Source organism: Streptomyces purpurogeneiscleroticus (assembly GCF_020024005.1).
Taxonomy (GTDB): domain Bacteria; phylum Actinomycetota; class Actinomycetes; order Streptomycetales; family Streptomycetaceae; genus Streptomyces; species Streptomyces purpurogeneiscleroticus.
Genome location: NZ_NHSG01000357.1, coordinates 1 through 57,308, shown reverse-complemented (window position 1 = coordinate 57,308; position 57,308 = coordinate 1). Strand labels below are relative to the sequence as shown.

At 72.2% G+C, this 57,308-nt stretch carries 50 protein-coding genes (1 of these 50 running past the window's edge); 29 read left to right on the top strand and 21 right to left on the bottom strand.

The window, feature by feature from the left end:
• From CCS38_RS24675 to CCS38_RS24645, 7 genes are all read left to right on the top strand, one after another.
• Positions 1-416: the 3' portion of a PaaI family thioesterase gene (locus CCS38_RS24675; RefSeq protein ID WP_223735497.1), read on the top strand. 187 nt of this gene lie to the left of the window's left edge; only the last 416 of its 603 coding nucleotides appear in the window; its start codon lies off the left edge, out of view; it ends in the stop codon at positions 414-416.
• Positions 413-961: a dUTP diphosphatase gene (dut, locus tag CCS38_RS24670; protein ID WP_223735496.1), complete on the top strand. Its 549-nt coding sequence runs from the start codon at positions 413-415 to the stop codon at positions 959-961. The genes CCS38_RS24675 and dut overlap by 4 nt, the downstream gene beginning before the upstream one ends.
• A 1-nt stretch (position 962) precedes the next feature.
• Positions 963-1,727 carry a DUF3710 domain-containing protein gene (locus CCS38_RS24665; RefSeq protein ID WP_223735495.1) on the top strand — a complete coding sequence of 255 codons (765 nt, stop codon included), beginning with the start codon at positions 963-965 and terminating at the stop codon, positions 1,725-1,727.
• A gap of 432 nt (positions 1,728-2,159) precedes the next feature.
• On the top strand, positions 2,160-4,706 hold the full coding sequence (locus CCS38_RS24660) for an ATP-binding protein (protein WP_223735494.1): 2,547 nt from the start codon (positions 2,160-2,162) through the stop codon (positions 4,704-4,706).
• Between the two features lie 65 nt (positions 4,707-4,771).
• A complete protein-coding gene (locus CCS38_RS24655; protein WP_223735493.1) occupies positions 4,772-5,455 on the top strand; it encodes a response regulator in 684 nt (227 codons plus the stop codon).
• A 103-nt stretch (positions 5,456-5,558) separates the two neighbouring features.
• Positions 5,559-5,957: an OB-fold nucleic acid binding domain-containing protein gene (locus tag CCS38_RS24650; RefSeq protein WP_030260891.1), complete on the top strand. Its 399-nt coding sequence runs from the start codon at positions 5,559-5,561 to the stop codon at positions 5,955-5,957.
• Between the two features lie 3 nt (positions 5,958-5,960).
• A complete protein-coding gene (locus CCS38_RS24645) occupies positions 5,961-6,707 on the top strand; it encodes a DUF3159 domain-containing protein (protein ID WP_223735492.1) in 747 nt (248 codons plus the stop codon).
• 77 nt (positions 6,708-6,784) lie between these two features.
• Here CCS38_RS24645 and CCS38_RS24640 read toward each other — a convergent pair whose 3' ends face one another.
• From CCS38_RS24640 to CCS38_RS24620, 5 genes are all read right to left on the bottom strand, one after another.
• Positions 6,785-7,456 (bottom strand): potassium channel family protein, encoded by a 672-nt coding sequence (locus CCS38_RS24640; protein WP_030260896.1) that lies wholly within the window; start codon positions 7,454-7,456, stop codon positions 6,785-6,787.
• A complete protein-coding gene (locus CCS38_RS24635) occupies positions 7,453-8,121 on the bottom strand; it encodes a potassium channel family protein (RefSeq protein ID WP_223735491.1) in 669 nt (222 codons plus the stop codon). The genes CCS38_RS24640 and CCS38_RS24635 overlap by 4 nt, the downstream gene beginning before the upstream one ends.
• 339 nt (positions 8,122-8,460) lie before the next feature.
• Positions 8,461-9,030, bottom strand: coding sequence for an acetoacetate decarboxylase family protein (locus CCS38_RS24630; RefSeq protein ID WP_223735490.1), 570 nt, complete (start codon positions 9,028-9,030; stop codon positions 8,461-8,463).
• Between the two features lie 61 nt (positions 9,031-9,091).
• Positions 9,092-10,708: a prenyltransferase/squalene oxidase repeat-containing protein gene (locus CCS38_RS24625; RefSeq protein WP_223735489.1), complete on the bottom strand. Its 1,617-nt coding sequence runs from the start codon at positions 10,706-10,708 to the stop codon at positions 9,092-9,094.
• Position 10,709: 1 nt separating this feature from the next.
• Entirely contained in the window at positions 10,710-11,267 is a 558-nt protein-coding gene (locus CCS38_RS24620; RefSeq protein WP_223735488.1) for an EF-hand domain-containing protein, read from the bottom strand.
• A gap of 321 nt (positions 11,268-11,588) precedes the next feature.
• Between CCS38_RS24620 and CCS38_RS24615 the strand changes: the two genes are divergently transcribed.
• From CCS38_RS24615 to CCS38_RS24595, 5 genes are all read left to right on the top strand, one after another.
• Positions 11,589-13,706 carry an NAD-binding protein gene (locus tag CCS38_RS24615; protein WP_223735487.1) on the top strand — a complete coding sequence of 706 codons (2,118 nt, stop codon included), beginning with the start codon at positions 11,589-11,591 and terminating at the stop codon, positions 13,704-13,706.
• 100 nt (positions 13,707-13,806) lie between these two features.
• On the top strand, positions 13,807-14,913 hold the full coding sequence (locus tag CCS38_RS24610; RefSeq protein WP_223735486.1) for a PucR family transcriptional regulator: 1,107 nt from the start codon (positions 13,807-13,809) through the stop codon (positions 14,911-14,913).
• Between the two features lie 461 nt (positions 14,914-15,374).
• Positions 15,375-17,426 (top strand): APC family permease, encoded by a 2,052-nt coding sequence (locus CCS38_RS24605; protein WP_223735485.1) that lies wholly within the window; start codon positions 15,375-15,377, stop codon positions 17,424-17,426.
• Between the two features lie 98 nt (positions 17,427-17,524).
• The gene (locus CCS38_RS24600) at positions 17,525-18,853 is read left to right on the top strand and encodes a class I SAM-dependent RNA methyltransferase (RefSeq protein ID WP_223735484.1); all 1,329 of its coding nucleotides are present in this window, start codon (positions 17,525-17,527) and stop codon (positions 18,851-18,853) included.
• A gap of 138 nt (positions 18,854-18,991) precedes the next feature.
• Positions 18,992-19,735: a DUF4232 domain-containing protein gene (locus CCS38_RS24595; RefSeq protein WP_223735483.1), complete on the top strand. Its 744-nt coding sequence runs from the start codon at positions 18,992-18,994 to the stop codon at positions 19,733-19,735.
• Here the strand turns inward: CCS38_RS24595 and CCS38_RS24590 are convergent.
• A complete protein-coding gene (locus tag CCS38_RS24590; protein WP_223735482.1) occupies positions 19,698-20,573 on the bottom strand; it encodes an AraC family transcriptional regulator in 876 nt (291 codons plus the stop codon). The genes CCS38_RS24595 and CCS38_RS24590 overlap by 38 nt on opposite strands.
• 50 nt (positions 20,574-20,623) lie before the next feature.
• Between CCS38_RS24590 and CCS38_RS24585 the strand changes: the two genes are divergently transcribed.
• A complete protein-coding gene (locus tag CCS38_RS24585) occupies positions 20,624-21,088 on the top strand; it encodes a DUF2000 domain-containing protein (RefSeq protein WP_223735481.1) in 465 nt (154 codons plus the stop codon).
• Between the two features lie 60 nt (positions 21,089-21,148).
• Here CCS38_RS24585 and CCS38_RS24580 read toward each other — a convergent pair whose 3' ends face one another.
• Positions 21,149-21,919 carry an IclR family transcriptional regulator gene (locus CCS38_RS24580; RefSeq protein ID WP_223735480.1) on the bottom strand — a complete coding sequence of 257 codons (771 nt, stop codon included), beginning with the start codon at positions 21,917-21,919 and terminating at the stop codon, positions 21,149-21,151.
• Positions 21,920-22,191: 272 nt separating this feature from the next.
• Here CCS38_RS24580 and hutH point away from each other — a divergent pair, with 272 nt between their 5' ends.
• Together hutH and hutU are read left to right on the top strand one after the other, a co-directional pair.
• Positions 22,192-23,730, top strand: a complete 1,539-nt coding sequence (gene hutH / locus CCS38_RS24575) for a histidine ammonia-lyase (RefSeq protein WP_223735479.1) — start codon at positions 22,192-22,194, stop codon at positions 23,728-23,730.
• A 35-nt stretch (positions 23,731-23,765) separates the two neighbouring features.
• Positions 23,766-25,430, top strand: coding sequence for a urocanate hydratase (gene hutU, locus CCS38_RS24570; RefSeq protein ID WP_223735478.1), 1,665 nt, complete (start codon positions 23,766-23,768; stop codon positions 25,428-25,430).
• Between the two features lie 113 nt (positions 25,431-25,543).
• Here hutU and CCS38_RS24565 read toward each other — a convergent pair whose 3' ends face one another.
• The gene (locus CCS38_RS24565) at positions 25,544-26,968 is read right to left on the bottom strand and encodes an amino acid permease (protein WP_223735477.1); all 1,425 of its coding nucleotides are present in this window, start codon (positions 26,966-26,968) and stop codon (positions 25,544-25,546) included.
• Between the two features lie 185 nt (positions 26,969-27,153).
• Here CCS38_RS24565 and CCS38_RS24560 point away from each other — a divergent pair, with 185 nt between their 5' ends.
• Positions 27,154-27,993: an IclR family transcriptional regulator gene (locus CCS38_RS24560; protein WP_223735476.1), complete on the top strand. Its 840-nt coding sequence runs from the start codon at positions 27,154-27,156 to the stop codon at positions 27,991-27,993.
• 25 nt (positions 27,994-28,018) lie between these two features.
• Here CCS38_RS24560 and hutC read toward each other — a convergent pair whose 3' ends face one another.
• Positions 28,019-28,774 carry a histidine utilization transcriptional repressor HutC gene (gene hutC / locus CCS38_RS24555; protein ID WP_223735475.1) on the bottom strand — a complete coding sequence of 252 codons (756 nt, stop codon included), beginning with the start codon at positions 28,772-28,774 and terminating at the stop codon, positions 28,019-28,021.
• Between the two features lie 162 nt (positions 28,775-28,936).
• Between hutC and hutG the strand changes: the two genes are divergently transcribed.
• Positions 28,937-30,052: a formimidoylglutamase gene (gene hutG, locus CCS38_RS24550; RefSeq protein ID WP_223735474.1), complete on the top strand. Its 1,116-nt coding sequence runs from the start codon at positions 28,937-28,939 to the stop codon at positions 30,050-30,052.
• Positions 30,053-30,093: 41 nt separating this feature from the next.
• On the opposite strand, the gene CCS38_RS24545 is transcribed toward hutG, so the two are convergent.
• Genes CCS38_RS24545 through CCS38_RS24535 form a run of 3 tightly spaced genes read right to left on the bottom strand, consistent with a single transcriptional unit; the run spans position 30,094 to position 32,985 of the window.
• A complete protein-coding gene (locus CCS38_RS24545; RefSeq protein WP_223735473.1) occupies positions 30,094-31,149 on the bottom strand; it encodes a sensor histidine kinase in 1,056 nt (351 codons plus the stop codon).
• Positions 31,142-32,686 (bottom strand): circadian clock protein KaiC, encoded by a 1,545-nt coding sequence (gene kaiC / locus CCS38_RS24540; protein ID WP_223735472.1) that lies wholly within the window; start codon positions 32,684-32,686, stop codon positions 31,142-31,144. Before kaiC ends, CCS38_RS24545 begins: the two co-directional genes overlap by 8 nt.
• Positions 32,683-32,985, bottom strand: coding sequence for a circadian clock KaiB family protein (locus CCS38_RS24535; protein WP_223735471.1), 303 nt, complete (start codon positions 32,983-32,985; stop codon positions 32,683-32,685). Before CCS38_RS24535 ends, kaiC begins: the two co-directional genes overlap by 4 nt.
• A 207-nt stretch (positions 32,986-33,192) precedes the next feature.
• Here CCS38_RS24535 and CCS38_RS24530 point away from each other — a divergent pair, with 207 nt between their 5' ends.
• On the top strand, positions 33,193-33,837 hold the full coding sequence (locus CCS38_RS24530) for a response regulator transcription factor (RefSeq protein ID WP_223735470.1): 645 nt from the start codon (positions 33,193-33,195) through the stop codon (positions 33,835-33,837).
• Positions 33,838-33,951: 114 nt separating this feature from the next.
• The gene (locus CCS38_RS24525; RefSeq protein ID WP_223735469.1) at positions 33,952-34,653 is read left to right on the top strand and encodes a GAF and ANTAR domain-containing protein; all 702 of its coding nucleotides are present in this window, start codon (positions 33,952-33,954) and stop codon (positions 34,651-34,653) included.
• Positions 34,654-34,710: 57 nt separating this feature from the next.
• On the opposite strand, the gene hemC is transcribed toward CCS38_RS24525, so the two are convergent.
• A complete protein-coding gene (hemC, locus tag CCS38_RS24520; protein ID WP_223735468.1) occupies positions 34,711-35,646 on the bottom strand; it encodes a hydroxymethylbilane synthase in 936 nt (311 codons plus the stop codon).
• Between the two features lie 185 nt (positions 35,647-35,831).
• On the opposite strand from hemC, the gene CCS38_RS24515 reads away from it, so the two are divergent.
• Complete coding sequence (locus tag CCS38_RS24515; protein WP_223735467.1) at positions 35,832-36,560, top strand: transglycosylase SLT domain-containing protein; 729 nt, start codon at positions 35,832-35,834, stop codon at positions 36,558-36,560.
• Here CCS38_RS24515 and CCS38_RS24510 read toward each other — a convergent pair.
• The 4 genes from CCS38_RS24510 to CCS38_RS24495 all read right to left on the bottom strand — a co-directional run bounded on the left by CCS38_RS24510 (position 36,557) and on the right by CCS38_RS24495 (position 40,650).
• Complete coding sequence (locus tag CCS38_RS24510; protein ID WP_223735466.1) at positions 36,557-37,036, bottom strand: MarR family winged helix-turn-helix transcriptional regulator; 480 nt, start codon at positions 37,034-37,036, stop codon at positions 36,557-36,559. The two genes, CCS38_RS24515 and CCS38_RS24510, sit on opposite strands and share 4 nt — an antisense overlap.
• Before the next feature lie 18 nt (positions 37,037-37,054).
• The gene (gene asnB, locus CCS38_RS24505; RefSeq protein ID WP_223735465.1) at positions 37,055-38,896 is read right to left on the bottom strand and encodes an asparagine synthase (glutamine-hydrolyzing); all 1,842 of its coding nucleotides are present in this window, start codon (positions 38,894-38,896) and stop codon (positions 37,055-37,057) included.
• Positions 38,897-39,166: 270 nt separating this feature from the next.
• Positions 39,167-40,333: an NAD(P)/FAD-dependent oxidoreductase gene (locus tag CCS38_RS24500; RefSeq protein ID WP_223735464.1), complete on the bottom strand. Its 1,167-nt coding sequence runs from the start codon at positions 40,331-40,333 to the stop codon at positions 39,167-39,169.
• A complete protein-coding gene (locus CCS38_RS24495; protein ID WP_030260990.1) occupies positions 40,330-40,650 on the bottom strand; it encodes a bifunctional 3-phenylpropionate/cinnamic acid dioxygenase ferredoxin subunit in 321 nt (106 codons plus the stop codon). Before CCS38_RS24495 ends, CCS38_RS24500 begins: the two co-directional genes overlap by 4 nt.
• 223 nt (positions 40,651-40,873) lie before the next feature.
• Between CCS38_RS24495 and CCS38_RS24490 the strand changes: the two genes are divergently transcribed.
• The 7 genes from CCS38_RS24490 (at position 40,874) to CCS38_RS24460 (ending at position 51,203) form a co-directional block, all read left to right on the top strand.
• On the top strand, positions 40,874-41,617 hold the full coding sequence (locus tag CCS38_RS24490) for an IclR family transcriptional regulator (protein WP_308050860.1): 744 nt from the start codon (positions 40,874-40,876) through the stop codon (positions 41,615-41,617).
• Between the two features lie 201 nt (positions 41,618-41,818).
• A complete protein-coding gene (locus CCS38_RS24485; RefSeq protein ID WP_223735462.1) occupies positions 41,819-42,904 on the top strand; it encodes an S-(hydroxymethyl)mycothiol dehydrogenase in 1,086 nt (361 codons plus the stop codon).
• A gap of 44 nt (positions 42,905-42,948) precedes the next feature.
• The gene (locus tag CCS38_RS24480) at positions 42,949-45,405 is read left to right on the top strand and encodes a GcvT family protein (protein ID WP_223735461.1); all 2,457 of its coding nucleotides are present in this window, start codon (positions 42,949-42,951) and stop codon (positions 45,403-45,405) included.
• A 35-nt stretch (positions 45,406-45,440) separates the two neighbouring features.
• The gene (locus tag CCS38_RS24475) at positions 45,441-46,586 is read left to right on the top strand and encodes an aromatic ring-hydroxylating oxygenase subunit alpha (protein WP_223735460.1); all 1,146 of its coding nucleotides are present in this window, start codon (positions 45,441-45,443) and stop codon (positions 46,584-46,586) included.
• Entirely contained in the window at positions 46,579-48,051 is a 1,473-nt protein-coding gene (locus tag CCS38_RS24470; protein ID WP_223735459.1) for an aldehyde dehydrogenase family protein, read from the top strand. The genes CCS38_RS24475 and CCS38_RS24470 overlap by 8 nt, the downstream gene beginning before the upstream one ends.
• 28 nt (positions 48,052-48,079) lie before the next feature.
• A complete protein-coding gene (locus tag CCS38_RS24465) occupies positions 48,080-49,660 on the top strand; it encodes an APC family permease (RefSeq protein WP_223735458.1) in 1,581 nt (526 codons plus the stop codon).
• The gene (locus CCS38_RS24460) at positions 49,650-51,203 is read left to right on the top strand and encodes a GMC family oxidoreductase (RefSeq protein ID WP_223735457.1); all 1,554 of its coding nucleotides are present in this window, start codon (positions 49,650-49,652) and stop codon (positions 51,201-51,203) included. Before CCS38_RS24465 ends, CCS38_RS24460 begins: the two co-directional genes overlap by 11 nt.
• 23 nt (positions 51,204-51,226) lie before the next feature.
• Here CCS38_RS24460 and CCS38_RS24455 read toward each other — a convergent pair whose 3' ends face one another.
• Complete coding sequence (locus CCS38_RS24455) at positions 51,227-52,066, bottom strand: ANTAR domain-containing response regulator (protein ID WP_223735456.1); 840 nt, start codon at positions 52,064-52,066, stop codon at positions 51,227-51,229.
• 126 nt (positions 52,067-52,192) lie between these two features.
• Here CCS38_RS24455 and CCS38_RS24450 point away from each other — a divergent pair, with 126 nt between their 5' ends.
• Positions 52,193-53,194, top strand: coding sequence for an AraC family transcriptional regulator (locus tag CCS38_RS24450; RefSeq protein ID WP_223735455.1), 1,002 nt, complete (start codon positions 52,193-52,195; stop codon positions 53,192-53,194).
• Between the two features lie 18 nt (positions 53,195-53,212).
• On the opposite strand, the gene CCS38_RS24445 is transcribed toward CCS38_RS24450, so the two are convergent.
• From CCS38_RS24445 to CCS38_RS24435, 3 genes are all read right to left on the bottom strand, one after another.
• Entirely contained in the window at positions 53,213-53,764 is a 552-nt protein-coding gene (locus tag CCS38_RS24445) for a hypothetical protein (protein ID WP_223735454.1), read from the bottom strand.
• Positions 53,765-53,855: 91 nt separating this feature from the next.
• Positions 53,856-55,484, bottom strand: a complete 1,629-nt coding sequence (locus CCS38_RS24440) for a M4 family metallopeptidase (protein WP_223735453.1) — start codon at positions 55,482-55,484, stop codon at positions 53,856-53,858.
• Positions 55,485-55,646: 162 nt separating this feature from the next.
• Entirely contained in the window at positions 55,647-56,477 is an 831-nt protein-coding gene (locus CCS38_RS24435; protein WP_223735452.1) for an IclR family transcriptional regulator, read from the bottom strand.
• 183 nt (positions 56,478-56,660) lie between these two features.
• Between CCS38_RS24435 and CCS38_RS24430 the strand changes: the two genes are divergently transcribed.
• On the top strand, positions 56,661-57,308 hold a 648-nt coding region (locus CCS38_RS24430), incomplete at its 3' end, for an iron-containing alcohol dehydrogenase (RefSeq protein WP_223735451.1).

Sequence of the window (57,308 nt, the reverse complement as noted above, 5' to 3'; positions counted from 1 at the left end):
GCGTGCGCGTCAGCGCGGAGTTCACCGTCAAGGAGGCCCACCAGGGCGCCCCGGGCCTCGCGCACGGCGGCGTGCTGACCACGGCCCTGGACGAGACACTCGGGTCGCTCAACTGGCTGCTGCACGCCATCGCCGTGACCGGGCGGCTGGAGACCGACTTCCTGCGCCCCGTGCCGGTCGGCACGGTCCTGCACCTCGACGCCGAGGTCACCGCGGTGCACGGCCGGAAGATCTACTCCCGCGCCGAGGGCCGGATCGGCGGCCCGGACGGCCCGGTGGCGGTCCGCGCCCAGGCGGTCTTCATCGAGGTGAAGGTCGAGCACTTCATCGACAACGGCCGGCCCGAGGAGATCCAGGCCGCGATGGCCGATCCCGACCAGCTGCGCCGCGCCCGCGCTTTCGAGGTGAACCCGTGACCCATCAGGCAGCCGTGACCCATCAGGCACAGCAGGTACGGACCCCGGTGGACGTACAGATCCGGCGGGTGGATCCGGAGGTTCCGCTGCCCGCATACGGGCACCCGGGCGACGCCGGGGCCGACCTCGTCACCACCGAGGCGGCCGAACTGGCCCCGGGGGAGCGCACGGTGCTGCCCACGGGGGTGGCCATCGCGCTGCCCGAGGGGTACGCCGCGTTCGTGCACCCCCGATCGGGCCTCGCGGCCCGCTGCGGTGTGGCGCTCGTGAATGCCCCGGGGACGGTGGATGCCGGGTACCGTGGGGAGATCAAGGTGATCGTGGTCAATCTGGATCCGCGCGAGTCCGTGCGCTTCGAGAGGTTCGACCGGATCGCCCAACTGGTCGTCCAGCAGGTCGAGAAGGTGCGCTTCCACGAGGTGGCGGAGCTTCCCGGCTCGGCGCGGGCCGAGGGGGGATTCGGGTCCACCGGCGGTCACGCGGCGGTGGACGGCGCGGGCGGGAATGGATACGCATCGGTCGGTGCCGACCGGGAAGGACAGTGACGTGTTCGGACGTCGCAAGAAGAACGAGGCTCCTGACGACGCGGTCGAGGCGGTCGATCCTGCCGAGGAGGCGACGTCGTCGGACCGGTCCGCGGACGACGAGGCTTACGGCGTGAGCCTCCCGCCGGCCCCGCGCCCCGACGGCCCCTGGGACGTCTCCGAGGTCGGCAATCCCGGCGAGGGCCGGGTGGACCTGGGCGGCCTCTTCGTGCCGGGCGTCGAGGGCATGGAGCTGCGCGTGGAGGTCGCCGGTGACGCGATCGTCGCCGCGACCATCGTGCTGCAGGACAGCGCCGTGCAGCTGCAGGCGTTCGCCGCCCCCAAGAACGAGGGCATCTGGGGCGAGGTCCGCGAGGAGATCGCCTCCGGCATCACCCAGCAGGGCGGCGTGATCGACACGGTCGACGGCCCGCTGGGCTGGGAGCTCCGCGCCCAGGTGCCGGTGCAGCTGCCGGACGGGACGAACGGCGTACAGGTCGTACGGTTCGTCGGCGTGGACGGCCCGCGGTGGTTCCTGCGCGGCGTGATCTCCGGCCAGGGCGCGGTGCAGCCGCAGGCCGCCGGGCTGCTGGAGCAGATCTTCCGGGACACGGTCGTGGTGCGCGGCGAGGGCCCGATGGCGCCCCGCGACCCGATCGTCCTCAAGCTCCCCGACGACGCGCAGATGGTGCCCGAGGGCGTCCAGCAGGACGACGCCTCGCAGTCCCGCTTCGGCGGCGGCGTGGAGCGTCTGGAGCGCGGCCCGGAGATCACCGAGATCCGCTGACCGCGCTTGCACGCACCCTTGCGGCCCGCGCCGCCCCGTACGGTCGGGGCGGCGCGGGCCGCATAACGCCGTACCGTTTCGCCCCTTCATTTCCCCATGGGGGGTGCACGAGGTCCCCTTCTCAACACAGTACTGGGCGGTACTGACAACGCAGTCGCCGTCGGCCTGTCCCGGCACGGACAACGCGGTCGCCGTCGGCCCGTCCCTGCACCGACAACCCGGTCGCCGTCGGCCCGTCCCGGCCCGGACAGCGCCCCCACCCGACCGGCCCCTCGCCTCCCTGACGAGGTCCTCACCCGTTCAGCCCATCAGAGTCGCGTCAAGACCTGGCCTCCCGGTCGCCGTAGCGGGTCTGTGGGGCGGTGGTGGTGGGTAGTGTCGGCAGCGGAAACGGCCCCGTGGTGGGCGGCTCGCAGGTAAGACAATGAGGCCATGGGACGCGGCAAGCTTCGCATTTATCTCGGCGCGGCGCCGGGTGTCGGCAAGACGTACTCGATGCTCTCCGAGGCGCACCGGCGCCTGGAGCGCGGCACGGACGTCGTCGTCGCGTTCGTGGAGCACCACGACCGGCCGCGTACGGAAGTGCTGCTGCACGGCCTGGAGGAGCTGGGGCGGCGGAGGCTGAGCCACCGGGGCACGGCGTTCACCGAGATGGACGTGGACGCGGTACTGGCCCGGCGGCCCGCCGTCGCGCTGGTCGACGAGCTGGCCCACACCAACGTCCCCGGCTCCCGGAACGAAAAGCGCTGGCAGGACGTCGAGGAACTGCTCGAAGCGGGCATCGACGTGATCTCCACCGTCAACATCCAGCACCTGGAATCACTCGGTGACGTGGTGGAGTCGATAACGGGCGTCCGGCAGCGCGAGACCGTCCCCGACGAGGTGGTCCGGCGCGCCGACCAGATCGAGCTGGTCGACATGTCGCCACAGGCGCTGCGGCGCCGCATGGCGCACGGCAACATCTACGCCTCCGAGAAGGTCGACGCCGCGCTGTCGAACTACTTCCGCCCCGGCAACCTCACCGCGCTGCGCGAGCTCGCGCTGCTGTGGGTGGCCGACCGGGTCGACGAGTACCTCCAGCAGTACCGCGCCGAGCACTCCATCCGCTCCACCTGGCAGGCCCGAGAGCGCATCGTGGTCGGTCTCACCGGCGGCCCCGAGGGCAAGACGCTGCTGCGCCGCGCCGCGCGGATGGCCGCCAAGGGCTCCGGTAGCGAGGTACTGGCCGTCTACATCGCGCGCAGCGACGGGCTCACCGGCGCCTCGCCCAAGGAGCTGGCCGTCCAGCGGACCCTGGTCGAGGACCTGGGCGGCAGCTTCCACCACGTCATCGGCGACGACGTGCCCAGCGCCCTGCTGGAGTTCGCGCGCGGCGTCAACGCGACCCAGATCGTGCTGGGCTCCAGCCGCCGCAAGGCGTGGCAGTACGTCTTCGGGCCCGGCGTGGGGGCGACCGTCGCCCGCGACTCGGGGCCCGACCTGGACGTCCACATCGTCACCCACGACGAGGTCGCCAAGGGGCGCGGCCTGCCGGTCGCGCGCGGTGCCCGGCTCAGCCGCTCCCGCGTGCTGGCCGGCTGGCTCACCGGCGTGCTCGGCCCGGTGCTGCTCACGCTGTTCCTGTACAACCTGGAGAACGGCCCGGGGCTCGCCAACGATGTGCTGCTCTTCCTGTTCCTGACCGTGGCGGCCGCGCTGCTCGGCGGGCTGCTGGCCGCGCTCGCCTCCGCCGCCGTCGGCTCGGTCCTGCTGAACTTCTACTTCACGCCGCCCACCCACAGCATCACCATCGCCGACCCCCAGAACATCGTCGCCATCGCGATCTTCTTCGCGGTCGGGGTGGCCGTCGCCTCCGTGGTGGACCTGGCGGCCCGCCGTACGCACCAGGCCGCCCGGCTGCGCGCCGAGGCGGAGATCCTGTCGTTCCTGGCCGGCAGCGTGCTGCGCGGTGAGACCACGCTGAACGCGCTGCTGGAACGGGTGCGCGAGACCTTCGCCATGGACGCGGTCTCCCTCCTCGAACGGGAGAGCGACGTCGAGCCGTGGACCTGCGCGGGCAGCGTCGGCGAGGCCGCGGCCCCGCGCCGCCCCGAGGACGCGGACGTGGACATGCCCGTCAGTGATCACATGGCCCTCGCGCTCAGCGGCCGCAAGCTGCCCGCCGAGGACCGCCGCGTGCTCGGCGCCTTCGCCGCCCAGGCCGCCGTCGTACTGGACCGCCAGCGGCTGGTCGGCGAGGCGGCGCGGGCCCGCGAGCTGGCCGAGGGCAACCGCATCCGTACCGCTCTGCTCGCCGCCGTCAGCCATGACCTGCGTACTCCTCTCGCCGGCATCAAGGCCGCCGTCACCTCGCTCCGCTCCGACGACGTGGCCTGGTCCGAGGAGGACGAGGCCGAGCTGCTGGCCGGCATCGAGGACGGCGCCGACCGGCTGGACCACCTGGTGGGCAACCTCCTGGACATGTCCCGGCTGCAGACCGGCACGGTCACCCCGCTGATCCGCGACACCGACCTGGACGAGGTCGTCCCGATGGCGCTCGGCGGCGTCCCCGAGGGCAGCGTCTGCCTGGACATACCTGAAGCGCTGCCCTTCGTGGCCGTCGATCCCGGGCTGCTGGAGCGCTGCGTCGCCAACCTCGTCGAGAACGCCGTGAAGTACAGCCCGAACGGCGCGCCCGTCACGGTCGCCGCCAGCGCGCTGGGCGAGCGCGTGGAGGTACGCGTCGTGGACCGCGGCCCCGGCGTCCCGGACTCCGCCAAGGACCGCATCTTCGAGCCGTTCCAGCGCTACGGCGACGCCCCGCGCGGCGCCGGCGTCGGCCTCGGCCTCGCGGTCTCCCGCGGCTTCGCCGAGGCCATGGGCGGCACCCTCGCCGCCGAGGACACCCCGGGAGGTGGTCTGACCATGGTTCTGACCCTGCGCGCCGCGGCCGGCCACCCGCCGGTCAGCCCCGGCCTCCCCGCCCGGGCGACGACATGACCGCGCCCGCTCCCCGTACACCGACTGCGGCGGCCGACCGGCCGTCCGCGGGAAAGGCAGGCCCGATGAACCGGGTGCTCGTGGTCGACGACGAGCCGCAGATCGTCCGCGCCCTCGTGATCAACCTCAAGGCACGCAAGTACGAGGTGGACGCCGCACCCGACGGCGCCACCGCGCTCCGGCTCGCCGCCGCCCGCCACCCCGACGTGGTCGTCCTGGACCTCGGCCTGCCCGACATGGACGGCGTGGACGTGATCAGGGGGCTGCGCGGCTGGACCCGGGTGCCGATCCTGGTGCTCTCCGCCCGGCAGACCTCCGACGAGAAGGTCGAGGCGCTGGACGCGGGCGCCGACGACTACGTCACCAAGCCGTTCGGCATGGACGAGCTGCTGGCCCGGCTGCGCGCCGCCGTGCGCCGCGCCGAGCCCACCGGGCCCGCCGACGCCGCCATCCTGGTCGAGACCGAGGGCTTCACCGTCGACCTGGCCGCCAAGAAGGTCAACCGCGGCGGCCGCGACGTCCGGCTCACCCCCACCGAGTGGCACCTCCTGGAGGTGCTGGTCCGCAACACGGGCCGCCTGGTCAGCCAGAAACAGCTGCTCCAGGAGGTCTGGGGCCCCTCGTACGGCACGGAATCCAACTATCTGCGGGTCTACATGGCCCAGCTGCGCCGCAAGCTGGAGGCCGATCCGTCGCACCCCCGGCACTTCGTCACCGAGCCGGGCATGGGCTACCGCTTCGAACAGTGATGCGTACGTGATGATGCGTACGCGGTGTCGGCCGTCCGCAGCGGTCCGTGTTCGCGGGTCCCGGCCCGTGATCCCGGGGCGAGACGGCCGGTACGCTGGCTGTATGAGTGCTGGGACCCGTTCCGAGAAGCCGGCCGGACGTTTCCGCCGGCTGCTCGACAGGCTGTCCTCCTCCGAGGAGGAGCTGCAGTCCGCCGAGCTGCAGCAGGATGCGCAGAACGCGGGCTGTACGCGGATCTGCGACTGCGACGACCGCCAGATCGTGAAGGTCACGGGTACGCTGCGGCACGTCACGCTGCGTCCCCGGGCCGGGGTGCCGGCGCTGGAGGCCGAGCTGTTCGACGGCTCGGCGGCGCTGGACGTGGTCTGGCTCGGCCGACGCGCCATCACCGGTATCGAGCCGGGCCGTAAGCTCATCGCTTCCGGCCGGATCTCCATGAGCCACGGACGCCGGGTGCTGTTCAATCCGAAGTACGAACTCCGACCGCTCGGACAGGAGTAGCCGGTGACGTCGTTCGAAAAGACGACCACGAGCAACGAGGAAGAGCCCGCCGCCGGGCATGGAAAGGCGGGCAAGGCGGCCGCCGAGAAGGCCATCCTGGAGGCGTTCGGCGGCTTCTGGGGCATGGTGGACACGACGGTCCCCGGACTGGTCTTCGTGCTGATCTACACGATCAAGCGGGACATCCACACCGCCGCGATCATCGCGCTGGGTCTGACCGTCCTGCTGGCCCTGGTCCGGCTCGCCCGGCGGGAAACCCTCAAGCACGCCTTCAGCGGCGTCTTCGGCGTGGCCTTCGGCGCGGTCTTCGCGATGATGTCCGGCGACGCGAAGAACTTCTACCTGCCGGGGATGCTCTACACGCTGGGCCTCGCGGTCGTGTACGTGCTCTCGGCGCTCTTCAAGTACCCGCTCATCGGCGTGCTGCTCGGCCCGATACTGCGCGAGAACCTCTCCTGGCGGACGCGCAACCCCGGCCGCTTCAAGGCGTACACCAAGTCCACCTACGCCTGGGGCATCATCCTGCTCGCCAAGTCCGCGATCCTCTTCCCGCTGTACTGGTGGGGCGACGCCACCCAGCTCGGCTGGGTCAAGGTCGCGCTCGGCATCCCGCCGTTCCTGCTCTGCGTCTACCTGACCTGGATCTTCCTGGCGAAGGCCCCGGCCCCGATCGATGTGATCGCGGAGATGGAGGCCAAGGAGAAGGCCGAGGCGGAGGCGAAGACCGGGGCGGACGCGACAGGCGCGTAAGCCCGTACACGGCGACCCACGCACGGCGAGGGGCCCGGAACCGCACCGGTTCCGGGCCCCTCGTACGTCCGTACCGCCTACTCCGTCGGCTTCCGCACCGAAAGCAGGTCCTCCAGCTGCTCCTCCCGCGCCTGCGCCGCGACGAACAGCAGCTCGTCACCGGCCTCCAGCGCGTCCTCCTTGTTGGGCGTGAGCACCCGGGTCCCGCGGATGATCGTCACCAGCGAGGTGTCCTCGGGCCACTCCACGTCGCCCACCTGAGTACCCGCCAGCGCCGCCTCCGGGGGCAGCGTCAGCTCGACGAGGTTGGCGTCGCCGTGGCTGAAGCGCAGCAGCCGTACGAGATCGCCGACGCTCACCGCCTCCTCCACCAGCGCGGACATCAGCCGCGGCGTGGAGACCGCCACGTCGACGCCCCACGCCTCGTTGAAGAGCCACTCGTTCTTCGGGTTGTTGACGCGGGCCACCACGCGCGGCACGCCGTACTCGGTCTTGGCCAGCAGCGAGACGACGAGGTTGACCTTGTCGTCACCGGTCGCCGCGATGACGACGTTGCACCGCTGCAGCGCCGCCTCGTCCAGCGAGGTGATCTCGCAGGCGTCGGCCAGCAGCCACTCCGCCTGCGGCACCCGCTCCACCGAGATCGCGGTGGGCGCCTTGTCGATCAGCAGGACCTCATGGCCGTTCTCCAGGAGCTCGCCCGCAATGGAGCGGCCGACGGCTCCTGCTCCGGCGATCGCGACCCTCATGCGCCTGCCTCCTCGGGCCCTTCGGCGAACGCCGCCTCGACCTTCTCCACGTCGTCGGTGCGCATCATCACGTGCACCAGATCGCCTTCCTGCAGGACGGTCTGCGAGGTCGGCAGTATCGCCTCACCCAGCCGGGTGAGGAAGGCCACCCGTACGCCGGTCTCCTCCTGGAGCCGGCTGACCTTGTGGCCGACCCAGGACGCGTCGGTGTGCACCTCGGCGAGCTGCACGCCGCCGCTGGGGTCCCGCCACAGCGGCTCGGCGCCCGAGGGGAGCAGCCGGCGCAGCATCTGGTCCGCGGTCCAGCGGACGGTGGCCACGGTCGGGATGCCGAGGCGCTGGTAGACCTCGGCGCGGCGCGGGTCGTAGATGCGGGCCGCGACGTTCTCGACGCCGAACATCTCGCGGGCCACCCGGGCGGCGATGATGTTGGAGTTGTCACCGCTGGAGACGGCCGCGAACGCGCCGGCCTCCTCGATCCCCGCCTCGCGCAGCGTGTCCTGGTCGAAGCCGATGCCGGTCACCCGGCGGCCCCCGAAAGCGGAGCCCAGCCGCCGGAAGGCGGTGGGGTCCTGGTCGACCACGGCGATCGTGTGGCCCTGGTTCTCCAGGGTCTGTGCGAGCGCGGATCCGACCCGCCCGCAGCCCATGATGACGATGTGCATCGTCCGCTTACCCCGCACTCCTCGTAGGCCCGCTGGCCTGCCTCAACACCCTGCTCACAACTTTCTTTCCGGCGTACCGGTCCGCCCGGGGCGCCCTGGCCCCGGTACCGCCCGGTCACGAGCTTATGCGGCAACGGGGGAGTTGCCCCCGCTGATGTGCGACACCACCGTAACCGGACAGCCGGAGGGAGGGAGTGCTGCCCTTCTGGCGCTGCTCTTCCGGCGCCGGCCTTCAGGCGCTGCCCTTCAGCCGGCCGGTCCGCCCGGGGACGGGCGAGCCGGCCGGTCCGAGGCGGGTCCCCGCGGGGAAGACGAAGCGGGCGGCGGAGACGGAGAGCGTCAGGCGGGGTGCCGGGGCCGCGAGGTCCGGCAGGGGCGGGTGCCAGTCCAGGACGCCGAGCCGGCCCCGGCCGAGGCGCCCCGAGACCTGCCCGCACAGGAACGTCCGTTCGCTGCCGATCCGGCCGAACCCGCTGCCGGGGGCGCGGAGGACCGGGACGCGCGCCCTGCCGTGCGGGCCCAGGCGGAGGGTCGCGACCGGCCCGCTTCTCGTGGGACGCGGACGGTCTCCGCGTCCCACGAGAAGCGGGCCATCTCCTTCGGGATGCCCCACAGCTGCCGCCCGCCGCGCAGCGACGCCGCCGAGTCCACCCAGATGCGGTGGCAGAACATCCCCACGCGGCGGCCCCGGCGGGCCGGGGAGCCGACCGCGAACTCGTCGTACCGCAGCGAGCCCTCCGTGTAGCGCGCGAGCACCAGGAGGAGCGTGCGGCGGCCGCCGACGGGGCTGAGGTCGGCGGGCAGCTCCGGCGCCTCGCGCGCGGTGAGGACGGACATCCACAGCACGCCGCGCGCCTTCCAGGGAGGCGCGGGGTAGTCCGCGGCCGGCGGTCCGGTGGGGTCGGTCACTGCGGTACTCCTTGCCGAGAGGCGGGGCGTTCACCAGGAGACGGGCAGGCTCCTCAGTCTGTCACCGGTGTGCTCCTCGCCGCGGTCCGCGCAGCGCGTCCCGGACCGCCGTGAGGCCCAGGGCCGTGAAGGCCAGGGTCTGGGCGGGGGAGTGGCTGAGCAGCGGGCGGGGGCCGTACATCTCCGGGCTGCCCGGCCAGCTGCCGTCGGCCCGCTGCGCCGAGGCCAGGTACGCGAGGGCCATGCGTGTCCCGTTGCCGGGGCCGGCCGCCCGGGAGAGCGCCGCCAGGGCCAGCCCGGTGGCCGACGGCAGGCTGCCGGTGTCCGGTCCGTGGTCCCACCCGCCGTCCGGCCGCCGGCTCGCGGCCAGGCGGGTCAGCTCGGCGCGGACCGCGCGGTGTCCGGCCGGCAGCGCGGGCGCGATCTCGCACACCGCGTAGGGCGCGCCGCGGTACCAGCTCGCGGCCCAGCCGTCGCCGCCGGATCCGGCGCGCCCGGTGTACGCGCCGAGCCAGCGGCGGGCCGCGCCGGTGGGGACGCGGTGCCGGCCGCGGTAGCGGTCCAGGGCGGTGACGGCGTGGGCGACCACGTCGGGGGCCGGCGGGTCGCCCGCCGCCTGCCAGGTGGACCACAGCCCCGCCCCGGTCTGCTGCTCGGCGAGGTGGCGGAGCGCGTGGCGCGCCGCGTCCGCCGCCTCCGGGAGGCCGGCGAGGGCGATGAGTACCGCCGCGGTGGTGTCGTTGTCGGACTCCAGCCCCTGCCGGCAGGGCCAGCCGCCGTCGGGCCGCTGGGCCGCGAGCAGGAAGTCCAGGGCGCGGGGGAGGCCCTGCACCTCGAAGTCGGGCTCGCCCCGGAACGCACGTACCGTCAGCTGGGTGTCCCACACATCGGTGTTCAGAAAGCGCCATGTCCCGTCCGGGTGCTGTGCCGTGAGCAGGTAGCCGCGGGCCCGGTACCGCGAGGTGCCGGTGGGAACGACCGCGTGCAGCGCCAGCAGCGCGAGGGATGTGCTCAGCACGTTCCCGTAGAACGAGCCGTCCGGCGCCTGGAGGTCGGCGAGGCGCCGCGCGGCCGCCTCCGCGTCCTGCGCGTCACCGAAGTACCGCTCGACGAGCGCGTGCTCGGCCAGCAGGTCCACCAGCGCCCAGGACTTCAGCCGGGACCGGCACGCCCCGTCCACGGCCGTGCGCAGGCCGGCGCGGAGCGTCCGCAGGCCGGCCGCCGTGACCGGCTCGCGCGCGGCCGCGTCCGGCGCGATCCGCTCCGCGCACGCCCGCAGGACGGCCAGCAGCCGGAGCCGGGGCGCGAAGACCGGGCCGGTGAACGCCTCCGCGGCGGGGCCGTGCCCGTCGGCCGTGCCGCAGGCCAGGCCGGCCAGCAGGGTCTCCGCGTACTGGGCCAGCGGATGGTGCGTCTGGGGGCGCGCGGTGCGCAGCCACTGGCGCGCCCGGCGGACCGCGTGCCGGGCCGCCGGGGTGGCCTCCCGGGACAGGGCCAGGCACGCCAGGGCGGTCTCCATGACGCGCGGGTCGGGCGGCGCCCGCCAGCCGCCGTCCTCCTGCTGGTGCCGCAGGCAGTGGTCGAGCGCGCGGGCGAGCATGTCGTCCGCCTGCCGGACGGGATCGTGGTGCTGCAGATCCCGGTACGCCGTGCCGGATTCCCCGCCGCGCCCGGCCATGTCAGCGGGCGGGCGGGGGCAGCGGCCCCAGCAACTGGTTTCCCGGCGCGTCCGCGTCGTCGCTCAGAAAGAACTCGCGGAGCGCCTCCCGCCATTCTTCGTGCCGGATGCGGCCGTCGTCGTCCCGGTCGAGCCGGCGGAACGCTTCCTCGCAGTCCGCGGTGTCCACGCCGACATGGGTGTAAATACGCCGGTACTCGTCCAGGCCCAGCGTCCCGTTCTTGTTCCTGTCCAGCGCGCGCATCAAGGCGTCGGCGATGGCCAGTACCGCGTCGTCGAGATTTGCGCGGGAGGAGACGAGGGACCGCATACGGCTGATGAATTCCTGCCGGTCGATGCGGGTGTCCGGGCCGGACCCCCCGGAGGGCACCAGGAGCTTCCACCACTTCTCGAAGGCGGCCCGGACCGCCGCCGCGTTCTCGTTGTCGGCCCGCGGGGTCAGTCCCGCTATTCCCTCGGCGAAACGGAAGAACCGCTCCCGCGTGAGATATCCCTGGCCTTCCCTGTCGAACATCTCGAAGAGCGCGTCGAATTTCTGGTCCTTGAGCGTGCCGGGCATGACTCTCCGCCCTTTCGTCTGCTGCCGCCGATGTGCCGCAAGGCATCGCCATGCAGCATCCGCGCCCGGCGCCGGGCTTTTCAAGCGGGCATCCGGACAGAGTGCTTTATCCGAGTCCGCAGGAATTCAGTGCGAATACAGCAAGAAATCGTGTCAGCCGGCACGAGAACTGCGTACGGGGAATTCGGCAGTGGCTGCGGAGGTTCCCGGGACCGCCGCCGGGCGCCAGGAGGCCGGACCACTGCCGGACCCCGGGAGGCCGGACCGCCGCCGGGCCCCCGGGAGCCGGGCCGGGCCGTGCCTTCGTGATCTTCGGGAGGCATGCTGGGCGACGTGTCCTCACTGTCACCCGTGCCACAGCAGTCCCAACCGACCCCGCCCACCCCGCACATGGTGGTGTGCGGCGACGACTCCCTGGCCCACCGGCTCGCCGTCGAGCTGCGGGAGGTGTACCGCGAGCAGGTCACCCTCGTCGTCCCCTCCGTACGCGACCCGCGCGGGCCCCGCGTCCCGCAGCCGGCGCGCGGCGGCCTGGGCCGGGCCGGCGCGTTCCTCGGCCGGATGACGGCCGCGGTGGGCCGCGGAAGCGCCCCGGACGACACGAGACCCGCCGACGGCCCGGGCGCGCCGGACGCCGAGGAGGAGGCCGGGCCGGTACGCGTACTGGAAGCGCCGGAGCCCGACGACGAGACGCTCACCGAAGCGGGCGTCGAGGAGGCCGGCGCGCTGGCCCTGGTCTATGACGACGACGAGACCAACATCCACGCCGCACTGCGCGCCCGCCGCATGAACCCCCGGCTCCGGCTGGTCATCCGCCTCTACAACCGCCGCCTCGGCCAGCACCTGGAAGAGCTGCTGGACCAGGCGGCCGCCGTCGTCTGGTCCGACCCCTCCGACATCGACGCCTCCACCACCGTCCTCTCCGACGCCGACACGGTCGCGCCCGCGCTCACCGCCACCGCCGTGGCCGGCACCAGCAAGGTCATCGAGGTCGACGGGCTGCTGCTGCGGGCCGTGGAACACACCCCGGGGGCGCCGTCACCGCCGCGCGCCGCCGGCCGCGGCCTCGCCACCCTCGCCCTGCTCTCCCCCTCGGCATCGGACGACACGGCGCACGAAGGCGGCCCGGCGCCGGCCCCGCCCCCGCCGGGCGGCCGGTCCCGGCACGGCGGCCGCACCGCCCACCGGCGCGCGGCCGACGACGACGGTCCGACGCTGCTGCCCGACGACGCCACCGCCGCGGCCGCCGCCGGGCGCGCCACCATCGAGCTGGAGACCGTCTCCTACCGCGGGCGCCGGCCGTCGGCCCGCCGCCTCGTAGGGCGCGGCGCGCCGCTCGGCTCGCTCTTCTCGCCGCGGCTGCGCTGGTCGATAGCCGGCCTCGTCGGCACCGTACTGACCCTGGCCGTCGTCTCGACGCTGACCACCGGCGACGACCCGCTGCACGCGGCGTACCTCTCCCTGCTGGACCTCTTCGCGATCAACGAGCCGGCGATCGACGAGGGCCCGGCCCGCAAGGTGCTGCAGCTGCTGTCCGGCCTCACCGGCCTCCTCCTGCTGCCGGTCCTGGTGGCCGCCGCCCTCGAAGCGTTCGGCACCTTCCGCAGCGCCGCCTCGCTGCGCCGCCCGCCGCGCGGCCTCTCCGGCCATGTCGTCCTCCTCGGCCTCGGCAAGGTCGGCACCCGCGTCCTGGCCCGGCTGCGCGAGCTGGGCGTCCCGGTCGTCTGCGTGGAGGAGGACCCCGAAGCGCGCGGCATCCCGCTGGCCCGCCGACTGCGGGTGCCGACCGTACTGGGCGACGCCACCGAGGACGGCGTGCTGGAAGCGGCGGGGATCGCCCGCGCCCGTACCCTCCTCGCGCTGACCAGCGAAGACAGCACGAACCTGGAGGCGTCGCTGTACGCCAGGTCGGTCAAGCCGCAGCTCCGGGTGACGCTGCGGCTCTTCGACGACCGGTTCGCCACCGCCGTCTACCGCACCCTGCGCGCCGCCCACCCCACCGCCGTCACCCGCAGCCGCAGCGTCTCCTTCCTGGCCGCGCCCGCCTTCGCGGGCGCCATGATGGGCCGCCAGATCCTCGGCGCCGTCCCCGTCGAGCGCCGGCTGCTGCTCGTCGCCCACGTCGACGTGCGCGGCCAGACCGAGCTGGTGGGCCGCCGGGCCGACCAGGTGTTCCGGGCCGGGCGGCTGCGGCTGGTGGCCGTCAACATCGGTGCGGCGCCCGACCCCGCGGAGGACCCGGAGACCATGCCGGGCCCCGGCGGGCAGCGCTGGGAGCCCGCCCGGCTGGTCCGCGACCTGCCGCCCGGCTACGTCCTGCGGCCCCAGGACCGCGTGGTCATCGCCGCCACCCGCGAGGGGCTGGGCGAGCTGCTCGGCCGCCGTCCCGGCCCCGCCGTATCCCCGCAGAGCGGATCTGCCGGAACCCGGCAGGGTTGATAGCGTCCTGCTGTCCGGGAGTCGGCAATGAAGGCCGGCGGTGAAGCTCCCGGAGCCGGCCGACGGGCGCCGGGACGAGCATGAGCAGGGAGCACAACAAGTGGAGCGCGGAGCAGCGGAACCGCACGGCCTCGGCGAGTACGCCGACCTCCTCGCGGAGGTGTCCCGGACCGGGCGGCTGCTCCGTCGCGAGGAGCTGGACGCCCTGCGCGAGCTGGGGGAGCGGTCCGCGGAAGAGGGCCTGAGCCTGCGCGAGCTGGTCGGGCGCTATCTGGGGGAGACCCGCCGGCTGTGGGGCTCGCTGCCCGGAGTGGCGCGGGCCGCGGGGGCCGGCGAGCGGGCCCGTACCGGAGACGCGCTGCTCGCGGCCGTCGAGGCGGCCGTTGCCGCGCTCGGCGAGGGCCACGAGCGGGCGCAGCGGCTCGCGGTCCGGCAGGAGGAGGCGGCCCGCCGCGAATTCGTCGACGACCTTCTTTACGGGCGCAGCGACCTCGGCCGGCTCGCCGAGCGCGCCGAGCGCTTCGGGCTGCGGCTGGCGGGGGAGCACGCGGTGGGCGTCGCGGAGGGCCCGGAGCGCTTCGACGATCTGCACCCGGTGGCCCGGCGCGTGGAGCGCGAGCTGCTGGCCCGCTTCGGCGACCGTGACGTGCTGATCGCCACCAAGGCCGGGCGGCTGGTGTGCGTGGCGGCGGGTGGCCGGGGCGGCGCCCTTGACGCCTTCGCGAAGTACGCCCGCGCCGACGGGCCGGGCGGGCACGCCGCGCAACGGGTCGCGCTCGGCCGGCCGCACGCCGGCGCGGGCGGCGTGGTCACCTCGTACGAAGAGGCGCTGGGCGCGCTGGAGCTGGCGACCCAGCTGGAGCTGACCGAGCCCGTGCTGCACGCGGCCGACCTGCTGGTCTTCCCCGTACTGCTGCGCGACCGGGCCGCCATGGCCGACCTCGTGCGCAGCGTGCTGGGGCCGCTGACCGAGGGGCGCGGCGGCGCGCGGCCGCTGCTGGAGACGATCTGGGCCTGCGCGGCGACGGCGTACGTCAACGCCGAGGCGGCCCGCCGGCTCCAGGTCAGCGTGCGCACCCTCTCCTACCGGCTGGCCCGCATCAAGGAGCTGACCGGCTACGACCCGGGCGACGGGCTGCAGCGCTACACGCTGGAGACGGCGGCGATGGGCGCGCGCGTACTGGGCTGGCCGGACCGGCCGCTGTAGTTCCCCCGGACGTCCGGTCCGCACCGGGCCTCCTGGGGGCCGTCCGGCGGGGCAAGTGCCGGTCGGTGAGCCATCAAAATCGCGTAAAGATTGCCGGGAACCGGCAATGTGCCGAGGCCGTGGCGAATGCCACCATCAGGGCGCACCGGCGGGTGCACGGCGGGCCGCGCAGCATCAGGGGTCTGCGCGCCCGCCGGGCCGCCGGCAGCGGATCGGTTGTCCCCACCCTCGACGGGGGTGAGGGTGTGGACACCCCGCTCCGGGCAGGCAGTTCCGCCGTTCGGGCGGCGTGTGGCGGCTCCGTACGCCACCGCCCGACACGGTGGAGCGACGGATTCCGTACCCCCGCCGGAGCCCCCGGACGGCAGTGCGGACCAGTCGGGCGGCATCATCCGGCAGGTGCCTTACACCTATGGGTGGCGGGTGGGCGACGGCCTTGACGAAGGCTTAGCATCCTCTGCGTGTCCAAACTGACCGACGTGCCCAAACGCATCTTGATCGGGCGCGCACTGCGCAGCGACAAGCTGGGAGAGACCCTTCTCCCGAAGCGCATCGCACTCCCCGTCTTCGCCTCCGACCCGCTCTCCTCCGTGGCGTACGCGCCGGGGGAGGTGCTGCTCGTCCTGTCCGTGGCAGGCGTGTCGGCGTACCACTTCAGCCCCTGGATCGCCGTCGCGGTCGTCGTGCTGATGTTCACGGTCGTGGCGTCGTACCGGCAGAACGTGCACGCCTACCCGAGCGGCGGTGGCGACTACGAGGTCGCCAACACCAACCTCGGGCCCAAGGCCGGCCTCACCGTGGCCAGTGCGCTGTTGGTCGACTACGTCCTCACCGTCGCCGTCTCCATCTCCTCCGGAGTGGAAAACCTGGGCTCGGCGATCCCCTTCGTGGTCGAGCACAAGACGCTCTGCGCCATCGCGATGATCATCCTGCTCACCGTGATGAACCTGCGCGGCGTCAAGGAGTCCGGCAAGCTCTTCGCCATCCCGACGTACGTCTTCGTCGCCGGTGTCTTCGGCATGCTCCTCTGGGGCGCCTTCCGCGGCCTGATCATGGGCGACGACATGAAGGCCCCGACGGCCGACTTCACGATCCACGCCGAGCAGGGCGGGCTGGCCGGCTTCGCGCTGGTCTTCCTCCTGCTGCGTGCGTTCTCCTCCGGCTGTGCGGCGCTCACCGGCGTCGAGGCGATCTCCAACGGCGTGCCCGCCTTCCGCAAGCCCAAGTCCAAGAACGCCGCCACGACGCTGGCGCTGATGGGCGGCCTTGCCGTCACCATGTTCTGCGGCATCATCGTGCTGGCCATGGTCACCGGCGTGAAGATGGCCGAGAAGCCGGCCACCGACCTGCTGCACAACGGACAGCCCGTCGGCTCCGGCTACACCCAGAACCCGGTCATCTCGCAGGTCGCGGCCGCGGTCTTCGGCGACGGCACGGTGGCCTTCGTCATCCTGGCCGCCGCCACCGCGCTGGTCCTCTTCCTCGCCGCGAACACCGCGTACAACGGCTTCCCGCTGCTCGGCTCGATCCTCGCGCAGGACCGTTACCTGCCGCGCCAGCTGCACACCCGCGGCGACCGCCTCGCGTTCTCCAACGGCATCGTGCTGCTCGCCGGCGCCGCGGTGATACTCGTCTACATCTACGGCGCCGACTCCACCCGCCTGATCCAGCTGTACATCGTGGGTGTCTTCGTCTCCTTCACCCTCAGCCAGATCGGCATGGTCCGGCACTGGAACCGCCATCTGGCCGGCGAGAACGACAAGGCCAAGCGGCGCCGGATGCAGCGCTCCCGCGCGATCAACGCCTTCGGTGCCACCTTCACCGGCCTGGTGCTGGTCGTCGTGCTGGTGACGAAGTTCAGCCACGGCGCCTGGGTGGCCCTGCTCGGCATGGTCATCTTTTACGTCACGATGACCGCGATCCGTAAGCACTACGACCGGGTCGCCGACGAGATCGCCGCGACCGACTCGCGCGACGACGAGGTCGCCCGCCCCTCCCGCGTGCACTCCATCGTCCTGGTCTCCAAGGTCCACAAGCCGACTCTGCGGGCCCTGAACTACGCCAAGCTGATGCGCTCCGACACGCTCGAAGCCGTCAGCGTCGACGTGGACCCGGCCGAGACCAAGGCCCTCAAGGAGGAGTGGGAGCGCCGAGGCATCGAGGTCCCCCTGAAGGTCCTCGCTTCCCCCTACCGGGAGATCACCCGCCCCTTCATCGAGTACGTGAAGTCGCTGCGCAAGGAGAGCCCGCGCGACGCGGTCTCCGTCTTCATCCCGGAGTACGTCGTCGGCCACTGGTACGAGCACCTGCTCCACAACCAGTCCGCGCTGCGCCTGAAGGGCCGGCTCCTCTTCACCCCGGGCGTCATGGTCACCTCCGTTCCCTGGCAGCTGGACTCCTCCGAGGCCGCCAAGGTCCGCGCCCGCAAGCGCGCCGAGTGGAACGCGCCGGGCTCGGTCCGCCGCGGTCCCGTGGCCCAGCCGAAGAAGGAGAAGGCGGCGACCAAGAAGTAGGGGCGCGCCCCGGTGGTCAATGGGGTGGTACGGCGGGACGTAGAATTGAAGGCTGTTGTCCCGCCGCACCACCCCACGTTTTTTGGAGCTCACTCGCCATGCCGGAAGAACCGAAGAAGTCCCTGGTCGGCGAGGAGTACGAGGTAGAGGTCGGGCCCGTGGCCCACGGCGGCCACTGCATCGCCCGTACGGACGAGGGCCAGGTCCTCTTCGTACGCCATGCCCTCCCGGGCGAGCGCGTGATCGCCAAGGTCACCGACGGCGAGGAAGGAGCCCGCTTCCTCCGCACCGACGCGGTGCAGATCCTCTCGGCCTCCAAGGACCGTGTCGAAGCCCCCTGCCCCTTCTCCGGCCCCGGCCGCTGCGGCGGCTGCGACTGGCAGCACGCCAAGCCGGGCGCCCAGCGCCGCCTCAAGGGCGAGGTCATCGCCGAGCAGCTGCAGCGCCTCGCGGGCCTGACCCCCGAGGAGGCCGGCTGGGACGGCACGGTCGTCCCCGCCCCCGGTGACAAGGTCCCCGCGGGCGAGGTACCGGCCTGGCGCACCCGCGTCCAGTACGCCATCGACGCCGAGGGCCACGCGGGCCTCCGTAAGCACCGCTCCCACGAGGTGCAGCCCATCGACCACTGCATGATCGCCGCCCCCGGCGTCTCGGAACTCGGCATCGAGAAGCGCGAGTGGCCCCAGATCGCCACCGTCGAGGCCATCGCCGCCACCGGCTCCCACGACCGTCAGGTCATCCTCACGCCGAAGCCCGGCGGCCGCCTCCCCATCGTGGAGCTCGACAAGCCGGTCTCCGTCATGCGCATCGGGGAGAAGGACAAGGGCGTGCACCGCGTACACGGCCGCCCCTTCGTCCGCGAACGCGCCGCCGAACGCACCTGGCGCGTCGGCAACGGCGGTTTCTGGCAGGTCCACCCGCAGGCCGCCGACCTCCTGGTCGAATCGGTCATGCGCGGCCTCATGCCCAAGAAGGGCGACATGGCCCTCGACCTGTACTGCGGCGTCGGCCTCTTCGCCGGCGCACTGGCCGACCGCGTCGGCGACAAGGGCGCCGTCCTCGGCATCGAGTCCGGCAAGCGCGCGGTGGAGGACGCCCGCCACAACCTCGCCGACGTCGACCGCGTCCGCATCGAACACGGCAAGGTCGACCAGATCCTGCCCCGCACCGGCATCACCGACGTCGACCTCGTCGTCCTCGACCCGCCCCGCGCCGGCGCCGGCCGCAAGACGGTCGAACACCTCGCCTCCCTCACCCCCCGCCGCATCGCCTACGTGGCCTGCGACCCGGCCGCCCTCGCCCGAGACCTCGCCTACTTCGCCGCAGCGGGCTACGTCCCGAAGCGCCTCCAGGCATTCGACCTGTTCCCGATGACGCATCATGTGGAGTGCGTGGCGATTCTGGTGCCGGCGGCAAAGGGAGCCTGACTTTCGGGTCCGGGCCTCGCGTCTTCGCGTCTTACGGGGGTGCGTTAGTGGTGTGTTAGTGGGGCATCAGTGGGACTCGGCAGGGTGGATGGTGCGGGATCGAAGGGCCGCACGTACCGACCCGGTAAGGGGATTTCCATGTCGCATCTCACCAGCCTCCGCCGCGGCCGCAAGGCTGCCACCGCCACGCTGATCGCCGCCGCGGCCGCGCTCGCGCTCACGGCCTGTCAGGATGATGGTTCCGGTGTGAAGTCCGGTGCTCCGGCTGCACCGTCCGCTGCCGCGTCCGACTCGGGGGCGGATTCGGGGTCGGCTTCGGATTCCTCCTCGGCTGCCTCCGGCTCCTCGTCGGCCGAGGCCGACGGTGGCGGATCGGCTGCCTCGCAGTCGCCCTCCGGCCAGGGCGCGAAGGGGACCGCCGTGCGTACCGCCTCGGCGCGTACCGCGGCCGCCGCGTCCACCGACACCTCGTCCGACCGCTGTACCGCCGACGAACTGGGGCTGCGGCTGGGCCGTGCCGACGTCGGCGCGGGCAACATCCGCTACCCGTTGGTGTTCACCAACAACGGGAAGACCTCCTGCACGCTGCGCGGTTACCCCGGCGTCTCGCTGATCCAGCGCGACGGCCAGATGATCGGCAAGCCCGCCACTCGTGAGGGCGCGGCGGGCAAGGCCGTCACCCTGAAGCCGGGCGGCAGCGCGTACGCCGTACTGCACACCATCCAGGACGGTCTGAACGACGAGCCGTGCTGGAAGAGCCCGTACCTCCTGCAGACCTACCCGCCCGGTTCCAAGGACGCGATGACGCTCCGTACCTCTGAACTGCGGGTCTGTGGTGGGGAGTTCAGTGTGACGGCGCTGGAGCCCGGCGTCGGTCGGTGAAGTGTCCCGGCGGGACGCCGAGGACGCGCTTGAAGTGCCGGGTGAGATGCGGCTGGTCGTGGAAGCCCGCGGCAGCCGCGGCGTCCCGCGCTGCCATGCCGTCCAGCAGCAGCCGCCGGGCGAGGTCGACGCGGCGCGCGGTGAGGTACTGGTGCGGGCTGATGGCGAACTCGCGGCTGAACGCCCGTACGAGGTGCGCCGGATGGGCGTGCAGCAGCCCGGACGCCTCCTGGAGGGTGAGTCCCTCGGCGAGGCGCGCGTCCAGCAGGTCGCGCAGTTGCCGGGCGAGGCCCGGACCGGCGGCGGGCGGCGCGGCCAGCGTGTCCTGACGCGTCGGATGCCGCCGTGTCAGGTGCCGCCGCGTGAGGTGTTGGCGCAGCCGCTCGGTGACGCACACGAGCCGGCTCTCGGACTCCAGCTCCTCGCCGGGCAGCACGAGGGCGTCGTGCAGCCGGTGGATCCGGTCGCGCAGCGTGGCGTCCTCCAGTACGGGCGCGTCGACCGCGAGCCCGATGTACTCCTCGCCCAAGCCCGCCGCCTCGGGGTCGAGGTAGAGCACGCGCTTGCGGAAGCCCTCCGGTGTGATCGGCGAGCCGTTGTGCGGTACGTGCGGGGGCAGCAGCGTGACGCCCGTCCGCAGCGCGCCGTGCTCGTGCCGGTCCAGGTCGTACCGCACCATGCCGTCGTCGACGATCAGCAGCGTCCACGCGCCGTGGGTGTGCATCGGATAGGCATGGCCGGTCAGGTGCGCGTGGTAGACCTCGGCGATGCCGGCCACGGCCGGGCGCCAGGCCGTGACCTGCGTATGAGGACGGCGGACCAGGGAACGGCGGACCATGCAAAGAACGTACAAGACCGGGGCAGGAGCGGCTCGGAAGAATCCACGATATGGAAACTCCGAACACCGCTGAACACCCCACGACCGCTCCCGAGCCCGCACCCGTCCGCTTCGACACCAAGATCGCCGTCCTGCTCCGCGAGGACCTGGAGACCTGGCAGCGGCTGAACGTGACGGCCTTCCTCGTCAGCGGTATCGGTACGGAGATCCCCGAAGTGATCGGGGAGCCGTACGCGGACGCCGACGGCAATGACTACCTGCGGATGTTCCGCCAGCCCGTGCTGGTCTTCGAGGGGACGAAGGAGACGCTGACCGCCGCGCACGGCCGTGCGCTGAGCCGGGGCGTCGCCCTCTCGGTGTTCACCTCCGACCTCTTCGCGACCGGTAATGACCGGGACAACCGGGCTGCCGTACGGGCGGTCGGCCGGGATCAGCTCGATCTGGTGGGGCTGGCCGTGTACGGGCCGAAGAACGCCGTCGACAAGATCGTCAAGGGTGCGCGTATGCACCCGTGAGAACGGGTTTTACGGCACCGGCAGTGGCTCGCCGCTCACGGCACCGGCAGCTCCCGCCGCTCACGGCACCGGCAGTGTGCCGCCGATCCGCAGGGTCAGGTCCCGGGCGGTACGGGCCACCTGTTCGGCGATGGCTGCCTGCTGGTCCGCCGGGACCTCGGCGGCGGGGTAGGTCACGGCGACCCCGGCGACCGGGTGCGCGCTGTGGTCGAGCACCGGCGCGGCGACCGAGGAGAAGCCGGGGGTGACCTCGCCCTCCTCCGTGGCGTACCCGCGGCGCCGCACCTCCACGAGCAGGTGGCGCAGCGCGGAGAGCGAGCCGGGCCCGATGCCGTGCCGGACGACGAACGCGGACGGGTCCGGGAACAGCGCGCGGACCTGGGCGACCGGCAGCCGCGCGAGCATGGCCCGGCCGCTGGCCGTCAGATGCGCGGGCAGCCGCACGCCGACCTCCGTCACCAGCGGCGCCCGCCCCGGCGCCCGCTCCTCGATGACGTAGATGACCTCGCGGCCGTGCAGCACCGCGAGGTGTGCGCTGTGGCCCGTGCGGTCGACCAGCGCGGTCAGCGGCGCGCGCGCCAGCCGCTGGAAGGGTGCCTGGCGGCTGTACCCGGAGGCCAGCTCGAAGGCGCTGACGCCGAGGCCGTACCGGCGCTCGTCCGGCAGATGCACCACGAAGCCGTCCTGCGCGAGGGTGTCGAGGAGGTGGTACGTCGTGGAGCGGGGGAGGCCGACGTCGCGGCTGATCGCCGCCGCGGATGCCGGCCCGAGTTGGCCGGCCAGGTAGCGGAGGATCGCCAGGACCTGGGCGGCTGCGGGGACGATGGCCATGCGGCGAGGGTAGCCGCGGATGGACGGGGGCTCCCGCCGTGGGGGCTTGCGTCGGTGGCGCCGTGCCGCGCCGCGGACGGGGGCTCCCGCCATGGGGGCTTGCGTTCGTGGCGCCGTGCCGCGGCGCTGTGGTTGCTCGCGCAGTTCCCCGCGCCCCTGGAGGGGCGCTCCCTGACGGGCGCCCCCGCGCTGCCGCCAAGTGTCTGGGATACCAGACACAAAGCGGGCTGCGGGCATGGAACAGAGGGTTTGACCTGGTGCTTCATTGAGGCATGTCAACTGTTGTTATCGACGTCGGCGCGCTGTCCGCCGACGATGTCGTGGCCGTCGCCCGCCACGACGCCACCGTCACGCTCTCCCCCGCGGCGCAGGAAGAGATCACCCGCAGCCGCAAGGTCATCGAGGCCCTGGCCGACGATGTCACCCCGCACTACGGCGTCTCGACCGGCTTCGGTGCCCTCGCCACCCGGCACATCCCCACCGAACTCCGCGCCCAGCTCCAGCGCAGCCTGGTCCGCTCGCACGCCGCCGGCTCCGGCCCCGAGGTCGAGCGCGAGGTGATCCGCGCGCTCATGCTGCTGCGCCTCTCCACCCTCGCCACCGGCCGTACCGGCGTCCGCCTGGAGACCGCCGAGGCGTACGCCGCGCTGCTCAACGCCGGCATCACCCCGGTCGTCCGCGAGTACGGCTCGCTCGGCTGCTCCGGCGACCTCGCCCCGCTCGCCCACTGCGCGCTCGCCGTCATGGGCGAGGGCGAGGTCCGCGACGCCGACGGCGAGCTGCGCCCGGCCGCCGAGGCGCTCGCCGCCGCCGGCATCGCGCCGGTCACCCTGCACGAGAAGGAGGGCCTCGCCCTCATCAACGGCACGGACGGCATGCTCGGCACGCTCGTCCTGGCCGCCCACGACCTGCGCCGGCTGCTCGCCACCGCGGACATCAGCGCCGCCATGAGCGTCGAGGGCCAGCTCGGCACGGACGCCGTCTTCGCCGCCGACCTCCAGGCCCTGCGCCCGCACCCCGGCCAGGCCGACAGCGCCGCCAACCTGCGCGCCGTCCTCGCGGACTCCGCGATCGTCGCCAGCCACCGCGGCCCGGAGTGCACCCGCGTCCAGGACGCGTACTCGCTGCGCTGCTCGCCCCAGGTCCACGGCACTGCCCGGGACACCCTCGGCCACGCCGAGCTGGTGGCCTCTCGCGAGCTCGCCGCCGCCGTCGACAACCCCGTCGTCACCCTCGACGGCCGCGTCGAGTCCAACGGCAACTTCCACGGCGCCCCCGTCGCCGCCGTCCTGGACTTCCTCGCCATCACCGTCGCCGACGTCGCCTCGATAGCCGAGCGCCGCACGGACCGCTTCCTGGACGTGGCCCGCAACCACGGCCTCAACGCGTTCCTCGCCGACGACCCCGGCGTCGACTCCGGCCACATGATCGCCCAGTACACCCAGGCCGCGATCGTGTCCGAACTCAAGCGCCTCGCGGCCCCCGCCTCCGTCGACTCCATCCCCTCCAGTGCCATGCAGGAGGACCATGTCTCCATGGGCTGGGCGGCAGCACGGAAGCTGCGCAAGGCGATCGACGGCCTCACCCGCGTCGTCGCGATCGAGATCCTCACCGCGGCCCGCGCCCTGGACCTCCGCGCCCCGCTCACCCCCGCGCCCGCCACGGCCGCGGTCGTCGCGGGCCTCCGCGCCGATGTACAGGGCCCCGGCACCGATCGCTATCTCGCTCCCGAGATCGAGGCGGCCGTGCAGTACGTGGCTTCGGGCGAGGCCCTGCGCGCGGCCGAGTCGGTCGCCGGCCGGCTCCGCTGACACCCGGCCACTCCACACTCCGAAAGGACAACACCATGACAGGCGCACGCCCCGTCCGCGCGGCCCGCGGCACCGAACTCTCCGCTCTCGGCTGGCAGCAGGAGGCCGCCCTGCGGATGCTCCAGAACAATCTGGACCCGGAGGTGGCCGAGCACCCGGACAAGCTGGTCGTCTACGGCGGTACGGGCAAGGCGGCCCGCGACTGGCGCTCGTTCGATGCGATGCAGCGCACGCTGCGCACGCTGAAGCAGGACGAGACGATGCTGGTGCAGTCGGGTCGTCCGGTGGGTGTCATGCAGACGCACGAGTGGGCCCCGCGCGTCCTGATCGCCAACTCGAACCTGGTGGGGGACTGGGCGAACTGGGAGGAGTTCCGGCGGCTGGAGCAGCTGGGGCTGACCATGTACGGGCAGATGACGGCCGGTTCGTGGATCTACATCGGCACCCAGGGGATCCTGCAGGGCACGTACGAGACCTTCGCGGCGGTGGCGGCGAAGAAGTTCGGCGGCACGCTCGCCGGGACGATCACCCTGACCGCCGGGCTGGGTGGCATGGGCGGCGCGCAGCCGCTCGCCGTCACCATGAACGACGGTGTGGCGATCTGTATCGACTGCGACCCGCGGGCGATCGAGCGGCGCATCGAGCACCGGTACCTGGATGTCCGCGCCGACAACCTGGCGCATGCCCTGCAGCTGGCCACCGAGGCCCGCGACCAGCGCAAGCCGCTCTCCATCGGCCTGCTGGGCAACGCCGCCGAGCTGCTGCCGCAGATGCTCGCCGAGGGCGCGCCGATCGACATCGTCACCGACCAGACCTCCGCCCACGACCCGCTCTCGTACCTGCCGGTGGGGGTCGCCTTCGAGGACATGGCGGACGCGGCGGCCAAGGACCCGGCCGGGTTCACCACCCGCTCCCGGGAGTCGATGGCCAAGCACGTGGAGGCCATGGTCGGCTTCATGGATGCTGGCGCTGAGGTCTTCGACTACGGCAACTCCATCCGCGGCGAGGCCCAGCTCGCCGGCTTCGACCGCGCCTTCGCGTTCCCCGGCTTCGTCCCCGCCTACATCCGCCCCCTCTTCTGCGAGGGCAAGGGCCCCTTCCGCTGGGCCGCTCTCTCCGGCGAGGCGTCGGACATCCACAAGACCGACAAGGCCATCCTGGACCTGTTCCCGGAGAACGAGTCGCTGCACCGGTGGATCAAGATGGCCGGTGAGCGGGTCCACTTCCAGGGCCTGCCCGCGCGGATCTGCTGGCTGGGCTATGGCGAGCGGGACAAGGCCGGTGAGCGCTTCAACGACATGGTGGCCTCCGGTGAGCTGCAGGCCCCGCTGGCCATCGGCCGCGACCACCTGGACTGCGGCTCGGTGGCCTCCCCGTACCGGGAGACCGAAGCGATGCTGGACGGCTCGGATGCCATCGCCGACTGGCCGCTGCTGAACGCCATGGTCAACGTCGCCTCGGGTGCCTCCTGGGTGTCGCTTCACCACGGTGGCGGCGTCGGCATGGGCCGCTCCATCCACGCCGGTCAGGTCTCCGTCGCCGACGGCACGAAGCTGGCGGGCGAGAAGGTCCGTCGCGTCCTGACGAACGACCCCGGCATGGGTGTCATCCGGCACGTGGACGCCGGATACGACATCGCTGACACGGTTGCCGACGAGCGGGGTGTCCGTATCCCGATGCGGGAGACCCCCTCCGCGTAACCGCACAATGCCGGGCGGGGCCGTCGCCAATGACGTCGACGGCCCCGCCCGGCGCCTTTTCGGGGGCTTTTTCAGGCCCCTGAGGGGTCCCTTTCGGGACCCCTCTCGGGACATCAGTCCCGTGCCGGTACGGGGGCTTCAGCCGGATTTTCCTGGGGGGAATCGGTCGCGGCAGCGACGCCGTTACGCGGACGGAGCCAGAGGAAATGCACCACCGACAGCAGGGCCAGCCAGACGGCCCCTACGATCAGCGCGATGCGGGTGTCCGCGGAGAAGGCGAGCAGCACCACCACGGCGGCCATGAAGACCATGGCGATGATCTGTCCGTAGGGCCAGAACGGGACCTTGTAGGCGAGTTCGGCCGTTTCCTTCTCCGACATCTTCCGCCGGGCCGCGTACTGGCTCGCGAGAATCATCAGCCAGACCCAGACGGTCGCGAAGGTGGCGATCGACGAAATGATGAGGAAGATGTTCTCGGGCATGGTGTAGTTCAGCACCACGCCGAGCAGCAGCGCGCCGATCATGATGGCGACGGTCATCGTCGGCACGCCGTTGCGCGAGAGGCGGCGCATGACGGCCGGGGCCTGACCGCGCTCGGCCATGCCGTACATGATGCGGCCCGCGGCGAAGATGTCGCTGTTGATCGCGGAGAGCGCGGCCACGATGACGACGACGTTCAGCACGGCGGCCGCGGACTTGATGCCGAGCCCCGCGAAGATCTGCACGAACGGGCTGCTGTCCGAGCCGATGTCCTGCCAGGAATTGAGCGACATGAGGACGGCGAGCGTCAGCACGTAGAAGAACACGATGCGCAACGGGATGGAATTCACCGCGCTCGGAATGGACTTCTTCGGATTCTCTGCCTCGCCGGCCGTGACGCCGATGACCTCGGTACCGCCGAAGGCGAACATCACAACGGCGAAGGACATGATGAAGCCTTCGGCGCCGTGCGCGAAGAACCCGCCGTTGCTCCAGAGATTGGAGACCCCGACGTCCATTCCGCCGCCGCCGATGCCGAAGACAAGAATGGCGAGCCCGCCCACGATCATCGCGCAGATGGCGACGATCTTCACCAGCGAGAGCCAGAACTCCAGCTCACCGAAGACCTTGACGCTGAAGAGATTCAGTATGCCGATGATGACAATGGCGGCGAGCACCCAGATCCAGCGGGGTACATCGGGGAACCAGAATCCCATGTAGACGCCGAGCGCGGTGACGTCGGCGATACAGACGATGATCATTTCGAAGGCGTAGGTCCAGCCGGTCGTGAGTCCCGCGAGCGGGCCGAGGTACCGGGTGGCGTACTCGCCGAAGGAGCCGGCGCAGGGGTTGTTGACCGCCATCTCGCCGAGCGAGCGCAGTACCAGGAAGACGGCGGCGCCGCCGATCAGGTAGGCCAGCAGCACCGCGGGGCCGCCGGCCTGGATGGCCTCGGAGGAACCGTAGAACAGGCCGGTGCCGATGGCCGAGCCGAGGGCGATGAACCGGATGTGGCGGGACCTCAGCCCGCGGTGCAAGGTCGTTTTTTCGGTGCTCACAAGATGCCCTCTCCTTCGGGAACAGCACGCCCGTCCCTGACGTGCGACATGGGCCGTTGCCTGGTGGGAGCGGCTGTCGTCGCTTCTCACTTGAACACAGGCGCCGCATGTATATGCCTGTATAGACAGGACCGTCAAGAGTCGGTCCGGGGACTGGGTGGGGCCGTGGGAGAGGGGACGCGGCGATGACGGAGCGGCGGGAATCCGGAATGCCCGGTACGGCGGCCGCCGCGTCCAGCACCTCGCCGGCCGTCGGGCGGGCGCTGGATATCCTCACCCACCTCGCGGGGCGCTCCGGCCCGGTGCGGGCCGCGACGCTCGCCCGCGACCTCGGCATCCCGCGCTCGTCGGCGTACCACATCCTCACCGTGCTGGCCGGGCGCGGCTTCGTCACCTATCTCCCGGACGAGCAGGCGTACGGGCTGGGCGTCAGCGCCTTCGAGATCGGCTCCGCCTATCTGCGGCACGAACCGCTGGAACGGATCGCGCGCCCGATCCTGCGCACCCTCGCGACCCGCCTCGCGCAGCCCGTGCACCTGGGCGTGCTGCACGGCGCGGAGACCGTGTACCTGCTCAAGGAGCAGCCCACCGCGGTGCGTTCGGGCGCCGCCGTGGTGCCGCTGGTCACCGAGGTCGGCGTCCGGCTCCCGGCGCACCTCACGGCCAGCGGCCGGGCGCTCCTCGCGCACGTCGGCGAGGCCCAGCTCAAGGCGCTCTTCCCGCGCCCCGGCGACCTGATCACCCGTACCGGCAAGGGCCCGCGGTCGCTCGGTGAGCTGCGGGAGCTGCTGGCCCGGGACCGGGCGCGCGGCTGGTCGGAGGAGACCGAGCTGGTCTCGGCGGGCTTCCGGTCGGTCGGGGTGGCGGCGTTCGACCACCACGGGCGGCCCGTCGCGGCCCTGAGCAGCACCTGGTACCGCCACCACCGGCCGCGCGACGAGGCGTACGTACGCGATCTGCTGCGCAAGGGCGCGGCCCGCCTCACGCACGCGGTCTCGGGCCGCGCGCCCAAGGGACAGCCGTAGTCGCCGGGCCACCCGTAGGACGGGCTCAGCGGTTGTCGAACGTGCCCTGCAGCCGGTACCGCGACCCCGGGTGCAGCAGCCGCGCGATGCTCACCAGCGCGTCGCCCGACCAGGTGCGGCGGTGGATCAGCAGGCACGGCTCGGACTCGGGCACGCCGAGCACCGCGCACTCCTCCGCCGACGGCAGCACCGCCTCCACCACGTGCTCGCCCTTGCCCAGCGGCGCCACCTCGGACAGGAACGTGAACGGGGTCCGCCGTGTGAAGTCCTGCTCCAGATAGCCGGGCGCGAAGTCCGGGTGGACGTACCGGTCCTCCAGCTGGATCGCCACGTCGTCCTCGAAGTGCACCACCCGCGACCGGAAGACCCGGCGCCCGGCACCCGGGCCGAACTGCGCGGCGACCTCCGGATCGGCGGTCTCCGCCCGTACGTACAGCACCTCGGCGCGGTACCGGTGTCCGCGGCGGCGCACCTCGTCGGCGATGTTGTGCACCTCCACCAGCGCCGAGCTGCCCTTGTGCAGGGCCACGAAGCTGCCCACGCCCATCACCCGGCGGATCAGGCCCTGCCCCGCCAGCTCCCGCAGCGCGCGGTTCACCGTCATCCGGGACAGCCCCAGCGAGTCCACGAACTGGCTCTCCGACGGGAGCGCGTCGCCCTCCCGCCAGCGGCCGCTCATGATCTGCTCGGTGACGAGGTCCTTCACGCGCTGGTACGCGGGAGCGCTCCCCGACGCCTGTGCCTTGTACCGCCGCGCGAGGTCAGCAGTTTCCCCGGCCAAGCCGTTCACCGTCCCTCGCACTCGTGGTCACACGCTCGTCGCGGATGACGCGGGCACCGGAATCCTAGTGGGTCTCGGATCCGAGGAACCGGGGCGTCCGCGCTGGCCCACGGGCCGGTACCCGGGTGTGATGGCAGCGGACCACCGAGGAGCTGAGGAACCGTGACGAGCACCGTGCAGCAGGCCGCGCAGACCATCGACCTGGAGCGCGCGCAGGACCAGGAAGCGGCCGCGCCCGCCGTGACCGCGGCCGCGCCCGCCCTGACCGTGGACGCGCCGGCCGAGCCCTGGACCGGCCGCGACGACGGCCCGGGCACCGAGCACCTGCGCTGGCACCACGCGGTGACGCCGTACTCGGAGTACTCGACGTACTCGGCAGCCGGCCCGGACCGCGGCCGGGACGCCGCCTTCGTCGGCTTCCGGAGCGATGAGGGTGTGCGCCGCAACAAGGGGCGGCCGGGTGCGGCCGACGGTCCCGGAGAGCTGCGCCGCGCGCTCGCCCCGATGGCACTGCAGACGCCGCTGAGCGCACTGGACGCCGGGGACATCGAGGTCGGCGACGGCGACCTCGCGGCCGGCCAGCGGCGCCTGGGCCGCGCCGTCACCGCGCTCCTCGACCGGGGCCGCCCGGTGACCGTGCTGGGCGGCGGACACGAGGTGGCGTACGGCAGCTACCTGGGCCTCGCCGGCAGCCGCGCGCTCCGCGCCGGCGCCCGGCTCGGCGTCCTCAACCTCGACGCGCACTTCGACCTGCGCGACGACGTCCGGCCCAGCTCCGGCACGCCGTTCCTGCAGATGGCCGGGGACGAGGAGGCCGCGGGCCGGGAGCTGAACTACTGGGTGCTCGGGGTGAGCGCGCCGAGCAACACCGAGCGGCTGTACCGCACCGCCGACCGGCTCGGCGTCCGCTACCTCCCCGACACCGACTGCGGCCTGCTGAACGTGCACCGCGTCGACGCCTTCGTGGACGACTTCCTCGCGAGCTGCGACCTCGTGCACCTCAGCATCGACCTGGACGTACTGCCCGCCGCCGTGGCGCCGGGCGTCAGCGCGCCGGCCGCTTACGGGGTGCCGCTGGAGGTCGTGGAACACGTCTGCGCCAAGGTCGCGGCCAGCGGCCAGCTGGCCGTCTGCGATGTCGCCGAACTCAATCCGGACCTGGACCTGGACCACCGCACGGCCCGCACCGGCGCCCGCCTGGTCCACCGCATCCTGACGAGCGCCACCGGTCAGGTGCCGGCGTCCGGCGGGCCGAGCCGCGCGGGGCTCGGCAGGTAGCGCCCGGACGAGGACGCGGTCCGTCCGCGGTGCGGGACGGCTCACCGGTCCGGTGCGCGGGGCAGCCGCAGCCGGAAGCACGAACCGCCGTGCGGAGCCGGCTCGTACGAGACGTCGCCCCCATTGGCCCGGGCCAGATTGCGGACCACCCACAGGCCCAGCCCCGCGCCGTCACCGCGCCGCTCCGTGCCGGGACCCTGGCTGAACCGCTCGAACAGCCGCGGTACGAAGTCGGCCGGCACCCCGTCGCCGTGGTCGCACACCGAGACCTCCAGCCACCGGTGGCTCCGGGCCACCGCCCGGGTGACGACCGGCGGGCGGCCGTGCGTGAAGGCATTCTCCAGACAGTTGGTGAGCATCTCCGAGAAGGCCAGCCGGTCCACCCGCGCGACCAGCCGGGGCGAGCACGACAGCCGTACCGCCTCGGCCTCCTCCGTGACATCGCCCAGCCGCTCGATCAGGAACGGCAGTACGTGGATGTCCTCGGGAACGGCGTGCGGGGCGCCGGCATCGATGCGCGCCGCGGTGAGCAGCTTGCGCACCAGCGCCTGGAGGTGGGTGATGCGTTCGGCGATCCGGTTCATGGCCTCGGTCCGCGTCTGCTCCGAGAGCTCCGCCCGGCGGTCGCGCAGCGTGTCGACGAGCACGGCGACGGCGGCCAGCGGGTTGTGCAGCTGGTGGGCGGCCACCGCCACGATCACGTTCTGCCGCTCCAGCGCCGCTTCGAGCGCGAGCTGGGCCTGCCGCCGCCGGGTGATGTCGCGCAGCGCCGCGACGTGCAGCGTGTCGGACTCCAGCAGCGCGGTGGTGACCCGCATCTCCACCACCCGCACTCTTCTGTCCGGGAGCATCAGGTCGATGGTGGTCTCCCCGACGACGAGGGGGAAGCCGAACTCCCTGCCGACCAGTTCGTCGGCGGACCGGTCGAACAGCTCCTCGGCGGCCGGGTTGCAGAACAGGATGAGCCCGTTCGCGTCGACCGCCAGGATGCCGTCCGCCGTCGCCGAGACGATCACCTGCCGGATGTCGTCGGGACCGGCGCCGTGATTCCCGTCCGCGGCCGCGCCGCCGGGGCGCGCATGGTTGTCGTCAGCCATCGGGGTCCACCCGTGGGGCCGGCGCACGACCGTCGGCCGCGCCGTACGGGTCGGCCGTGAACACGGGCGCGCCGTATCCGGCCAGTACGGAGGAGACGCCGTGCAGCGGGTCGCCGATGTGCAAACCCGTACTGTCGATGGTGACTTCGCGGATGCGGTGGTCGTGGGCCGAGCCGCGGGTCTGCAGCACCGCGATCGCCCGGCGCGCCCGGCCGGCCGTCTCCACGTAGCGCAGCAGGACCGACACATCGGTGAGGCTGTCGATCCGTGCGGCGATGCCCGGGCCGGCGTTCGAGGGCGTGCGGTCGGCGGGCAGGGAAGTGACCAGGGTGGTGATGGCACGGGGCCGCAGCACCGCGCCCAGCGCGACGAAGAAGTCCAGCAGCGCCCGCGGGGTGGCGATGCGTTCCAGCGCGGAAAGGGTGTCGATGACGAGCCGCGAGGGCCGGAACTCCTCCACCACCCGCCGCACCAGGATGAAGTGGTCCTCCAGCGACGAGGTCTCGGGGTACTCGGACACCACTTGCAGCAGGCCGGTCGCCTCCATGGCGGACAGGTCCATGCCCCAGCCCGACGCGTTGCGGTTCAACTGCTGGCGGGTCTCGTCGAAGGTGTACAGCAGGCAGCGCTCGCCCGCCTCCACACCGGCGGCGACGAACCGCAGCGCGGTCAGCGTCTTGCCGACCCCCGTCGGGCCGGTGAGCAGGACAATTGCGTCGCGGTAGACCCCGCCGCCGCACATCTCGTCCAGATCCGGGAAGCCGGTGGAGACCCGGTCGCGGACCACGGCACCCTCGTGCGGCGCGAGGAACGCCAGGGGGACGATGACGATGCCGTCCTGTGGGTCGATGGTGAACAGCCATTCGCCGGTACGGTGCGGGCCGCCGCGGAGCTTGACGATCTCCACGGTCCGGCGCCGCCGTTCCTGGACCAGGTTGTTGCGCAGCACGATGACGTTGTTCAGGGCGAACTCCTCCACGCCGAACCGGGAGATGCTGCCGTACTCCGTCTCCCGCTCCGTGGTGATCACCGAGGTGACGCCGAGCGACTCCAGGGACTCCGCCACGCGCAGCAGTTCCTGCCGGACGGTGGCCTGGCCGGGGAAGCGCAGGAAGACCGTGCCCAGCGAGTCCATCGAGACCCGTTTGGCGCCGATCGCGTGGACGGCGTGGCCGATCCTGGCCGCCAGCGCGTGGAAGTCGTACGCGCCGATGATGGCCCCCTCCTCCGTGCTCGTGGCGGAGGCGTCGACGAAGGCCCATTTCCCGGCCCGCTCCCACTCCGCGATCGTGAGCCCCAGCGAGAGCGCGTTGCGCCGGGTGTCCGCCGGCGGTTCTTCGAAGGTGACGAACACCCCCGGCTCGTCGTGGACCTGTATCCCCCGGGCGAGGAATTCGGTGGCGAACAGTGTCTTGCCGCTGCCGGCCGTGCCGGTGACGAGCGTGCACCGGCCCGCGGGCAGCCCGCCCAGCGCGACCTGGTCGAAGCCGTTGATGCCGGTGGCCACCCGTGAGACCGGTCCGTTGCCCGATGTCATGGCCGTACCTCCTCGGAGTGGGAGCTGGCGTCCGGCAGGCCCAGGGCGAGGGCGGTGCGGTGGTGGTCGGAGAGGTCACCGATGACCCGCCGCTGTGGTGACGGGCTGAGCCTGACGACCGTGGGTGTGGCCAGGATCCGTCCTTCCTCCGCCAGTTCGGGCCGCTCGACGGCATCCACTATCTGGAGGTCGTACTGATGGCGCAGCCGGCTGTCACACAGCAGACGCAGGTTGGCCACGGCTTCCTGGGACCGGACGGTCTGCCCGGCGATGAAGAGCCTGAAAGAGTAAGTGGTCACGTGGGACGACCTCCTGCTAGCTGTCGTCCGCTGGTGCTCGGGGCGGAGCAGCCCTGGGGGCCCACTGTCCTCCGAAAGCCGGCCCGCTGCCAGACGGGGACGGCATTCCGGCCCGCCGCAGTGCGCGGTCCACAGACCCGGCGGCGCCCCGCGCGGACGGCGCCGCCGGACTAGGCTGGATCCGGTCGACAGGGTGGGGTGGCCACGATGACCAAGGTGCTGGTGGTCGAGGACCAGCGGGCGCTCGCCGACGCGCTGGAGCTGGCCATCGCCGCCCAGCCGGACCTGGAGTGCGTGGGCGCGGTCGGCACGGTCGAGGCCGCGCTGCCGCTCGCCGCCGCGGGCGCGGACACCGTCCTGATGGACATTCACCTCCCGGGCGCCGACGGCATCGAAGGGACCGCGGCGCTCAAGGCGGCCCACCCCGGGATCCGCGTGCTGATCCTCACCGGGGACACCGATCCCGCGGTGCTCGCCGCGGCCACGGCGGCCGGTGCCGCCGGGTTTCTGTCCAAGGCCAGCGCGCTGTCCGACATCCTCGCCGCGGTGCGGGCACCGGCCGGCGGGCACCTGCTGGTCGAGAGCGCGGCGCTGGCGGCGCTGCTCGGCCCGGCCGACGGAGGCCGGAACGGGCAGGAGGAGGCGGTGCCGGCCCGCCTGACGGCACGTGAACGGGAAGTGCTGCGGCTGCTGGGGGAGGGGATGAGCCCCCGGGCGATCGCCGAACGCCTCGTCATCAGCCGGCACACCGCCCGTGGCCACGTGAAGAACGTGCTGATGAAACTGGGCGTCCACAGCCAGCTGGAGGCGGTGGTCGCGGCCACCCGCGCCGGGCTGCTGCCCGATGACTGAAATCCGGCCCGTTTGAGGGGTTCCGCCCGGACCGTTTGAGGGTTCTCGCCGGGCGTCCCGCCGCCTAATTTCGGAGAGAGGGCGGGACATCACGAGGAAGGCAGGTCCGAGGCGATGACGGATCAGGAACGGGCTTTCGCCGAAGTATCGGGGTTCTCGGCTGCCCTGGCGACCATCCCCTCCACCGGCGACCTGCTGCAGGACCTCGCGCAGCGTTCCGCCGCCGCGCTCGCCGTACGGAGCACCGGGGTCTTCCTGGTACGGGAAGGGGAGCTGCACCCCGTCGGCGTACTGGACGGGATGGCGGCCGAACTGGCCGACGTCCAGGCACAGGAGCGCTGCGGACCGTGCTTCGAAGCGCTCCGTACCGTACAGCCGGTCACCGTTCCCGACCTGGCGCGGGACGCGGCGCGGTGGCCCGGCTACGGCGAGCGGGTGCTCGAACTGGGCGTGGCGGCGACGGCCAGTCTGCCGCTGCACTTCAACGGCGAGGCGCTCGGGACGCTGGGCCTCTACCACAACGCGCCGCGGCCCTGGTCCGCCACCGACCTCGCCTGCGTACGGGTGCTGATCGACATGGCCGTCGGCTACCTCGCGGTGGCCGCCGACCGGGACCGCCAGCGCCGGGTGGCGGAGCAGCTGCAGCACGCGCTCGACAGCAGGGTCGTCATCGAACAGGCCAAGGGCATGCTCGCGGCCGAGCGCCGGATCCCGACCGGAGAGGCGTTCGAGCTGCTGCGCGGGTACGCGCGCCATCACCGCGCCAAGCTGCGCGACACGGCCGAGGCGGTGGTCGACGGCGGACTGCGCCCCTGACGACGGGGCGGCGAGGGGGAGCGTACCGGGCAGGACGCGCCGCCCGGCAGCGGCGCGTCAGTGCGGAATACCGTCGATCAGTTCGCGGGCGCCCTGGCGGAGCAGCGCGACGGCGACCGAGGTGCCCAGGGTGGCGGGGTCCAGTCGGCCCGCCCACTCGTGGGCGTTGAGCACGGTCTTGCCGTCGGGGGTGAACACGCAGGCCCGGAGTGACAGCTCGCCGCCGCGTTCCGACCTGGCGTAGCCGGCGATGGGGGAGTTGCAGTGCCCCTGGAGGACGTGCAGGAACATCCGCTCGGCCTGTGTCTCGCGGTGCGTTTCCGGGTCGCCGAGGCCGGAGACCGCGTCGATGGTCTCGGTGTCGTCCTCGCGGCACTGGAGGGCGAGTACGCCGGCGCCGATCGGCGGGCACATCGTGTCGACGGACAGCACCTCGGTGATCACGTCGGGGCGGTTGATGCGGTGCAGTCCGGACACCGCGAGGAGCAGCGCGTCGGCCTCCCCGGCGTGCAGCTTCTCCATGCGCCGGTTGGCGTTGCCGCGCATCGGGACGGTCTCCAGGTGCGGGTGCGACGCGGCGAGCTGGGCGCGGCGGCGTACGGAGGAGGTGCCGATGCGGGTGCCCGGGGGCAGCTCGTCCAGGGTGAGACCGCCGGGGTGGATCAGGGCGTCCCGTACGTCGTCGCGCTTGAGGAACGCGGCGAACGTGGTGCCGGCCGGCAGCGGCCGGTCGGCCGGGATGTCCTTGACGCAGTGCACCGCGAGGTCCGCTTTCCCGGACAGCAGCGCCGCGTCCACCTCCTTGGTGAACGCGCCCTTGCCCTCGACCGCTGAGAGGTCACCCATCCAGCGGTCACCGGTGGTGGTCACCGGGACGACCTCGGTGGCGATGCCCGGGTGCAGCGCGGCGAGTTCGGTACGGACGCGCTCCACCTGGGCCAGGGCCATGGGGGAGGAGCGGGAGACGATACGGATCAGCTCAGGGGCGGACATGGAGCCACGATAGCCCCGCCCGGCCCCTCCCACCGCCCGGGCCCCGACTCGTAGCGCAAAACTTCGAAGATATCGTCATTCCGCTCGGACCGCCGGTCGCGGCCGGGTGCTCGGCGGGTCTTGATTCCGGTTGATAGGACGCCTCCAAGTGAGCCGGCGGCTCGACGGGAAGGCGATGATTTCCCATGCACGTGGCCAGGACTGCAGCCACCGCCCTTTCCTCTGTCCTCGTCCTGATAATTCCTGCCGCAATCGTGGTCAGCGGAATGGCGGATATGCGTCCCGGTGAGGCCGGGACGCACACGGAAGAAGCCGCGCTGTACGGCGGTGCTGCCCGGCCGGCCGCGGCCCGGGCAGGCCACCGGGCGCCTGTCGCGGCCGGCCGGAAGGTCCGGGTCTCTCCGGTCGGGCTGGAGGGGCAGGCCGCCACGTTCGTCGTGGCGGGGCTGACGGAGCAGCGCTTCGAGGCCGCGGCCCGGGCCTCCCGGGCCAGCTCAGAGGCGCGGAGCACGGCGCTGGAAGAGCGGCGGCGGGCAGCGGCCAGAAAGCGCGCCGAGGCCAGGGAGCGGCTGGACGCGACGGGGCCGGCCGGGTGGATCCGTTCGTGCCTGCGGGTCACGGGATCACCCGAATACTGGTACGCGGGACTGTGGACGATCGCCCGCAGGGAATCCGGATTCGACCCGAACGCTTTCAATGGATGGGACGCCAACGCGGTGGCGGGCGAGCCGTCCCAGGGGCTTTTCCAGACGACCATGGGAACGTTCCGGGCGCATCATCAGCCCGGTACGGCATGGGACATCAATGACCCGGTGGCGAATTGCGCGGCGGCCGTGAATTACATCAAGGCGCAGTACGGCGACATCTCACGGGTGCAACAGGCCGATGCGGGCAGCCCGCCGAAGGGCTATTAGCCCTGCTCGGCCAGGCGCCGCAGGAGGGCGCCCGCCTCCAGTACCCGGCGGACGTCCTCCGGGGGCAGCGTGCCGAGGCGCCCGGCGAGCGCCTCGGCCTCGCTCTGTGCCACGTCGTTCAGCGCGCGGACGCCGTTCTCGGTGATGACGACGCGTGCCGCGCGCCCGTCGGTGGGGTCCGGTGCCCTGCGGACCAGCCCTGCCGACTCCAGGCTCGCCACCGCGGCCGTGGCCGTCGGCTGCGAGCAGGGGATGCGGTCGGCCAGTACGCCGATGCGGGACGGGCCGAGCTGGGTGAGGAGGGCGAGGACGATGAGCTGGGTGGGCGGGACGCGGCGGCCCGGGACGGCCCTGCCCAGGCTGCGCAGCAGCCGGTGCAGCGTCACGACCAGTTCGAGCGCGTCCTCTTCACCGACCGTGCTCAGCGCCGTCCCGTCGCCGACCGCCACGCCACCGTCCACCCGTCTGTCGTCCATCGACCTGCCTCGATCAGGTCAAGAGAGTGTAATGGCCGGCGAGTACATGTCCATCCAGAGGGCCAGGTCCAGGGTGCGTTCGAGGCCGCGCCGGGACGCCTGGGTGATCTGCGGGACGTCGACCTTGACGGCGCGCTGCAGCCAGTCGCGGCTGACCAGGTCGAACACCGGGTGCGAGGGCTTGGCGAGCAGGTCCTTGAGGTGGCCCTGGAGGGCGACGGCGTACTTCGGGTCCTGTGTGGAGGGGTACGGACTCTTCACCCGGTCGTACACCGACCTGGGCAGCACGTCGGCGGTGGCCTCGCGCAGCAGGCTCTTCTCCCGGCCGTCGAACGACTTCAGGCTCCACGGGGTGTTGTAGACGTACTCCACGAGCCGGTGGTCGCAGAACGGCACCCGCACCTCCAGGCCGACGGCCATGCTGGCCCGGTCCTTGCGGTCCAGCAGGACGCGGACGAACCGGGTGAGGTGCAGGTAGCAGATCCTGCGCATGCGGTACTCGAAGTCGCTCTCGCCGTCGAGCCGCCGCACGTCCTTGACGGCCGTGTCGTAGCTGTCCTGGATGTAACTGCCCAGGTCCATCGCCTTGGTGACGCCCTCGGTGAGGATGTTGCCGTCGTCGCCGAAGTGCTCGGCGAACTGCACCAGCCAGGGGAAGGTGTCGGCCTCGCGCGCCTTGGGGTCGAAGAACTGCTTGTACCCGCCGAAGACCTCGTCGGCCGACTCGCCGGACAGCGCCACCGTCGAGTGCTCGCGGATCGCCTTGAACAGCAGGTACAGCGAGGCGTCCATGTCGCCGAGGCCCATCGGGATGTCCCGGGCGCGGATCATCTTGGAGCGTACTTCGGGGTCGGCGAGCTGGTCCGAGTTCAGGACGATGTCCTGGTGGTCGGTCTTCGCGGCGCGCGCCACGTCGTGCACGAAGGGGGTGTCCGGGGTGTCGCGGAGCGCGTCCGGGGTGAAGTTCTCGGTCTGGCCCACGAAGTCGACGGCGAAGCTGCGGACCGTCCTGTCCTCGGCGGCCAGCTGCTGTGCGGCGAGCGCGGTCATCGCGGAGGAGTCCAGGCCGCCGGAGAGCAGGGTGCAGCGGGGGACGTCGGCGACGAGCTGGCGGCGCACGATGTCGTCCAGCAGTGACCGCACATGGGCGATCGAGGTCTCCCGGTCGTCGGTGTGCTGCTTGGTCTCCAGCGTCCAGTAGACGCGGGTGCGCAGACCGTTCCTGGTCAGCGTGACGACCGTGCCGGGCTCGACCTCGCGCATGCCCTCGTACACGGCGTGGCCGGGGGTCTTGACGAAGGCGAACAGCTCGCGCAGGCCGTCCAGCGTCACGGTGGGCGTGACCTGCGGGTTGGCGAGGATGGCCTTGGGCTCGGAGCCGAAGAGCACGCCGTCGTCGGTTTCGTAGTAGTAGAAGGGCTTGATGCCCATCCGGTCGCGGATCATCACGAGCTTCTGCTCGCGGCTGTCCCAGATGGCGAAGGCGTACATGCCGTTGAGGCGTTCGGCGACGGCCTCGCCCCACTCCAGATAGCCGTGCAGGACGACCTCGGTGTCGGAGTCGGTGGTGAAGCGGTGGCCGCGGGCGGCCAGTTCCTTGCGCAGTTCGGAGAAGTTGTACGCCTCTCCGGAGTAGACCATCGCGACCGGTCCGTCGGGGGTGTCGACGGTCATCGGCTGGCGGCCGCCCGGCAGGTCGATGATGGCGAGCCGGCGGTGACCGAGGGCCGCCGGGCCCTGGACCCAGGTCCCGGCGTCGTCCGGGCCGCGGCAGGACATGGTCTCGGTCATGGCGTCGACGGTGGCCTGTTCGGACCGCAGGTCACGCTGGTAGGCGACCCATCCGGCGATTCCGCACATGCTGCTCCTCCGAATCCGACCCCGGGCTGGTGCATTGGGGGGCGGCCGGAAAACGGCATGCGTCAGCGGCCGGACACCCAGGGTCACGTGTATCGAACACCTATGTATCGAGCATGTGACAGCCGGATGTCGTACGTCAACAGGGGTATGGGGGTCGGATGCGGCTGACCGGGCCGAAGGTAAAACGGGTGCCAAGTGCCGGTATACGGGCGGCATTTGGGCGGTCATGGAAGTGCCGCGGCCACTCGCTGTGGCCGCGGCACGCGGGGGTCAGCCGGCGACCGGCTGCGCTGCCCGCATCAGCTCGCGGCGCGCCTTCATGAACGGGCGCGGGCGGTTGAGGGCGAGTACCGCCGTGGTGTGGCCGTCGCGCTCGTACGCGGCGAGGAAGCTGCGGTCCTCGGGGGAGCCGTCGATGACCCGCACGGTGTCCGTGGGCAGCCGCCGCCCGGCGAACTGGATGCGGACGCCGTACTGGTCGGACCAGAAGTACGGCACGGTGCGGTGCGCCAGGAGGGTCTCGCCCGCGAGGAGATTGTGGACGGCGGTGGCGGCCTGTTCGGTCGCGCTGGTCCAGTGCTCGGTGCGGGAGCCGCCGACCCGGGCCACGTCGCCGACCGCGACGACGTGCGGCAGCGCGGTCACGCACCCGGCGTCGCAGACCACCCCGTCGTCCAGGGCCAGCTCGGAACCGGCCAGCCAGTCGGTGTTCGGGCGGACGCCGATGCCGACGACGACGGTGTCGGCGGGCAGTACCCGTCCGTCGGCCAGCTCGACACCGGTGACGCGGCCGCCGGGCTCGCCCCGCAGCGCCGCGACGCCCGTACCGGTGACCAGCGCGACCCCGTGATCCCCGTGCAGGGCCGCGCAGACCCCGGCCATCTCCTCGCCGAGCTGCGGCAGCAGCGGGAGCGGCGCGGCCTCGACGACCGTGACGTCGTGGCCGAGCGCGGCGCACGAGGAGGCGACCTCGGCGCCGATGAAGCCGCCGCCGATCACCACGACCCGCACCGGGCCGCCGGCCAGGTCGGCGCGGAGCGCCTGGGCGTCGTCGAGGCTGCGCAGGGTGTGCACCCCGGCGAGCTCGGGCCCCGGCAGCCGGCGCGGGGTGGCGCCGGTGGCGATGACCACCCCGTCGGTGGCGAGGGACCGGCCGTCCGCCAGGACCACCGACCGGCCGTCGGCGCCCAGCCCGGCGGCGCGCGTCCCGAGCAGCCACTCCGCGTCCAGCTCGGCGACCTCCTCGGCGTCCGCCAGGGCGAGGTCTTCCTGCCCGGTCATGCCCTTGAGGAAGTCCTTGGAGAGCGGCGGCCGGTCGTACGGGCGGTGGCACTCGTCCCCGACGATCACCAGCCGGCCCTCGAACCCCTGGGAACGCAGCGCTCTCGCGGCGTACAGTCCGGCCAGCGAGGCTCCGACGACGGTGACCGTCCTCATGCGGCGGTGCCTTCCTGGGCGGCGTGGTGCACGTAGATCATGCCGTTCTCCACGGTGACGGAGTGGGTGCGGACGGCCCGCCTGGCGGGCAGGCAGGTCGGCATGCCGGTGCGCAGGTCGAACGACGCGGCGTGCAGCGGGCATTCGACCAGGCAGCCCTCCAGCCAGCCGTCGGCGAGCGAAGCGTCCTGGTGGGTGCAGGTGTCGTCGATGGCGTAGATCTCGCCGTCGGCATTGAAGACGGCGATCGGAGGTGCGGTGTCGATGCGAAGGGACTCGCCTGCGGGCAGGTCATCGAGGTGGCAGACGGGAATCACGGGGCCCCCCTCTTACTGTTCGGTATAGTTGAGTTCCGCGATGCGCACGGCGAAGCGCTCTGCGCAACAGAATCCAAGCCGGGAGCCCGCGCGTCAAGCGCCTCCCTTCAGAAGCCGGCCCGCATCGGGTCGCGCCAGGTGGTGAGATCGGATGACGGACAACGCGAAGGACACGTCGGAGGCCAGGTCAGCGCAGAAATCAGCCCGCGGAGCGGGGAGTTCCGTGCAGTCGGTGGACCGTGCGGTCACGGTGCTGGAAATCCTTGCCCGGCACGGTGAGGCAGGGGTGACCGAGGTCGCCGACGAGCTCGGCGTGCACAAGTCGACGGCCTTCCGGCTGCTCGGCGTGCTGGAGAACCGCGGGCTGGTCGCCCAGGAGCAGGAGCGCGGCAAGTACTACCTCGGCGCCGGGGTGCTGCGGCTGGCCGGGGCCGCCGCGGTGCGCCTGGACATCTCGCAGGAGGGCGCGCCGATGTGCCGGCTGCTCGCCGACGAGCTGGGCGAGACGGCCAACATCGCGGTGCTGGACAACGGCGCCGCGGTCAACATCATGCAGGCCCGGGGCCCGGCCTCGGTCACCGCGCAGAACTGGCTCGGCCGCCGCACCCCGCTGCACGCGACCTCCAGCGGCAAGGCGCTGCTGGCGTTCCAGCCGGGCCCGGTGCAGGACGCCGCGCTCGCCCGGAAGCTGCCGCGGCTCACCGACCGGACCATCACCTCCGTCGCGGAGCTGCGCGAGCAGCTCGCCGAGGTGGTGCGCAACGGCTTCGCGGTGGCGATCGAGGAGCTGGAGCTGGGGCTGCACGCGGTGGCCGCGCCGGTGCGTGCGCACGACGGCCAGGTGATCGGCGCGATCAGCGTCTCGGCGCCCGCGTACCGGCTGGAGCCCGACCGCATCCCGGAGGTCGCCAAGCGCACGGTCGAGGCGGCACGGGAATTGTCCCGGCGGATGGGGCACGGGAGTTGATCTTCCGCGACTAGACGGTTCGCCCATGCGCAGGAGTGACGCGGGGTCGGTGCCCACCGGCCCCGCGTCTGTGCGTTCCGAGCGTGCGCGGGCTTTTACCAACGGTTAACTCCAACCCCTTGACGCCGCCGAGACGGCGTTCCCAGTATGTCTCTCATCGCGCAACGAGTCGTGCAGTGCGCAACACTGAGGGGTAGGGGCATGCCACACGAAGTCCGTGCTGTGGTCGCGACGAAAAAGGGTGCACCGGTCGAGGTGCAGCCGATTCTGGTGCCGGACCCGGGCCCGGGGGAAGCACTCGTCTCCGTACAGGCGTGCGGGGTCTGCCACACGGATCTGCACTACCGGGAAGGTGCCGTGGGCGACGACTTCCCGTTCCTGCTCGGGCACGAGGCGGCCGGGGTGGTCGAGGCCGTGGGGGACGGCGTCACCGACCTGCTGCCCGGCGACTACGTCGTGCTCGCCTGGCGCGCGCCCTGCGGCACCTGCCGTTCCTGTCGCCGCGGCCGCCCCTGGTACTGCTTCGACTCGCGCAACGCGGCCCGGCCGATGACGCTGCTCGACGGCACCCCGCTCACCCCGGCCCTCGGCATCGGCGCCTTCGCCGAGAAGACGCTGGTCGCCGCCGCACAGGCGATCAAGGTCGACCCGGCGGCCCGCCCCGAGGCCGCGAGCCTGATCGGCTGCGGCGTGATGGCCGGCTACGGCGCGGCCGTGAACACCGGAAACGTGCAGCGCGGCAACACCGTCGCGGTCATCGGCTGCGGCGGCGTCGGCAACGCGGCGATCGCGGGCGCCTGCCTCAACGGCGCGCGCAAGGTCATCGCCATCGACGTCGACGACAGAAAGCTCGACCAGGCCGAGAAGTTCGGCGCCACGCACATCATCAACTCCCGCGGTACGGACCCGGTGGAGGCGGTGCGCGCCCTGACGGGCGGGGTCGGCGTGGACATCGCGATCGACGCGGTGGGCCGCCCGGAGACGTACACGCAGGCGTTCTACATGCGCGACCTCGCCGGCACCCTCGTCCAGGTGGGCGTGCCCGAGCCCGGCATGAAGGTCGAGATCCCGCTCAGCGACATCTTCTCGCGCGGCGGCGCCCTCAAGTCCTCCTGGTACGGGGACTGCCTGCCCAGCCGCGACTTCCCCGACCTGATCGACCAGTACCTGTACGGGCTGCTCGACCTCGAAAGCTTCGTCACCGAGCGGATCTCCCTGGAAGAGGTGGAGGCCGCCTTCGACACCATGCGCGGCGGCCGCGTCCTGCGCTCCGTGGTCGTCCTCTGAGGGACGCCACTCCCCGTACGTCCTGCCTGACCCGAAGGAGGGGCATGTCCCGCATACCCGCCACCGACGCCCGCGTGGTCGTGATCGGCGCCGGCATCGTCGGCTGCTCGCTCGCCGACGAACTGACCGCGCGCGGCTGGCGCGACGTCACCGTCCTCGAACAGGGCCCGCTCCCGGCCCCCGGCGGCTCCACCTCGCACGCCCCCGGGCTGGTCTTCCAGACCGGCCCGTCCAAGACCATGACCGAGTTCGCCGCGTACACGGTCGAGAAGTTCAACTCTCTCGAGGTCGACGGTCTGCCCTGCTTCAACCCGCTGGGCGGGCTGGAGCTCGCCACCACCCCCGAGCGCTGGGCCGACCTGCACCGCAAGGCCGGGCTCGCCGCCTCCTGGGGCGTACGCGCCGAACTGATCACCCCGGCCGAGTGCAAGAAGTACTGGCCGATGCTGGACGAGGACAAGGTCCTCGGCGGGCTCCACACGCCCGACGACGGCCTGGCCCGCGCCCTCCTCGCCTGCCGCGCCCAGATCACCCGCGCCGAGTCCCGCGGCGCCCGCTTCCTGGACCGGCACACCGTCACCGGCATCGAGCAGGAGAACGGCCGGGTCACCGGCGTCGTCACCGACCGCGGCACCTTCCCCGCCGACCACGTCGTCTCGGCGGCCGGCTTCTGGGGCCCGGTGATCGGCAAAATGGCCGGAGTGGACGTGCCGCTGCTGCCGCTCGCCCACCAGTACGCCAAGACCGCGCCGCTGCCGGAGCTCGACGGCGTCAACGACCCGCGTACCGAGGCCAGCAAGCCGATCCTGCGCTTCCAGGACCGCGATCTGTACTACCGCGAACACACCGACCGCATCGGCATCGGCTCCTACGCGCACCGCCCGATGCCCGTCGACCCCAACGCCGTGCCCGCCTTCGACGACGCGCCGATCATGCCGTCCTCGCTGCCCTTCACCGAAGAGGACTTCGCGCCGAGCTGGGAGGACAGCGTCGGCCTGCTCCCCGCGCTCGGGGAATCCCGCGTCGAGGAGGGCTTCAACGGCGTCTTCTCCTTCACGCCCGACGGCATGCCGGTCCTCGGCGAATCCCGTGAGGTGCGCGGATTCTGGCTCGCCGAGGCGGTCTGGGTCACCCACTCCGCGGGCGTGGCGCGCGCCGTCGCGCAGTGGATGACCGACGGCCGTCCCGACATCGACATTCACGAGTGCGACCTGTACCGCTTCGAGGAAGCCCAGCGCTCGCCCGCGTACATCGAGGACCGCGGCGCCCAGAACTTCGTCGAGGTCTACGACGTCCTGCACCCGCTCCAGCCCATGGAGCAGCCCCGCCCCCTTCGCGTCAGCCCCTTCTACGCCCGCCAGCAGGAGCTGGGCGCGTTCTTCCTGGAGGGCGGCGGCTGGGAGCGCCCGCACTGGTACGAGGCCAACGCCCCGCTCACCGAGGGCCTCGAACTGCCCGAGCGGGACGCCTGGTCGGCGCGGTACTGGTCGCCGATCGCCGCGGCCGAGGCCAAGGCGACGCGCGAGAAGGTCGCGCTGTACGACATGACGCCGCTGCGCCGGCTGGAGGTCACCGGGCCCGGCGCGCGCGCCTTCCTCCAGCGCATGTCCACCAACCAGCTCGACAAGAAGCCCGGCGCGGTCACCTACACGCTGCTGCTGGACGAGACGGGCGGCGTCCGCTCCGACCTCACCGTGGCCCGGCTCGCGCCCGACCGCTTCCAGATCGGCGCCAACAGCGGCTCCGACCTGGACTGGCTCCTGCGGCACGCACCCGAGGGAGTCCACATCCAGGACATCACCTCCGGCACCTGCTGCATCGGCGTCTGGGGCCCGCTCGCCCGCGACCTGGTCCAGCCGCTCACCCGCGACGACTTCTCGCACAAGGGCTTCGGCTACTTCAAGGCCAAGCAGACCTACCTCGAGCACGTCCCCGTCACGGCCATGCGGCTGAGTTATGTGGGCGAGCTGGGCTGGGAGCTGTACACCACCGCCGACCTGGGCCTGCGCCTGTGGGACACGCTGTGGGAGGCCGGGCAGCAGTACGGCGTGATCGCGGCCGGGCGGTCGGCCTTCAACAGCCTCCGGCTGGAGAAGGGCTACCGCTCCTGGGGCCACGACATGACGACCGAGCACGACCCGTACGAGGCGGGCGTCGGCTTCGCCGTCCGCCCCGCCAAGGGCGACTTCCTCGGCCGCGCCGCCCTGGAGGGCCGCAGCGAGGAGACGGCCCGCCGCAAACTGACCTGCCTCACCCTCGACGACCCGGCCGCCGTCGTCCTCGGCAAGGAGCCGGTGTATGTGGACGGCGCGCCCGCCGGCTATGTCACCTCCGCCTCCTACGGCTACAGCATCGGCCGCTGCGTCGCCTACGCCTGGCTGCCGGCCTCCGCCGCCGTCCCCGGCACCGCCGTGCACGTGGAGTACTTCGGCGAGAAGGTCGCCGCGACCGTCGCCGAGGAACCGCTGTTCGACCCGGGCATGACCCGCATCCGCAAGTAGCGCTCGGAAGAAGTAGTTGGCTTGAGGAGACGTACATGACGACCACGCCCGAACTCGCTTCGCCCGTCACGTCCAGCCTGATCACCACCCTGCCCGGCACCTCCTACACCGACCCGGAGACCTTCCGGCAGGAGCAGGAGAAGATCTTCGAGCGGCTGTGGTTCTGCGCCGTGCGCAGCGCCGACCTGGAGAGGCCCGGCGCCTTCCGCACCGTGCAGGTCGGCCGGGAGAACGTCCTGATCACCCGCAACCGCAAGGGGGAACTGCGGGCCTTCCTGAACATCTGCCGGCACCGCGGCGCCCGCCTGTGCACCGAGGAGTCCGGCGAGGCCCGCCGCAACCTCCAGTGCCCTTACCACGCCTGGACCTACGACTTCGACGGCAAGCTGATCGCCGCGCCCAACCTGACGTCGATGCCGGACATCGACCGCACCGAGCGCGGCCTGGTCACCGTCCCGCTGCGGGAGTGGCTCGGCTACGCCTGGGTCTGCCTGGCCGACGAGCCGCCCTCCTTCGAGGACACGGTGATCGGCGCGGCCGTCGAGCGGCTCGGCGACGCCGCCTCCATCGAGCGGTACCGCACCGAGGGCCTGGCCCTGGGCAAGCGCATCACCTACGACGTGGCGGCCAACTGGAAGCTCATCATCGAGAACTTCATGGAGTGCTACCACTGCGCCACCATCCACCCCGAACTCACCGACGTGCTCCCGGAGTTCGCGGACGGCTTCGCCGCGCAGTACTACGTCGGGCACGGCGCCGAGTTCGCGCCGGAGGCCGAGGGCTTCACGGTCGACGGCAAGGGCGGCTTCGGCCGGCTCCCGGAGATCGCGGAGGACCAGGACCGCCGGTACTACGCGATCACGGTCCGGCCGCAGGTCTTCGTCAACCTCGTGCCCGACCACGTCATCGTCCACCGGATGTTCCCGATGGCCGCCGACCGCACCGTCGTGGAGTGCGACTGGCTCTACCTCCCCGAGGTCGTCGAGTCCGGCGCCGACATCTCCACCTCCGTCGAGCTGTTCCACCGCGTCAACCAGCAGGACTTTGAAGCGTGCGAGCGGACCCAGCCGGCGATGGACTCGCGCGCGTACCGGGACGGCGGCGTGCTCGTGCCGAGTGAGCACCACATCGGCGCCTTCCACCAGTGGGTCACCGAGCAGCTGGAGGACAAGCGTGCCTGAGCTCTACATCGACGGGCGGTGGCAGTCGGCCGCCGCCGGCGGCACCCGAGAGATCCGCTGCCCCGCCGACCAGTCCCTCGTCGCGGTGGTCGATGAGGGCGACGCCACCGACGCCGACCGGGCCGTGGCCGCGGCCCGCCGCGCCTTCGACACCGGACTCTGGCCGCACACCACCGCGGCCCAGCGCGGCGCCAAGCTGCTGCGCGTCGCCGACCTCCTGGAGCGCGACAGGGCGGTCCTCGCCCGCGCCGAGTCGCTCGACACCGGCAAGCGGCTGGTGGAGAGCGAGCTCGACATGGACGACATCGCGGCCTGCTTCCGGTACTTCGGGCGCCTGATCACCGAGGAGGGGGACGCGGGCCGGAACGTCGACGCGGGCAGCGCCACGGTCGAGAGCCGCGTCGTGCACGAGCCGGTGGGCGTCTGCGCGCTGATCACGCCGTGGAACTATCCGCTGCTGCAGACCGCCTGGAAGGTCGCCCCGGCCCTCGCCGCCGGCAACACCTTCGTGCTCAAGCCCAGCGAGCTCACCCCGCACACCGCGATCCATCTGATGAAGCTGCTCGCCGAGGCCGGGCTGCCGGACGGCGTGGCCAACCTCGTCCTCGGTACCGGGCCGGAGGCGGGCGCCCCGCTCACCGTCCACCCCGACGTGGACCTGGTCTCCTTCACGGGTGGTCTGGCCACCGGGAAGCGGATCGCGGCCGCCGCTGCCGGCACGGTCAAGAACGTCGCCCTCGAACTCGGCGGCAAGAACCCCAACATCGTCTTCGCCGACGCCGACTTCGAGACGGCCGTCGACTACGCCCTGACCGCGATCTTCCTGCACTCCGGGCAGGTCTGCTCGGCCGGCGCCCGGCTGCTGGTCGAGGACTCCCTGCACGACCGTTTCGTCGACGAGGTGGTGCGCCGGGCCCGGGAGATCCGGCTCGGCGGCCCCTTCGACCCGGAGGCCCGCACCGGCCCGCTGATCTCCGCGGCGCACCGGGAGAAGGTCGAGGCGTACGTCGCCGCCGGGCTCGCCGAGGGCGCCGTGCTGCGCTGCGGCGGCGCCCGCCCCGACGACCCGGCGCTCGCGGACGGCTTCCACTATCTGCCGACCGTCCTGGACGACTGCACGGCCGGCATGTCGGTGGTGCGCGAGGAGTCCTTCGGCCCGGTCCTCACCGTCGAGCGCTTCACCGACGAGGACGAGGCGGTACGGCTCGCCAACGACACCGTCTACGGGCTGGCCGGCGCGGTGTGGACCACCGACCCGGCACGCGCGGACCGGGTCGCGGCCCGGCTGCGGCTCGGCACCGTATGGATCAACGACTTCCACCCCTATCTGCCGCAGGCGGAGTGGGGCGGCTTCAAGCAGTCCGGGACGGGCCGCGAGCTCGGCCCCACCGGTCTTGCCGAATACCGCGAGACCAAGCACGTCTGGCGCAACACCGCACCGAAGGCGCTCCACTGGTTCGACTGACCGACTGATCGACTGAGGAGAAGTGCTCTTGACGGATTCCCGAGCAGAAAGACCAGCACAGGACGCACCACCAGCACAGGACGACGACGGTCTCGCGGATTTCGGCTACCGCCCCGAACTCAAACGGACCCTCGGCAACTTCCACACCTTCGCCGCCGGTATCAGCTACATCTCCATCCTCACCGGCACCTTCCAGCTCTTCTACTTCGGTTTCGGGCACGGCGGTCCCGCCTACTGGTGGTCCTGGCCGATGGTCTTCGCCGGCCAGCTGATGATCGCGCTGTCCTTCGCCGAGCTGGCCGCCCGCCACCCCGTCGCGGGCTCGGTCTACAACTGGGCGAAACGGCTGGGCAATCCGCACATCGGCTGGCTGGCCGGCTGGATGATGCTGGTCGCCTCGATCGTCTCGCTCTCCGCCGTGGCCCTCGCCTACCAGCTCACGCTCCCGCAGATCTCCCCCGCCTTCCAGTTCATCGGGGACGGCACCGGGCGCTACGACATCGCCACCAACGGTGTGATCCTGGCCGGCGTACTGATCCTCTTCACCACCCTCGTCAACGCCTTCGGCGTGAAGCTGATGGCCCGCATCAACACCGCGGGCGTCTTCATCGAGCTGATCGCCACCGTCGTGCTGATCGTGCTCTTCGCCGTGCACGTGGTGCGCGGGCCCGACGTGGTGCTGGAGACCCACCACGCGGGCGACGGCCAGAGCTTCGGCTACCTCGGCGCCTTCCTCACCGCCTCGCTCGCCTCCGCGTACGTCATGTACGGCTTCGACACCGCCGCCTCGCTCGGCGAGGAGTCCCTGGACCCCTCCCGCAACGCGCCCCGCGCCATCCTCCGCGCCCTGCTCGCCTCCTTCGTGCTGGGCGGGCTGATCCTGCTGCTCGCCCTGATGAGCGTCGGCAGCCTGAACGGCGAGGGGCTGACCACCGACGGGCTGCAGTACATCGTCCTGGACGTGCTCGGCGACACCGTCGGCAAGGCGATGCTGTGGTGCGTCCTGATCGCCGTCACCGTCTGCGCGCTGGCCGTGCACACCGCCGCCATCCGGCTGGCCTTCGCCATGTCCCGCGACAACAACCTGCCGGCCGCCTCGCTGCTCGCCCGGGTCAGCCCGCGCTTCCAGACCCCGGTCCTGCCGGCCGTGATCGTCGGCGTGCTCTCGCTGGCCGTCCTGCTGATCAACATCCGCCAGCCGCAGATCTTCTCCGTCGTCACCAGTATCGGCATCATCATGATCTACGGCGCGTATCTGCTGGTCACCGTGCCGATGCTGATCGCCCGGCTGCGCGGCCGCTGGCAGCCCGCCCCCGGCCGCTTCACCCTCGGCCGCTGGGGCCTGCCGGTCAACATCCTCGCCGTCCTCTGGGGCGCCGGCATGATGATCAACCTCGCCTGGCCCCGCGCGGCCGTCTACAACGCGGCCCCGCCGTACCACTGGTACCTGCGCTGGGGCGCCGTCCTCTTCGTGGGCGCCGTCGCGGTCGGCGGCTTCGCGTACTACTGGCTGATCCAGCGCCACCGCACGGGCGTGCTCGCCGAACACGCGGCGCAGAACGACGCCGAACCCGACACCACAAGGAGCACTCCGACCCATGTCCACTGAAGAGTTCGACTATGTCATCGTCGGCGGCGGCACCGCGGGCAACGTCGTGGCCGCCCGCCTCAGCGAGGACCCCACGGTGACGGTGTGCGTCCTGGAGGCCGGCCCCTCCGACGTCGGTGACGACAACGTGCTGCGCCTGGAACGCTGGATGGGCCTGCTGGAGTCCGGATACGACTGGGACTACCCGGTCGAGCCCCAGGAGAGCGGCAACAGCTTCATGCGGCACGCCCGCGCCCGCGTCCTCGGCGGCTGTTCCTCGCACAACTCCTGTATCGCTTTCTGGGCCCCGGCCGAGGACCTCGACGGCTGGGAGGCGGCGGGCTGTACCGGCTGGGGCGCGAAGGACACCTTCCCGCTCTACCAGCGCCTGGAGTCCAACGACGCGCCCGGCGACCACCACGGCCGCTCCGGCCCGGTCACCCTGCGCACCATCAAGGGCGCCGACCCCTGCGGCTCGGCCCTGCTCGCCGCCTGTGCCGAACAGGGCATCCCCACCACCCCGTTCAACACCGGCAACACCGTGATACGCGGCGCCAACTGGTTTCAGATCAACTCCGACGAGAACAACATCCGGCAGTCCTCGTCCGTGGCGTACCTCCACCCGATCCTCGGCCGCCGCCCCAACCTGGAGGTGCGCACCGGCGTCCGCGCCAAGCAGCTGCTGATCGACGCGGACCGCCGCTGCACCGGCGCCACCTACCTCGACCCCGACCTGATCCACACCCGTACCGTCCGAGCCCGCCGCGAGGTCATCGTCTCCTGCGGCGCCATCGACACCCCCAAGCTGCTGATGCTCTCCGGCATCGGCCCGGCGGCGCACCTGCGCGAGACCGGCGTGGACGTGCTCGTCGACTCGCCCGGCGTCGGCGAGAACCTCCAGGACCACCCCGAGGGCGTCATCATGTGGGACGCCAAGCAGCCCATGGTGACCAGCTCCAACCAGTGGTGGGAGATCGGCATCTTCGCCGACACCGAAGAGGGCCTGGACCGCCCGGATCTGATGTTCCACTACGGCTCGGTGCCGTTCGACATGAACACCGCCCGGCACGGCTACCCGACCTCCGAGAACGCCTTCTGCCTCACCCCGAACGTCACCCGCGCCCGCTCCCGCGGCACGGTCCGGCTGCGCACCCGCGACTTCCGCGACAAGCCGAAGGTCGACCCGCGCTACTTCACCCACGAGCACGACGTACGGGTGATGACGTACGGGCTGCGCCTCGCCCGCGAGATCGCCGCGCAGCCGGCGCTGGCGGACTGGGCGGGCGCCGAGCTGGCCCCCGGCCCGGACGTGCGCACGGACGACGAGCTGCTGGACTACATCGCCAAGACCCACAACACCGTCTACCACCCCGCCTGCACGGTGAAGATGGGCGCCGACGACGACGCCATGGCGCCGCTGGACGCCCGGCTGCGCGTGAAGGGCATCCAGGGGCTGCGCGTCGCGGACGGCTCGGTCATGCCCGAGCTGGTCACGGTCAACCCGTGCATCACCACCATGATGATCGGCGAGAAGTGCGCCGACCTGCTCAAGGAAGACCGCTGAGAAGGGACCGCTAGCGGACCCGCTCAGCGGGCTTCCTTGCGGAACGGCGGCGGCGCCGTGCCGTCCACGACGGAGCGCGCCAGGTCGTGGAGGTTGCGCTGGTGCGCACGCGCGTACCGGCGCAGCTCCGCGAACGCCCCGTCCGTCGGGCAGCCGAACCGCTCGGCGAGTACCCCCTTGGCCTGCTCGATCACGATGCGGCTGCGCAGCGCCTGCTCCAGCTGCCGGGCGTGTTCACGGGTGCGCCGGTGCCGCAGGTGCAGCGCCGCGGCACCGACGAGCGCCGACACCGGCGCCGACCGGTCACCCGGCCACGGACCGGCCACGTCGGAGTACAGCACCAGCGCGCCCAACGGGGGCCCCGGCCGCGCACCGCCCGCGGCGCCGGGGCCTTTCTCGTACGCCACATCGGCCAGCGGCACCGTGCTGACCCGCAGAACCCCCAGCTCCCGCGCCCGCGCGGCGAACCGCGGCCAGCGGGCGTCCGCCGCGTCCTCCAGCGGCAGCTCCGCCGCCGGAGCGCCGGCCAGCGTGTCCCGTACCGGGCCCTCGCCCAGCTGCTCCTCCAGCTCCCGCAGCAGCTCGGCCCGCGGGCCCGAACCGGCGGTGACCTGCGGCCGGCCGGCCAGCACGGCCACCGCGTGCGGGGCCGGCTCACCGCCCAGCAGCCGCACGTACTCGACCAGGGAAGCGGCGTGCGTGGCCGGCTCCCGGTCCTCGGGCGAGGCCAGATCCAGCAGCGCACGGGTCAGCAGCCGCTCGCGCTCGGGCGCCGGACGACCCGCTTGCGGACACTGCGGCGGGCGAGGGGCGGTCGGGTCTGCCGCGTCCATGGCGAGGCGCGGCAGCGGAAATGCCTCCATTCGGACAGTCAATGCCTGCGCGGGGCCCGCCGATATCCATTTTGCGTAGCATATGGACACCAAGCGCAGTCGGCTGCTCACTGCGCCGGGGCAGTGTGAACGAGAACCTGAGGGACGGGGGCGGCGATGCCGGGGGTCCGCGGCCGCAGCACAGAACGGCGGGCGCAGTGCGGCCCGCGCACGTTCCGCACCTCCGACATCGAGCGTGCCCGTGCGTGGATCGCCGACATGCTGTCCTACCCGGTCGTACTGAACCCCCTCACCGACCCCGCCGACTTCGGCTTCGCCATGACCGCGCTGCGACTGGGCCCCGTCACCTTCGCCACCGCGACCTACGGCGCCGACGTCCTCAGCCGGAGCGAGGGGCTGGGCGTCGCGTACCACATCAACGTGCCGCGCAGCGGACAGGTGGTGCAGGCGCACCGCGGCGAGGTGTTCCGGGCCACCGCCACCGACGGCCGGGTCCCGGTCTTCGAGCCGACCGGCGCCCTCACCGGCGAACTGGACGCCGCGGCCGAGGTGCTGGCCATGGGATTCGACCGGCAGGCGGTGGAGAGCACGCTGGAGGAGCACCTCGAACACTCCGTGCGGCCGCTGCACTTCCCCGGCGGCCTGGACCCGTACCACGGCCGGGGGCTCACCCTGGTCTCCCTGGCCCGCGGTCTCGCCGGCGAACTGACCGCGCCGACCGGCCTCCTGGCCCATCCCTCGGTGGCGACGGGCCTCGCGGACGCGCTGCTCACCACGATGCTGTACGCCACCCCGCACCAGTACCGCGAAGAGCTCGCCGACCCGGCCACCCGCACCTGCCCGCGCCCGGTCAAGCGCGCCGTGGACGCCATGCAGGCCGACCCCGCACACCCCTTCACCGTCCTGGAACTGGCGCGGGTCGCCGGCGTCGCGCCGCGCTCCCTGCAGGCCGGCTTCCGGCAGCACCTGGAGACCACACCGCTGGCCTACCTGCGCCGGCTGCGGCTGGAGCGTGCCCACCGCGATCTGATCGACGCCGGCCCGGCCGTCTCGGTCACCGAGGTCGCGGGCCGCTGGGGCTTCACGCACCTGGGCCGCTTCGCGGCGGCTTACCACACCCGTTACGGCAGGCTTCCGTCCCAGGCGCACCGCCGCTGACGGCCCGCCGGGCCCAGTTCATTTCCCCTGGTGGGCGTCGCGCGCGGTGTCCACGAAGGCTTCCAGCGCGGCCCAGAAGGGGGAGTACGAGGCGTCGAACCGCTCCTCGGCGGCCGTCCACTCCGCCCCGCCCCCGCCGGCCGCCAGCGCCTGCTTGATCGCGGCGTGGAAGTCGCCTGTCTTCTTCTGGACCCTGAGCGCCGCGGCGGCCGCGGGCAGCGGCCCCTCCAGCTCCACGACCCGCGCGCAGCGGCGGAGCTTCGCGTACTCCGCCGTCTGGCGCTCGCTGAGCCGCTGCAGAGCCGCCGTGCTCCCCTCGGCGTCCGGCTGCCGCAGCACGTCCGAGACCTCCCAGAACAACTCGCCCATGATGTGCGCCTGTTCGATCAGGTCCAGGTAGGCGGTGCGGCGGCTCTCGCGGAGGCGTTCCCGGCGCTGGGAGTCCGCGGCGGTCTCGGCCTGGATGCGGGCCGCCCGGGTGTTGCCGCGGCTGGTGACCCAGCTGGCCAGTACGGCGGTGCCGCCGGTGACCGCGGCGATCGAGAGGGTCCACAGGGTGCTTTCGGCCATGGTCGGCAACGGTACCGGCCGGTCTTGCGACCGTACCGGCCGGGCGGCGAGGCCACCCGGCCGGTACGGTCCGTCCATACGTGACGATGCGTCAGCCGACGGAGACCGCCGACCAGGCCGCCGCCACCGCGTTCTGCTCGGCGCTGTCCGCGCCGTACAGGTCCTTCGCCGCGTTCAGCGTGGCCGTGCGGGCCGCGGCGTAGTTGGTGCCGGACGTCATGTAGACCGTCAGCGCCCGGTACCAGATCTTGCCGACCTTGTCCTTGCCGATGCCCTGCACCGTGCTGCTGTTGCAGGTGGGGGAGTTGTGGGTGACCCCGCCGATGACCTTCTGGCCGCTGCCCTCGGCGAGCAGGTACGCGAAGTGGTTGGCGACCCCGGACGAGTAGTGCACGTCGAGGTCCTTCACCTTGGAGTTCCAGCAGTCCGCCGACTTGGTGTCCTTGGACGGCTTGTCCATGTAGCGCAGTGCGGCCTGTCCGAAGTCCGGGCGGACGATCTTCTCGCCGATGAGGTAGTCGCCGGGGTCGTTCGCGTTCTTCGCGGAGAACTCCACGAACGTGCCGAAGATGTCGGAGGTCGCCTCGTTGAGGCCGCCGGACTCGCCGGAGTAGGTGAGGTTCGCGGTGGCCGCGGTGACGCCGTGGGACATCTCGTGCCCGGCGACGTCGAGCGAGACGAGCGGCCCGAAGACCTTGCCGTCGCCGTCCCCGTAGGTCATGCAGAAGCAGCTGTCGTCCCAGAAGGCGTTGTTGTAGCCGCTGCCGTAGTGCACGCGGTTGTACGAGCCCTTGCCGTCCCCGGCGATGCCGTTCCTGCCGTGCGCGTTCTTGAAGTAGTCCCAGGTGGTGTCCGTGCCGTACTGGGCGTCCACCGCGGCCGAGGCGCGGTCGGTGGTGGTGCCGCTGCCCCAGTGGTTGTCCGCGTCGGTGAAGAGGGCGGCGGGGGCGCGGCCCCAGCAGATGCCGAGGATGCAGGAGTCGGTCTTGTTCTGCGCGTCGCCGGTGTACGTGCCGCCTCGGGTGGCGTCCTTGAGCTGGTACGTGCTGCCGGACTGGGTGGTCTCCAGCGGCACGGTCCCGCCGTACAGCGACTTGCCGTCGCCGGTCGCGGTCTCCAGCCGGTCCCAGGAGTCGATCGCCTTGCCGGTACGGGCGTTGGTGAGCACGACGTGGGCCGCGGGGTTGCCGCGGTCGTCCTTACCGGCGGCGGTGGTCCGCCAGGCGAGCTGCGGCGCGCCGTGCAGTGCGTCGATGACCAGCAGCGGCTTGGCGGCGATCTTGCTCAGCGCGGTACCGGAGTTGGCGTCGCGCAGCGCGGCGGTGCCGAGCCCCGCGGCCTTCGTCGCGCTGATCAGGGGCTTGACGGTGGGGACGGCGAGGTTGCTGCGGGTGGCCCGGGAGGCGCCGCGGTAACTGCCGTTGGGGGAGAGGTGGACGACCAGGTCGCCGCCGAGTACGGGGATGCCGCTGAAGGTCCGGTCGTAGCGGACGTGCCGGCTGCCGTCGGAGTCGATGACGACATCGCGTACGGAGGTTTCCTGGCCGGCGGTGACGGCGAGCTGATCGGCGTGCGCGGCGAGCGCGGCGTCGGCGCTGCGGACGGCTTCGGCGCGGTCGGGGGCCGGCCGGGCGGTGGCGGTGGCGGGCAGGGTGGCGGCGACCAGAGCGGCCGCCGCCGTGGCTATGACGCTGGTGGCGAGGCGCGTTCTCGATCTCATCGGACTCCTCGGGCGGCGGGGCAGCGGCCGGCGCGTGGGCCGGCGCACTGATGGTGAGTCACATTAAGCGTTCATGACAATGCAGAGACAAGATCCATGACAACGCCATGACAACAGCCTGTCCATACCCTGCCCGCGACGGGCACATGCCCGGCACCGGTCCTACGCGTCGTCCCCTTCCAGCGCGTACCGCGCCGGCTGCATCGTCCGCTCCGACGGCACGACCTGCGCCACCTGCTCCGCGATCTCCTTCAACCGCGGCGCGAGTTCACCGATGCGCGCGTCGGGGAGGCGCACGGAGGGGACCTGGACGACCACGGCGGCGTGCGCGTACCCCTGGGCGCCGAGCACCGGCGCACCGATGCAGCGCACGCCCTCCACGTTCTCCTCGTTGTCGACGCTGTAGCCGCGCTCCCGGGTGCGCGCCAGCTCCCGCGCGAACTCCGCGGGCGTCGTCACGGTGTGGGGAGTCACCGCGGGCAGCCGCTCGGGCAGGGCGGCCAGATAGTCCTCGGCGTCCTCGGCGAAGGCCATCATCGCCTTGCCCGAGGCCGTGGAGTACAGCGGGAAACGCGCCCCCGGATGCTGCTCGAAGCGGAGCGGCAGCGTCGACTGGACGCGCATCACCACCACCGACTCGCCGCCGTCCCGCACGACGAGGTTGACCGACTCGTTCGTCTCCTCGTTGAGCTGCTTCAGCAGTGGCATCGCGCGGTCGGCGCCGAGCGCCCGCTGCGCCGCCTGGCCGAGCAGGATGGCCGTACTGCCCAGGTAGTACCCCTCGGTCGCGGGGTTGCGGCTGAGGAAGCCCTCGGCGGCCAGCGCGCCGACGACGCGGTGCGCGGTGCCGGGCGTGAGGCCGAGGCGCTGCACGATCTCGGTCACCTGGACATCGCCCTCGGCCTCTATGAACAGCCGCAGCACGGCCATCGCGCGGCCGATGGCCTGGGTTCCGGCCGGGGTGTCGGGTGCCTTGGCGCGTCGCTCACTCACCCGCGGCAGCCTACCGAGCCGTGCACGCCCATTGACGCCGGGCACCTGCCGCCCTAGCTTGGCGGCAGTAGTCCACAATGTGGATGGCCTTCCAAAGATCTTCCCAGGCTTCGGACGCCAGGCCCGCGGACCCTCCCTCAGCGCTCCGCCCGACCGGCTCCCTCACGCACGCCAGGAGACTTCATGCCGCACTTCGAGCACCCCACCGAGACCGTCTTCACCTGGGCCGCGCCGCCCCTGAAGTTCGGCCTCGGCGCCCTCGCCGAAACAGGCCAGGACCTGCGCGCCCTCGGCGTCACCAACGCCCTCGTCATCACCGACCCCGGCGTCGCCGCGAGCGAGGTACCGGACCGCGTCGCCCACGCGATCAAGGCCGCGGGCCTGGGCTGCGACATCTTCGACGGCGTCGCCGTCGAGCCCACCGACGCGAGCATCGAGGAAGCCGTCGCCTTCGCCCGCTCCGGCGACTGGGACGGCTACATAGCCGTCGGCGGCGGCTCCGCCATGGACACCGCCAAGGCCGTCAACCTCCTCACCACCCAGCCCGGCACGCTCATGGACTACATCGCCCCGCCCATCGGCGGCGGCAAGGTCCCCGAGCTGCCCGTCAAGCCCCTCATCGCGGTCCCCACCACCGCCGGCACCGGCTCCGAGGCCACCACCATCTGCGTCGTCGACCTCCTCGACCTGCGCCTCAAGGCCGGCATCAGCCACCCCCGGCTGCGGCCCGCCATGGCCGTCGTCGACCCGCTCACCACGCTCTCCGTACCGCCCGCCGTCACCGCCGCCAGCGGCATGGACGTCCTCACCCACGCCGCCGAGAGCTACACC

Excerpts from the sequence above, each read along its gene's own strand:
- CCS38_RS24660 (WP_223735494.1), top strand. The coding sequence starts at position 2,160 with ATGGGACGCGGCAAGCTTCGCATTTATCTCGGCGCGGCGCCGGGTGTC.
- CCS38_RS24655 (WP_223735493.1), top strand. The coding sequence starts at position 4,772 with ATGAACCGGGTGCTCGTGGTCGACGACGAGCCGCAGATCGTCCGCGCC.
- CCS38_RS24650 (WP_030260891.1), top strand. The coding sequence starts at position 5,559 with ATGAGTGCTGGGACCCGTTCCGAGAAGCCGGCCGGACGTTTCCGCCGG.
- CCS38_RS24640 (WP_030260896.1), bottom strand. The coding sequence starts at position 7,456 with ATGAGGGTCGCGATCGCCGGAGCAGGAGCCGTCGGCCGCTCCATTGCG.
- CCS38_RS24635 (WP_223735491.1), bottom strand. The coding sequence starts at position 8,121 with ATGCACATCGTCATCATGGGCTGCGGGCGGGTCGGATCCGCGCTCGCA.
- CCS38_RS24625 (WP_223735489.1), bottom strand. The coding sequence starts at position 10,708 with ATGGCCGGGCGCGGCGGGGAATCCGGCACGGCGTACCGGGATCTGCAG.
- CCS38_RS24620 (WP_223735488.1), bottom strand. The coding sequence starts at position 11,267 with ATGCCCGGCACGCTCAAGGACCAGAAATTCGACGCGCTCTTCGAGATG.
- CCS38_RS24615 (WP_223735487.1), top strand. The coding sequence starts at position 11,589 with ATGCTGGGCGACGTGTCCTCACTGTCACCCGTGCCACAGCAGTCCCAA.
- CCS38_RS24600 (WP_223735484.1), top strand. The coding sequence starts at position 17,525 with ATGCCGGAAGAACCGAAGAAGTCCCTGGTCGGCGAGGAGTACGAGGTA.
- CCS38_RS24595 (WP_223735483.1), top strand. The coding sequence starts at position 18,992 with ATGTCGCATCTCACCAGCCTCCGCCGCGGCCGCAAGGCTGCCACCGCC.
- CCS38_RS24590 (WP_223735482.1), bottom strand. The coding sequence starts at position 20,573 with ATGGTCCGCCGTTCCCTGGTCCGCCGTCCTCATACGCAGGTCACGGCC.
- CCS38_RS24585 (WP_223735481.1), top strand. The coding sequence starts at position 20,624 with ATGGAAACTCCGAACACCGCTGAACACCCCACGACCGCTCCCGAGCCC.
- CCS38_RS24580 (WP_223735480.1), bottom strand. The coding sequence starts at position 21,919 with ATGGCCATCGTCCCCGCAGCCGCCCAGGTCCTGGCGATCCTCCGCTAC.
- hutH (WP_223735479.1), top strand. The coding sequence starts at position 22,192 with ATGTCAACTGTTGTTATCGACGTCGGCGCGCTGTCCGCCGACGATGTC.
- hutU (WP_223735478.1), top strand. The coding sequence starts at position 23,766 with ATGACAGGCGCACGCCCCGTCCGCGCGGCCCGCGGCACCGAACTCTCC.
- CCS38_RS24560 (WP_223735476.1), top strand. The coding sequence starts at position 27,154 with ATGACGGAGCGGCGGGAATCCGGAATGCCCGGTACGGCGGCCGCCGCG.
- CCS38_RS24545 (WP_223735473.1), bottom strand. The coding sequence starts at position 31,149 with ATGGCTGACGACAACCATGCGCGCCCCGGCGGCGCGGCCGCGGACGGG.
- kaiC (WP_223735472.1), bottom strand. The coding sequence starts at position 32,686 with ATGACATCGGGCAACGGACCGGTCTCACGGGTGGCCACCGGCATCAAC.
- CCS38_RS24530 (WP_223735470.1), top strand. The coding sequence starts at position 33,193 with ATGACCAAGGTGCTGGTGGTCGAGGACCAGCGGGCGCTCGCCGACGCG.
- CCS38_RS24525 (WP_223735469.1), top strand. The coding sequence starts at position 33,952 with ATGACGGATCAGGAACGGGCTTTCGCCGAAGTATCGGGGTTCTCGGCT.
- hemC (WP_223735468.1), bottom strand. The coding sequence starts at position 35,646 with ATGTCCGCCCCTGAGCTGATCCGTATCGTCTCCCGCTCCTCCCCCATG.
- CCS38_RS24515 (WP_223735467.1), top strand. The coding sequence starts at position 35,832 with ATGCACGTGGCCAGGACTGCAGCCACCGCCCTTTCCTCTGTCCTCGTC.
- CCS38_RS24510 (WP_223735466.1), bottom strand. The coding sequence starts at position 37,036 with ATGGACGACAGACGGGTGGACGGTGGCGTGGCGGTCGGCGACGGGACG.
- asnB (WP_223735465.1), bottom strand. The coding sequence starts at position 38,896 with ATGTGCGGAATCGCCGGATGGGTCGCCTACCAGCGTGACCTGCGGTCC.
- CCS38_RS24500 (WP_223735464.1), bottom strand. The coding sequence starts at position 40,333 with ATGAGGACGGTCACCGTCGTCGGAGCCTCGCTGGCCGGACTGTACGCC.
- CCS38_RS24485 (WP_223735462.1), top strand. The coding sequence starts at position 41,819 with ATGCCACACGAAGTCCGTGCTGTGGTCGCGACGAAAAAGGGTGCACCG.
- CCS38_RS24480 (WP_223735461.1), top strand. The coding sequence starts at position 42,949 with ATGTCCCGCATACCCGCCACCGACGCCCGCGTGGTCGTGATCGGCGCC.
- CCS38_RS24475 (WP_223735460.1), top strand. The coding sequence starts at position 45,441 with ATGACGACCACGCCCGAACTCGCTTCGCCCGTCACGTCCAGCCTGATC.
- CCS38_RS24460 (WP_223735457.1), top strand. The coding sequence starts at position 49,650 with ATGTCCACTGAAGAGTTCGACTATGTCATCGTCGGCGGCGGCACCGCG.
- CCS38_RS24455 (WP_223735456.1), bottom strand. The coding sequence starts at position 52,066 with ATGGAGGCATTTCCGCTGCCGCGCCTCGCCATGGACGCGGCAGACCCG.
- CCS38_RS24450 (WP_223735455.1), top strand. The coding sequence starts at position 52,193 with ATGCCGGGGGTCCGCGGCCGCAGCACAGAACGGCGGGCGCAGTGCGGC.
- CCS38_RS24445 (WP_223735454.1), bottom strand. The coding sequence starts at position 53,764 with ATGGCCGAAAGCACCCTGTGGACCCTCTCGATCGCCGCGGTCACCGGC.
- CCS38_RS24440 (WP_223735453.1), bottom strand. The coding sequence starts at position 55,484 with ATGAGATCGAGAACGCGCCTCGCCACCAGCGTCATAGCCACGGCGGCG.